General features: G+C 68.3%; 52 protein-coding genes, 4 tRNA genes and 1 pseudogene (1 of these 57 cut by a window edge). 33 read left to right on the top strand and 24 right to left on the bottom strand.

Annotation, left to right across the window (positions count from 1 at the left end; all coding sequences use genetic code 11):
- Positions 1 to 1,487 carry the final stretch of a BTAD domain-containing putative transcriptional regulator gene (locus ACFXK0_RS13800; RefSeq protein ID WP_379410485.1) on the top strand. The gene continues 1,915 nt to the left of window position 1, outside the view, so the window shows 1,487 of its 3,402 coding nt (coding positions 1,916–3,402); the start codon falls outside the window, past its left edge; it ends in the stop codon at positions 1,485 to 1,487.
- Between the two features lie 47 nt (positions 1,488 to 1,534).
- Here the strand turns inward: ACFXK0_RS13800 and ACFXK0_RS13795 are convergent, their stop codons facing one another.
- The 5 genes from ACFXK0_RS13795 to ACFXK0_RS13775 all read right to left on the bottom strand — a co-directional run bounded on the left by ACFXK0_RS13795 (position 1,535) and on the right by ACFXK0_RS13775 (position 6,050).
- The gene (locus ACFXK0_RS13795) at positions 1,535 to 2,359 is read right to left on the bottom strand and encodes an ABC transporter permease (RefSeq protein ID WP_379410483.1); all 825 of its coding nucleotides are present in this window, start codon (positions 2,357 to 2,359) and stop codon (positions 1,535 to 1,537) included.
- Positions 2,356 to 3,342 (bottom strand): ATP-binding cassette domain-containing protein, encoded by a 987-nt coding sequence (locus ACFXK0_RS13790; RefSeq protein ID WP_379410482.1) that lies wholly within the window; start codon positions 3,340 to 3,342, stop codon positions 2,356 to 2,358. Before ACFXK0_RS13790 ends, ACFXK0_RS13795 begins: the two co-directional genes overlap by 4 nt.
- A 75-nt stretch (positions 3,343 to 3,417) precedes the next feature.
- Positions 3,418 to 4,551 (bottom strand): o-succinylbenzoate--CoA ligase, encoded by a 1,134-nt coding sequence (menE, locus tag ACFXK0_RS13785; RefSeq protein WP_379410688.1) that lies wholly within the window; start codon positions 4,549 to 4,551, stop codon positions 3,418 to 3,420.
- 187 nt (positions 4,552 to 4,738) lie between these two features.
- Positions 4,739 to 5,131, bottom strand: coding sequence for a VOC family protein (locus ACFXK0_RS13780; protein ID WP_379410481.1), 393 nt, complete (start codon positions 5,129 to 5,131; stop codon positions 4,739 to 4,741).
- A gap of 25 nt (positions 5,132 to 5,156) precedes the next feature.
- A complete protein-coding gene (locus ACFXK0_RS13775) occupies positions 5,157 to 6,050 on the bottom strand; it encodes a 1,4-dihydroxy-2-naphthoyl-CoA synthase (RefSeq protein ID WP_379410480.1) in 894 nt (297 codons plus the stop codon).
- 141 nt (positions 6,051 to 6,191) lie between these two features.
- Between ACFXK0_RS13775 and ACFXK0_RS13770 the strand changes: the two genes are divergently transcribed.
- The 3 genes from ACFXK0_RS13770 to menD all read left to right on the top strand — a co-directional run bounded on the left by ACFXK0_RS13770 (position 6,192) and on the right by menD (position 9,131).
- A complete protein-coding gene (locus tag ACFXK0_RS13770; RefSeq protein ID WP_379410479.1) occupies positions 6,192 to 6,638 on the top strand; it encodes a DUF6918 family protein in 447 nt (148 codons plus the stop codon).
- Between the two features lie 333 nt (positions 6,639 to 6,971).
- Positions 6,972 to 7,256, top strand: a complete 285-nt coding sequence (locus ACFXK0_RS13765; protein ID WP_379410478.1) for a hypothetical protein — start codon at positions 6,972 to 6,974, stop codon at positions 7,254 to 7,256.
- A gap of 243 nt (positions 7,257 to 7,499) precedes the next feature.
- Positions 7,500 to 9,131, top strand: coding sequence for a 2-succinyl-5-enolpyruvyl-6-hydroxy-3-cyclohexene-1-carboxylic-acid synthase (gene menD / locus ACFXK0_RS13760; RefSeq protein WP_379410477.1), 1,632 nt, complete (start codon positions 7,500 to 7,502; stop codon positions 9,129 to 9,131).
- Here the strand turns inward: menD and ACFXK0_RS13755 are convergent.
- Positions 9,128 to 9,370, bottom strand: coding sequence for a hypothetical protein (locus ACFXK0_RS13755; protein WP_379410476.1), 243 nt, complete (start codon positions 9,368 to 9,370; stop codon positions 9,128 to 9,130). The two genes, menD and ACFXK0_RS13755, sit on opposite strands and share 4 nt — an antisense overlap.
- A gap of 162 nt (positions 9,371 to 9,532) precedes the next feature.
- Here ACFXK0_RS13755 and ACFXK0_RS13750 point away from each other — a divergent pair, with 162 nt between their 5' ends.
- Together ACFXK0_RS13750 and ACFXK0_RS13745 are read left to right on the top strand one after the other, a co-directional pair.
- Complete coding sequence (locus ACFXK0_RS13750; protein WP_379410475.1) at positions 9,533 to 10,126, top strand: TIGR03086 family metal-binding protein; 594 nt, start codon at positions 9,533 to 9,535, stop codon at positions 10,124 to 10,126.
- A 53-nt stretch (positions 10,127 to 10,179) separates the two neighbouring features.
- Complete coding sequence (locus ACFXK0_RS13745) at positions 10,180 to 10,932, top strand: hypothetical protein (protein ID WP_379410474.1); 753 nt, start codon at positions 10,180 to 10,182, stop codon at positions 10,930 to 10,932.
- A 6-nt stretch (positions 10,933 to 10,938) separates the two neighbouring features.
- Here ACFXK0_RS13745 and ACFXK0_RS13740 read toward each other — a convergent pair whose 3' ends face one another.
- Positions 10,939 to 11,550, bottom strand: coding sequence for a TetR/AcrR family transcriptional regulator (locus ACFXK0_RS13740; RefSeq protein ID WP_379410473.1), 612 nt, complete (start codon positions 11,548 to 11,550; stop codon positions 10,939 to 10,941).
- 82 nt (positions 11,551 to 11,632) lie between these two features.
- Here ACFXK0_RS13740 and ACFXK0_RS13735 point away from each other — a divergent pair, with 82 nt between their 5' ends.
- On the top strand, positions 11,633 to 12,676 hold the full coding sequence (locus ACFXK0_RS13735) for an aldo/keto reductase (RefSeq protein WP_379410472.1): 1,044 nt from the start codon (positions 11,633 to 11,635) through the stop codon (positions 12,674 to 12,676).
- Between the two features lies 1 nt (position 12,677).
- Here the strand turns inward: ACFXK0_RS13735 and ACFXK0_RS13730 are convergent, their stop codons facing one another.
- From ACFXK0_RS13730 to ACFXK0_RS13715, 4 genes are all read right to left on the bottom strand, one after another.
- Positions 12,678 to 16,859: a molybdopterin-dependent oxidoreductase gene (locus ACFXK0_RS13730; protein WP_379410471.1), complete on the bottom strand. Its 4,182-nt coding sequence runs from the start codon at positions 16,857 to 16,859 to the stop codon at positions 12,678 to 12,680.
- Between the two features lie 198 nt (positions 16,860 to 17,057).
- Positions 17,058 to 17,771 carry a demethylmenaquinone methyltransferase gene (locus tag ACFXK0_RS13725; RefSeq protein WP_379410470.1) on the bottom strand — a complete coding sequence of 238 codons (714 nt, stop codon included), beginning with the start codon at positions 17,769 to 17,771 and terminating at the stop codon, positions 17,058 to 17,060.
- A gap of 33 nt (positions 17,772 to 17,804) precedes the next feature.
- Positions 17,805 to 18,947, bottom strand: coding sequence for a glycosyltransferase family 4 protein (locus ACFXK0_RS13720; RefSeq protein WP_379410469.1), 1,143 nt, complete (start codon positions 18,945 to 18,947; stop codon positions 17,805 to 17,807).
- Positions 18,948 to 19,020: 73 nt separating this feature from the next.
- Positions 19,021 to 19,461, bottom strand: coding sequence for a DUF3592 domain-containing protein (locus ACFXK0_RS13715; protein WP_379410468.1), 441 nt, complete (start codon positions 19,459 to 19,461; stop codon positions 19,021 to 19,023).
- A 40-nt stretch (positions 19,462 to 19,501) separates the two neighbouring features.
- Between ACFXK0_RS13715 and ACFXK0_RS13710 the strand changes: the two genes are divergently transcribed.
- Positions 19,502 to 20,017, top strand: a complete 516-nt coding sequence (locus ACFXK0_RS13710) for a DUF2505 domain-containing protein (RefSeq protein ID WP_379410467.1) — start codon at positions 19,502 to 19,504, stop codon at positions 20,015 to 20,017.
- 98 nt (positions 20,018 to 20,115) lie between these two features.
- Here ACFXK0_RS13710 and ACFXK0_RS13705 read toward each other — a convergent pair whose 3' ends face one another.
- Positions 20,116 to 21,381, bottom strand: a complete 1,266-nt coding sequence (locus ACFXK0_RS13705) for a geranylgeranyl reductase family protein (protein WP_379410466.1) — start codon at positions 21,379 to 21,381, stop codon at positions 20,116 to 20,118.
- 146 nt (positions 21,382 to 21,527) lie between these two features.
- Here ACFXK0_RS13705 and ACFXK0_RS13700 point away from each other — a divergent pair, with 146 nt between their 5' ends.
- A complete protein-coding gene (locus tag ACFXK0_RS13700) occupies positions 21,528 to 22,550 on the top strand; it encodes a polyprenyl synthetase family protein (protein WP_379410465.1) in 1,023 nt (340 codons plus the stop codon).
- 173 nt (positions 22,551 to 22,723) lie between these two features.
- A complete protein-coding gene (htpX, locus tag ACFXK0_RS13695; RefSeq protein WP_379410464.1) occupies positions 22,724 to 23,578 on the top strand; it encodes a zinc metalloprotease HtpX in 855 nt (284 codons plus the stop codon).
- Between the two features lie 15 nt (positions 23,579 to 23,593).
- Here htpX and ACFXK0_RS13690 read toward each other — a convergent pair whose 3' ends face one another.
- Positions 23,594 to 24,085 carry a YajQ family cyclic di-GMP-binding protein gene (locus ACFXK0_RS13690; RefSeq protein WP_071930525.1) on the bottom strand — a complete coding sequence of 164 codons (492 nt, stop codon included), beginning with the start codon at positions 24,083 to 24,085 and terminating at the stop codon, positions 23,594 to 23,596.
- A gap of 177 nt (positions 24,086 to 24,262) precedes the next feature.
- Between ACFXK0_RS13690 and ACFXK0_RS13685 the strand changes: the two genes are divergently transcribed.
- The 17 genes from ACFXK0_RS13685 (at position 24,263) to ACFXK0_RS13605 (ending at position 41,085) form a co-directional block, all read left to right on the top strand.
- Positions 24,263 to 24,345: transfer RNA gene (locus ACFXK0_RS13685), tRNA-Tyr, on the top strand.
- A gap of 303 nt (positions 24,346 to 24,648) precedes the next feature.
- A tRNA-Thr gene (locus ACFXK0_RS13680) sits at positions 24,649 to 24,721 on the top strand.
- 58 nt (positions 24,722 to 24,779) lie between these two features.
- A tRNA-Met gene (locus tag ACFXK0_RS13675) sits at positions 24,780 to 24,855 on the top strand.
- A 36-nt stretch (positions 24,856 to 24,891) separates the two neighbouring features.
- Entirely contained in the window at positions 24,892 to 25,062 is a 171-nt protein-coding gene (gene rpmG / locus ACFXK0_RS13670; RefSeq protein WP_019049401.1) for a 50S ribosomal protein L33, read from the top strand.
- Positions 25,063 to 25,182: 120 nt separating this feature from the next.
- Positions 25,183 to 26,250: a fused (3R)-hydroxyacyl-ACP dehydratase subunits HadA/HadB gene (locus ACFXK0_RS13665; RefSeq protein WP_379410687.1), complete on the top strand. Its 1,068-nt coding sequence runs from the start codon at positions 25,183 to 25,185 to the stop codon at positions 26,248 to 26,250.
- Positions 26,251 to 26,465: 215 nt separating this feature from the next.
- A tRNA-Trp gene (locus ACFXK0_RS13660) sits at positions 26,466 to 26,538 on the top strand.
- Between the two features lie 31 nt (positions 26,539 to 26,569).
- Positions 26,570 to 26,950, top strand: coding sequence for a preprotein translocase subunit SecE (gene secE / locus ACFXK0_RS13655; RefSeq protein WP_379410463.1), 381 nt, complete (start codon positions 26,570 to 26,572; stop codon positions 26,948 to 26,950).
- Between the two features lie 104 nt (positions 26,951 to 27,054).
- Positions 27,055 to 27,855 (top strand): transcription termination/antitermination protein NusG, encoded by an 801-nt coding sequence (nusG, locus tag ACFXK0_RS13650; RefSeq protein ID WP_379410685.1) that lies wholly within the window; start codon positions 27,055 to 27,057, stop codon positions 27,853 to 27,855.
- Between the two features lie 238 nt (positions 27,856 to 28,093).
- Entirely contained in the window at positions 28,094 to 28,528 is a 435-nt protein-coding gene (gene rplK / locus ACFXK0_RS13645) for a 50S ribosomal protein L11 (protein WP_071930521.1), read from the top strand.
- Positions 28,529 to 28,684: 156 nt separating this feature from the next.
- Positions 28,685 to 29,398: a 50S ribosomal protein L1 gene (gene rplA, locus ACFXK0_RS13640; RefSeq protein WP_379410462.1), complete on the top strand. Its 714-nt coding sequence runs from the start codon at positions 28,685 to 28,687 to the stop codon at positions 29,396 to 29,398.
- A gap of 113 nt (positions 29,399 to 29,511) precedes the next feature.
- Entirely contained in the window at positions 29,512 to 30,054 is a 543-nt protein-coding gene (locus ACFXK0_RS13635; protein WP_379410461.1) for an NADPH-dependent FMN reductase, read from the top strand.
- A 284-nt stretch (positions 30,055 to 30,338) separates the two neighbouring features.
- Complete coding sequence (rplJ, locus tag ACFXK0_RS13630; protein ID WP_379410460.1) at positions 30,339 to 30,869, top strand: 50S ribosomal protein L10; 531 nt, start codon at positions 30,339 to 30,341, stop codon at positions 30,867 to 30,869.
- Positions 30,870 to 30,929: 60 nt separating this feature from the next.
- Positions 30,930 to 31,316, top strand: coding sequence for a 50S ribosomal protein L7/L12 (gene rplL, locus ACFXK0_RS13625; protein ID WP_379410459.1), 387 nt, complete (start codon positions 30,930 to 30,932; stop codon positions 31,314 to 31,316).
- A 232-nt stretch (positions 31,317 to 31,548) separates the two neighbouring features.
- Positions 31,549 to 32,631 (top strand): ABC transporter ATP-binding protein, encoded by a 1,083-nt coding sequence (locus ACFXK0_RS13620; RefSeq protein WP_379410458.1) that lies wholly within the window; start codon positions 31,549 to 31,551, stop codon positions 32,629 to 32,631.
- 540 nt (positions 32,632 to 33,171) lie between these two features.
- On the top strand, positions 33,172 to 36,672 hold the full coding sequence (locus tag ACFXK0_RS13615) for a DNA-directed RNA polymerase subunit beta (RefSeq protein WP_379410457.1): 3,501 nt from the start codon (positions 33,172 to 33,174) through the stop codon (positions 36,670 to 36,672).
- Positions 36,673 to 36,780: 108 nt separating this feature from the next.
- Positions 36,781 to 40,734, top strand: coding sequence for a DNA-directed RNA polymerase subunit beta' (locus ACFXK0_RS13610; RefSeq protein ID WP_379410456.1), 3,954 nt, complete (start codon positions 36,781 to 36,783; stop codon positions 40,732 to 40,734).
- Positions 40,735 to 40,815: 81 nt separating this feature from the next.
- Positions 40,816 to 41,085, top strand: a complete 270-nt coding sequence (locus ACFXK0_RS13605; RefSeq protein WP_379410455.1) for a hypothetical protein — start codon at positions 40,816 to 40,818, stop codon at positions 41,083 to 41,085.
- Between the two features lie 121 nt (positions 41,086 to 41,206).
- Here the strand turns inward: ACFXK0_RS13605 and ACFXK0_RS13600 are convergent, their stop codons facing one another.
- The 3 genes from ACFXK0_RS13600 to ACFXK0_RS13590 form a co-directional block, all read right to left on the bottom strand.
- Positions 41,207 to 42,214 (bottom strand): DMT family transporter, encoded by a 1,008-nt coding sequence (locus ACFXK0_RS13600; protein WP_379410454.1) that lies wholly within the window; start codon positions 42,212 to 42,214, stop codon positions 41,207 to 41,209.
- A 1-nt stretch (position 42,215) separates the two neighbouring features.
- A complete protein-coding gene (locus tag ACFXK0_RS13595; RefSeq protein WP_379410453.1) occupies positions 42,216 to 42,869 on the bottom strand; it encodes a hypothetical protein in 654 nt (217 codons plus the stop codon).
- Positions 42,870 to 42,958: 89 nt separating this feature from the next.
- Positions 42,959 to 43,978 carry an aldo/keto reductase gene (locus ACFXK0_RS13590; RefSeq protein WP_379410452.1) on the bottom strand — a complete coding sequence of 340 codons (1,020 nt, stop codon included), beginning with the start codon at positions 43,976 to 43,978 and terminating at the stop codon, positions 42,959 to 42,961.
- A 100-nt stretch (positions 43,979 to 44,078) separates the two neighbouring features.
- Between ACFXK0_RS13590 and ACFXK0_RS13585 the strand changes: the two genes are divergently transcribed.
- A complete protein-coding gene (locus tag ACFXK0_RS13585; protein ID WP_379410451.1) occupies positions 44,079 to 44,921 on the top strand; it encodes a helix-turn-helix transcriptional regulator in 843 nt (280 codons plus the stop codon).
- A 4-nt stretch (positions 44,922 to 44,925) separates the two neighbouring features.
- On the opposite strand, the gene ACFXK0_RS13580 is transcribed toward ACFXK0_RS13585, so the two are convergent.
- Together ACFXK0_RS13580 and ACFXK0_RS13575 are read right to left on the bottom strand one after the other, a co-directional pair.
- Complete coding sequence (locus ACFXK0_RS13580; RefSeq protein ID WP_379410450.1) at positions 44,926 to 45,654, bottom strand: hypothetical protein; 729 nt, start codon at positions 45,652 to 45,654, stop codon at positions 44,926 to 44,928.
- A gap of 111 nt (positions 45,655 to 45,765) precedes the next feature.
- Positions 45,766 to 47,022, bottom strand: a complete 1,257-nt coding sequence (locus ACFXK0_RS13575) for an FAD-dependent oxidoreductase (protein ID WP_379410449.1) — start codon at positions 47,020 to 47,022, stop codon at positions 45,766 to 45,768.
- Positions 47,023 to 47,122: 100 nt separating this feature from the next.
- Here ACFXK0_RS13575 and ACFXK0_RS13570 point away from each other — a divergent pair.
- Positions 47,123 to 47,233 (top strand): annotated as a pseudogene (locus tag ACFXK0_RS13570) (helix-turn-helix domain-containing protein); the annotation flags it as partial.
- Positions 47,234 to 47,357: 124 nt separating this feature from the next.
- Here ACFXK0_RS13570 and ACFXK0_RS13565 read toward each other — a convergent pair.
- The 4 genes from ACFXK0_RS13565 to ACFXK0_RS13550 all read right to left on the bottom strand — a co-directional run bounded on the left by ACFXK0_RS13565 (position 47,358) and on the right by ACFXK0_RS13550 (position 50,107).
- Complete coding sequence (locus tag ACFXK0_RS13565) at positions 47,358 to 48,347, bottom strand: pirin family protein (RefSeq protein ID WP_379410448.1); 990 nt, start codon at positions 48,345 to 48,347, stop codon at positions 47,358 to 47,360.
- Complete coding sequence (locus tag ACFXK0_RS13560) at positions 48,344 to 49,159, bottom strand: GNAT family N-acetyltransferase (RefSeq protein WP_379410447.1); 816 nt, start codon at positions 49,157 to 49,159, stop codon at positions 48,344 to 48,346. The genes ACFXK0_RS13565 and ACFXK0_RS13560 overlap by 4 nt, the downstream gene beginning before the upstream one ends.
- A 49-nt stretch (positions 49,160 to 49,208) precedes the next feature.
- The gene (locus ACFXK0_RS13555; protein ID WP_379410446.1) at positions 49,209 to 49,649 is read right to left on the bottom strand and encodes a MerR family transcriptional regulator; all 441 of its coding nucleotides are present in this window, start codon (positions 49,647 to 49,649) and stop codon (positions 49,209 to 49,211) included.
- An 89-nt stretch (positions 49,650 to 49,738) separates the two neighbouring features.
- Positions 49,739 to 50,107, bottom strand: a complete 369-nt coding sequence (locus tag ACFXK0_RS13550; RefSeq protein WP_379410444.1) for a VOC family protein — start codon at positions 50,105 to 50,107, stop codon at positions 49,739 to 49,741.
- Between the two features lie 48 nt (positions 50,108 to 50,155).
- Here ACFXK0_RS13550 and ACFXK0_RS13545 point away from each other — a divergent pair, with 48 nt between their 5' ends.
- Positions 50,156 to 50,359, top strand: a complete 204-nt coding sequence (locus ACFXK0_RS13545) for a hypothetical protein (protein WP_019049371.1) — start codon at positions 50,156 to 50,158, stop codon at positions 50,357 to 50,359.
- Positions 50,360 to 50,366: 7 nt separating this feature from the next.
- On the opposite strand, the gene ACFXK0_RS13540 is transcribed toward ACFXK0_RS13545, so the two are convergent.
- Entirely contained in the window at positions 50,367 to 50,858 is a 492-nt protein-coding gene (locus tag ACFXK0_RS13540; protein WP_379410443.1) for a SixA phosphatase family protein, read from the bottom strand.
- 156 nt (positions 50,859 to 51,014) lie between these two features.
- Between ACFXK0_RS13540 and ACFXK0_RS13535 the strand changes: the two genes are divergently transcribed.
- Positions 51,015 to 52,682: an FAD-dependent oxidoreductase gene (locus ACFXK0_RS13535; protein ID WP_379410442.1), complete on the top strand. Its 1,668-nt coding sequence runs from the start codon at positions 51,015 to 51,017 to the stop codon at positions 52,680 to 52,682.
- Positions 52,683 to 52,717: 35 nt separating this feature from the next.
- On the opposite strand, the gene ACFXK0_RS13530 is transcribed toward ACFXK0_RS13535, so the two are convergent.
- Positions 52,718 to 53,491, bottom strand: coding sequence for an acyl-[acyl-carrier-protein] thioesterase (locus tag ACFXK0_RS13530; RefSeq protein ID WP_379410441.1), 774 nt, complete (start codon positions 53,489 to 53,491; stop codon positions 52,718 to 52,720).
- Positions 53,492 to 53,634: 143 nt separating this feature from the next.
- Here ACFXK0_RS13530 and ACFXK0_RS13525 point away from each other — a divergent pair, with 143 nt between their 5' ends.
- Positions 53,635 to 55,407 carry a protein kinase gene (locus tag ACFXK0_RS13525; RefSeq protein WP_379410440.1) on the top strand — a complete coding sequence of 591 codons (1,773 nt, stop codon included), beginning with the start codon at positions 53,635 to 53,637 and terminating at the stop codon, positions 55,405 to 55,407.
- A gap of 54 nt (positions 55,408 to 55,461) precedes the next feature.
- Positions 55,462 to 56,436 (top strand): NADPH:quinone oxidoreductase family protein, encoded by a 975-nt coding sequence (locus ACFXK0_RS13520; RefSeq protein WP_379410439.1) that lies wholly within the window; start codon positions 55,462 to 55,464, stop codon positions 56,434 to 56,436.
- Positions 56,437 to 56,515 lie beyond the last annotated feature (79 nt).

The raw sequence follows: 56,515 nt of genomic DNA, 5'->3' as shown, positions 1-56,515 counted from the left end.
AGTTCGGCGCCGAACAGCTGGCCGCCGTCGACGCCGAGACAGCGGGCGCCGAATCGGCGCTGGTCGGTGCCCGGATGGCGCTGTGGGCCAGGGAATTCGCGGCTGCGGCGATCCGCACCTACCGGGCCGGTGATCAGGTGTCGGCGGTGCTCGCGATCGGCGTGGAACTGGACAATCTGGTGGCCGTGCTGCGGGCCGCGGTCGAGCGTGGCGACGCGCCGACCACCTACGGTGTCTTCCCGGTGATCGCGACCCTGTGGATGATGCGTGGCGCGCACATGGAATTGACGGGCTGGATTCAGCGGGTGGTGAATGTGCCACCGCCGGTACCGGTCTCGGGTGACACCGCGGACCTCGAGATGGTCACCCATGTCCTCGTCGTCCTGCACCTGATGTTCGCCGACAGCGAGAACACCCGCCCGGTGATGCTGGTGCGGCTGCGGGCGCGCCGGCTGCTCGCGCACCCGGACCTCGACCCCGGCCTCGGTGTCCTCGGGCAGTTGATCTGTGTGCGGCGTCGACCTTTCCGGGTCGGTCGCCTGCTGGCCGAGGCGGTGCGTTCGCCACGACCGCAGGCACGGGTCGTCGCGCTGATCGCCCGCGCCAACTTCGCGGAGAACCTGGGCAATATGCGCGGCTCGACCCGGGACGCGTTGCGTGCGCTGGACGAGCTGGGCGAGGGCGAGATCTGGGGGATCGCCACAGTGTGCCAGCATCTGGCGCAGCTGTGTGGCCAGGAGGCCGACTACGTCGAGGCCGTGCGGCACTATCGCCGGGCACTGGAACTGATGGGCCGGTTGCGGATCCACGACGAGATCATGGAGAGCCGCTGCTACCTGGCCGCGGCGCTGATCGGCAGCGGTGACCGCGAGCAGGCCAGAGCGGAGCTCGAATTCGCGGTGCGGGTGGGCGAATCGGGGGTGCGCCAGATCGATGATCCGAGCATCCGCCGTCATCACCGGCTCGCGACCGTCGCCACCGCCGTCGCCGAACTCGAACTGGCCGACGGCGACATCGATGCCGGGCTCGCGCATTTCCGCCGGGCACTGGAACTGCTCGGCTGGCCGGACTTCGGCATCACCCCGGGGCCGGGCGGGCTGATGGTCGCGGCGTGCGCGATCAGCGCGCATGTCCTGCACGGGCGCGCGGCGGACGCGGTGGATCTGGTGGACCAGGTGGTCGAGGCCACCGGCCAGCGGTTGACCCAGTACTTCGACCTGCCGCAGATCGGCGCGGTCGGTGGTGCGCTCGGGTCCTATCTGCTGGCCACCGGGACGAACCGGACGATCGGCCTCGAACTGCTCGCGCTGGCCGGTACTTCGGTCGCCAGGCAGGACAATCCGTCGATGGAACTGGCCCGTCATCTCGCCCTGCACCGCGACACGGTGGGCGCCGAGGCGATGGACGCCGCCGTCCACCGGGCCGCCGGCGTGCGCCGGATGGCGGCGGCCACCCGCATTGTCGAAGTGGTCGCCACCCTGTCCTGAACGCCGCGAACGGCACCCGGAGAGATCCGGGTGCCGTTCAGCGGATTTCAGGCGCGGCGCATGTAGGCCCGCACGGTCAGCGGCGCGAAGATCGCGATCACCACGGCCGAACCGACCAGCGACCACACCAGGTCACCGCCGAAGCTGTTGTTGTTCATCAGCTCCCGGGCCGCGTTGACCATGTAATACACCGGGTTGGCGTGGTTGAGGCCCTGCATCCAGCCCGGCATGGTGCTCACCGGGGCGAAGGCGCCGGACATGAACGTCAGCGGGAACATCACCATCATCGAGATGCCCTGCACCGAGGCGGCGCTCTTGCCGGTGACACCGACCAGCGCCCACACCCAGCTGATCGCGAACGAGCACACCACCACCATCAGGATGGCCGCGATCACGCCGGTCACCCCGCCCGCGGGCCGGTAGCCCAGGCACAGGCCGACCACGATGGTCAGTGTGGAGGCGATGCCGTAGCGCACCATGTCGGCGATCAGCGCCCCGGCCAGCGCCGAAACCCGGGCGATGGGCAGCGATTTGAAGCGGTCGAACACGCCCTTGTCCATGTCCTCGCGCAACTGGGTGCCGGTGACCACGGAGGTGAGGACCACAGTCTGCACGAGAATGCCGGGAATCAGCACCGGCAGATAACTGGACACGCTGCCCGAGATCGCCCCGCCGAAGATGTAGGTGAACAGCGCGGTGAACAGGATCGGCTGCACCGTCACGTCGAAGAGCTGCTCGGGATTGTGCTTGATCTTGAGCAGGCCACGATAGGCCATGGTGAACGAGGTGGCGACGGTCTCGCGCAGGCCGATCCGGTCGCTGACCTCGGCGTTGTCGGTGCTGGGCGCGGGTGCGGTGAGAACTGCGGTCATGCCGCGCTCCGTTCGGTGTCGTCGGAATCCTCGGCCGGGTGGCCGGTGATGGTGAGGAAGACTTCGTCGAGGGTGGGCTTGCTGACCGTGATCTCCTCGACGCCGACCGCCTGGTCGCGCAGGCGGATCAGCAGGTCAGCGGTGAGATTCGGGTCGGGCAGGGCCGCGGTGAGCCTGCCCGCTTCCGGGCTGACCTGCGCGGCGACGCCGAGGAAGTCGCCGATGATGCGGCGCGCGTGCTCGAGCTGGTCGCGATCGACGAGCGTGAGATGCACCGAGGAGCCGCCGATGGAGGCCTTGAGCTCGTCGGCGGTGCCGTCGGCGATCACCCGGCCGTGGTCGATGACCGCGATCCGGTCGGCCAGCTGATCGGCCTCGTCGAGGTACTGGGTGGTGAGCAGGACCGTCGCGCCCTCGCTGACCAGGCGCCGGATGGTGTCCCACATCTGGGCGCGGGTGCGCGGGTCGAGGCCGGTGGTCGGTTCGTCGAGGAACAGCAGCGGCGGGGTGGCGATCAGGCTGGCGGCCAGGTCGAGGCGCCGGCGCATGCCGCCGGAGAAGTTCTTCAGCGGCTTGTTCGCCGCCTCGGCCAGGTCGAACTCGTCGAGCAGTTCGCCGGCCCGGCGGCGGGCGTCGATCCGGCTCAGACCGAGCAGCCGGGAGAAGATGATCAGGTTCTCGGTGGCGGTGAGCTCTTCGTCGACCGAGGCGTACTGGCCGGTGACGCCGACCAGCGAACGCACCGCGTTGGGCCGGGCGACGACGTCGTGGCCGAAGATCCGGGCACTGCCGCCGTCGGGCCGCAGCAGCGTGGCCAGCATCTTGATCGTGGTGGTCTTGCCCGCGCCGTTGGGTCCGAGTACGCCGTAGACGGCGCCGCGCGGCACCGCCAGGCTCACCCCGTCGACGGCGCGCTGCTTGCCGAACACCTTGACCAAGCCGTCGGCCTCGACGGCGAGCGCGGAAGTGGGTGTGTAAGTCATGGGACCTACCGTGCCGCGCCCGCCTTGCGTCGCTCTTGCACCGGCATGTCACCGCCCGTGCAAGAGCTGACGCGCTCAGTGCGTGGTGCCCGCTTGCAGGTGCGCGCGCAGGGCGACGCGGTCGGGCTTGCCCGGTCCGCGCAACGGGATCTCCTCCAGCACCGCCAGCTCGCGCGGGGCGGCGATGGAATCCAGCTCGGCGACCACGTGCGCGCGCAGCTCGTCGAGCGTCGGCGTGGCGCCGGGGGCAGGCACGATCGCCACCGCGACCCGCTGACCCAACCGCTCGTCGGGCAGCCCGAGCACGATGCACTCGCGGATCCCCGGATGGTTGGCCAGTACCGCCTCGACGACCTGCGGGATCACCAGCAGCCCGCCGGTCATGATGGCCTCGTCGAGCCGCCCCGAGATCGACAGCACGCCGTTGTCGAAGGTGCCCGCGTCCTCGGTGCGGAACCAGCCGGGCTCGGCGAAGGCGGGGTGATCGGGCAGGTTGCGGTAGCCGCGCGCGACCATCGCCCCGCCGAGCACCACCCGCCCGTCCTCGATCCGCACCTGCGCGCCGTCGAGCGGCACGCCCTCGTAGACGCAACCGCCGCAGGTCTCGCTCATCCCGTAGGTGCGCACGACATTGATGCCCAGGTCGCGGGCCCGGTCGTAGACGGGCAGCGGCGTGGCCGCCCCGCCGACCAGCACCGCGTCGAGTCCGGCCAGCGCCTTGGCCGCGACCGGCGAATCCAGCGACTTGATCAGCTGCGTCGGCACCAGCGCGGTGTAGCGGCGCGGCCCGCGCATCGCGGCGACCGCCCCGGCCAGCGCCTCGGGCAGAAAACCGCCGGACACGTCGAGCACGGTCGGTTCGGTCCCGGCGAGGATGCTGCGCAGCAGCACCTGGATACCGGCGATGTGATGGGTGGGCAGGGCCAGCAGCCAGCTACCCGGTCCGCCCAGGCGGTCGTGGGTGGCGGTGCCGCTGGCCCGCAACGCCTCGGCGCCGAGCAGCGCGCCCTTGGGGACGCCGGTGGTGCCCGAGGTCGTCACGACCAGGGCGACATCGTCATCGATCGGATCGCCCGGCTTGAGCGCGTCGGAGAGCCTGCGCGCCTCACGCCGGTCGGTGGTCGGAATCGGCAGCCAGGCCGGGCCTGCACCGTCGAGGGCTTGGCGCAGGTGGGGAAGCACTTCGCCGACACCGGAACCGGTCGGCATCTGCAGCGTCCGCAGCGTTCTGCTCACGCCTTCACCTCCGGATACAGCTTGCTGCGCGCCCTCACGGCTTCGATCGTGTCATGCGACCGCGCAGACCCGGCCAACGGGTCTGTTTGCGCTCGCTCGCAGCTATCGTGCGCGGCCGAACCGGGATCGGCAACTCGGCTCGGCCGCGACAAACCGGTGTTCACTCCGGCGACCAGCGCTGATCCCGCCGGATCGGATGTTCGGCCGGAACCTCGACGAGCACGATCGCGACACCGTCCGGATCGCGGACCCACATCTCCCACAGCCCCCAGGGTTCGAGCACCGGCGCACGCTCGATCACGATCCCCTTCAGTGCCAACTCCGCCGCCGCGTCGGCGATCTCGCGGACCTGCAACCAGATCGCGCCATCGAAGGTGCCCGCCGCTCCGCTGCCGCCGTGCGCGGCGACCTCGACCAGCGACTGCCCGGCGTAGAACACCGTGCCGCCCGGGTATTCCCTGGCGATGGCCAGGCCGAGGCCGTCGCGGTAGAACGCCAGCGTGCGCGCGTAATCGCTGGGGCGCACGATGATCCGGCTGTTGAGAATCTCCATCGATCCGCCTGTCTGGGGGGATGTGTCAGAAGTACCAGGGGTAGGGCGTCCAGTCCGGTTCGCGCTTCTCCAGGAACGAGTCACGGCCTTCGACGGCCTCGTCGGTCATGTACGCCATCCGGGTGGCTTCGCCCGCGAAGAGCTGTTGTCCGACCAGGCCGTCGTCGAGCAGATTGAACGCGTATTTCAGCATGCGCTGGGCCTGCGGCGATTTGCCGTTGATGTCGGCGGTCCACTCCAGCGCGACGTTCTCCAGCTCGTCGTGGTCCACGACCTTGTTCACCGCGCCCATCTGATGCATCTCCTCGGCGGTGTACGGCCTGCCGAGGAAGAAGATCTCCCTGGCGAACTTCTGGCCGACCATCTTCGCCAGATACGCGCTGCCGTACCCGCCGTCGAAGGAGCCGACATCGGCGTCGGTCTGCTTGAACCGCGCGTGTTCGCGCGAGGCCAGCGTCAGATCGCAGACCACGTGCAAACTGTGCCCGCCGCCCGCGGCCCAGCCGTTCACCAGCGCGATCACCACCTTGGGCATGAACCGGATCAGCCGCTGCACCTCGAGGATGTGCAGCCGGCCAGCGCGCGCGGTATCGACGGTGTCGGCGGTCTCGCCCTCGGCGTACTGGTAGCCGTTGCGGCCGCGGATGCGCTGGTCGCCACCGGAGCAGAAGGCCCAGCCACCGTCCTTGGGGCTCGGGCCGTTGCCGGTGAGTAGCACCGCGCCCACATCCGAGGTCATCCGCGCGTGATCGAGGGCGCGGTAGAGCTCGTCGACGGTATGTGGCCGGAACGCGTTGCGCACCTCGGGCCGGTCGAACGCCACCCGCACCGTGCCCTGCTCGATATGCCGGTGATAGGTGATGTCGGTCAGGTCCTCGAACCCGAGGACGGGCCGCCACAGCTTCGGATCGAAAGTCACGACACCGATTATTGCCCTACTGTCCGACAGACCGGTACGTGGTCGTGACACCGCAGGTGAGACGGTCGCGCAGTGTTGCGGGGGCCCGCCGGTTATAGTTGCGGCTGCTCGTTCAACGAACCGATCCGGAGGAACCTGAAAGTGGTTGCAGCACTGTCTGAATCCCTGCTCGACGACACCAAGCGTCCGGCTTTCCTTGCTGACGCCGTCGAGGTTCTCGACGCCGAGGTCTCGGACAAAGGTGGTGCGTCCGGCCTGGCCGTGAAGGGTGGGTACGCGGCGGTCAAGAAGATCAGCCCGTCCATCGTTCCGGATGCCCTCGCATCGCTGGCGCCCAAGCTGCTCGATCAGCTCCAGCCCTACTGGGCCGAATTCACCACCTCGGGCACCGGCACCTTCGCCGATCTGCTGGCCGCGAAGTCGGACGAGGTCGCCGAGGCGCTGCTGGCCGTCACCGACGCCCGGGCCGACGCCTCCTCGCGTCCGGCCCTGCAGAAGGTGTACTCCTCGATGCGTGGCTCCGCCAAGAAGCACGTCGTCGAGGCGCTGCCGCGGGTTGCCGACCTGGTGCAGAAGCACGCGGGCTGAGCCGTAGGCGGGGCAGCCCCCGCCGTCCCAGTTCCGGTGAAGGCCGGTGCGCGCCCAGGGATCTTTCCCGGGCCGCACCGGCCTTTCGCATGGGTGGGTGACCACCCTCACGTAACGGGGTGTGGCGAGTCCGGGGCCACAATGTTTTCCGGTCAGCGGTAAATTCCGGCCGGGAGAATGTGAGGCGGGCAACTCCTCCGGTGAACGGCGGGAAAATCGAAGGTAGCCGGAAATCCGGGGGCATTCGAGCCGGTGGAAACTTCCGGATCGAATCGATTACGTTCCTTTTCGAGCGGTTCGAAACACGAATTGCTGAAAGGAAGTTCGGTTCTCATGATCTCTCGCAAGACTCTCGCCGCCACCGGTGCCGCCGCTGCCGCCGCCGTCATGTTCTTCGGTCCCGTCGCCGTCGCGGGCGCCGATTCGGGCTCCGGTACCGGTTCCTTCAGCGGCTCGGCCGACCTGGCCAGCGGTTCCGCCGATCTGACCACCGGTTCGGCCGCGGGCTTCGGTGTGCTCGAGTCCGGCAGCGCCGCGGTCGACAGCGGCACCTCCGCGGTGCTCAACATCGTCGAATCCATCATCGGCATCCAGGACCTCACCGCGCCGGCTTCCTGATCGCGCGGCAGCTGTCCGGAGAATTCCGGTGACGGGAGACCTCCGTCACCGGATTTCTTTATCGATTGTCCGGACATTGTCGCGTGCGCGATTTAACGCCGACATATCAATTGCCGCACAACCTTTTCGGGGAATGGTCCGGGCTCCGTCGCGGTGGACTTGTATGGGCCGCGCCGCCGTCCGTGACGCACCCAACGCGGGCCGGGGGCAGACGCGCGCACCCCGGTCTGACAGTCTGGGATTGTGAATCCGTCTACTGCGCAGGCACGAGTGGTCGTCGACGAGCTCGTGCGCGGCGGCGTCCGCGAGGTGGTGCTGTGCCCCGGCTCGCGCAACGCCCCACTGGCCTTCGCCCTGCAGGCGGCGGACGTGGCCGGGCAGTTGCGGCTGCACATGCGCATCGATGAGCGCACCGCCGGTTTCCTCGCGGTCGGGCTCGCGGTGTCCTCGGGGCGGCCGGTGCCGGTCGTGATGACCTCGGGCACCGCCGTGGCCAACCTCGGGCCCGCGGTGCTGGAAGCCAACTACGCGCGCGTGCCGCTGATCGTCATCAGCGCCAACCGGCCCTACGAGATGCTGGGCACCGGCGCCAACCAGACCGTCGAGCAGATGGGGCTGTTCGGCAGCCAGGTCAGGGCCACGATCAGTCTCGGGCTGGCCGAGGCCGAGGCAGGCGAGTCGAACTACCCGCGACAGAACAGCGTGTGGCGCTCCTCGGTTTGCCGGGTGCTCGCCGCCGCGCGCGGCACCCGCTCGGGCAATGCCGGGCCGGTGCAATTCGACATCCCGCTGCGCGAACCGCTGGTGCCCGAGCTGTCCGAGGACGCGCTACCGCCCGGCCGCGCCGGCGAACGGCCGTGGACCTCGACGCAGTACGCCACCCTCGACGTCCCCCTCGACATCGACCTCACGCCCGACACCGTCGTCATCTCCGGCCACGGCGCCGGCCTGCGCCCCGAGCTGGCCGAGCTGCCCACCGTCGCCGAGCCGACCGCGCCGATGCACGGACCTGCCCTGCATCCGCTGGCGCTGTCGCTGCTGAAACCGGCCCAGGCCATCATCACCGGCCGCCCCACCCTGCACCGGCAGGTGTCACGGGTGCTGGCCGATCCGGAGGTGACCGTCTTCGCCCTGACCACGGGTCCGCGCTGGCCCGATGTGTCGGGCAATGTCGTCGGCACCGGCACCCGCGCGGTCACCACCGGCGCACCGGGCCCGGACTGGCTGGCGCGCTGCGCCGAACTCAACCGGCAGGCCGAATCGGTGGTGCGCGACGAACTGGCGACGCACCCGAAAGCAACCGGCCTGCATGTGGCGGCCGTCGTCATGGACGCGCTGCGCGAGGGCGATCAGCTGCTGCTCGGTGCGTCGAACCCGGTGCGTGATGCCGCCCTGGTCTCGCATCCGCGACCGGGGATCCGGGTGCTGTCCAACCGCGGTGTCGCCGGTATCGACGGCACGGTCTCCGGCGCGGTCGGCGCCGCGCTGGCGCACGCCGGGCGCACCGTCGCCCTGATGGGCGATCTGACCTTCCTGCACGACGCGTCCGGGCTGCTCATCGGCCGGGGCGAACCGCGTCCGGACAATCTCACCATCGTGGTGGCCAACGACGACGGCGGCGGCATCTTCGAACTGCTCGAACAGGGCGATCCGCAGTACGCGGGCGTCTTCGAGCGGGTCTTCGGTACCCCGCACGGCATGGACCTGGCCGCGCTCTGCGCCGCCTACCGCATCCCGCACCGGCAGGTGGATCCCGCCGAACTGGCCGTCGAACTGGCCGGCGAGGCGCACGGCCTGCGCGTACTCGAGGTCGCGACCGAGCGTTCCAGCCTGCGCGAACTGCACGCGACGGTGCGCGCGAAGATCGCCGGCTAGCGCTCCTCGGTGTCGGCGCCGTCGTCGAAGGGGACGGCGATGGTCTGCTCGATCACATCCGCCGGATTCGCGGTGTCGGCGTCGACGGCGACGTGCGCGGCGATCTCCGCGGTGTAGTCGGCCGCGTCGGCGAAGGCCGGATCATCCGGGTCGTCATCGCGGAAGGCCGACTGTTCCTGTTCCACGCGATCGGCCTCGGGGACCTCGTCCAGCGGGTCGGCGGTGTCGTAATCGATCATCGGGTACTCCTCGGTGTTCCCTCGGACGTGATGACGTTGATCGGGTCCTGCGGTTCCAGCCTGCGCCGATCGGGCCCACTCGGCAACCCGCGCCTACGATGAATTCCGGGTGTTCGCCTCGTCTGTACCAGTGTCGCCACCGCCCTCGACCGAGGAGTCCGCATGGATCCGCAGTTCGATCTCACCGCCGCCGCCCGATCCCTCGCCGCCGTCGTCGACGGCATCGCCGACAACCAGCTCGATGCCGCGACGCCGTGCGGCGACACCACCGTGCGCGGGCTGCTCGCGCACGTCGTCGGCCTCACCGAGGCCTTCCGGCAGGCCGCGACCAAGGAAGCCGTCGGGCACAGCGCCACGCCCAGCCTCGACGCCCCGCTGCCCGCGGACTGGCGGACCCGCATTCCCGCCCAGCTCGACGCGCTGACCAGCGCCTGGAGTGACCCGGCGGCCTGGGACGGAGACACCGAGGCAGGTGGTGTCGTGATGCCCGCGATGATCATGGCCACCGTCGCGCTCGACGAGCTGGTCATCCACGGCTGGGATCTCGCGGTTGCGACCGGGCAGTCACTGGCAGTCGACAACAGTGATCTGGCGGTCCTGGCGGAGTTCCTGCGGGAGACCGATCCCGAGGGCACGCCCGGTCTGTTCGGCCCGGTGGTCGCGGTCGGCGCGGACGCGCCCGCGCTGGAACGGCTGCTCGGGCTCACCGGCCGCGACCCCGGCTGGCACGCTGCCGGAATCGCCGCCGACCGCTGAATTTGGTACGGTCCGAGGCACATTCGACGGTGTGACCGGGGGGTTTTCTTGTGGTGCAAGTTGTTCTGCTGCTGATGGCGCTGTCCGGGATCTTCTCCTGGATGGCTTTCGACAACGGCAGTGTGCTCGTCGGGTCGATCTTCGCGCTGCTGATCATCGCTCCCTTCCTGGCGATCGTCGTGGCCATGGTGCGCAAGCGGTCCGGGCGCACCGGGCCGATGTTCGGCAAGTACTCGAAGGCGGTCGGCGCGATCTCGGTGATCGTCGTGCTCGGCGCGGTCGGGTACGCGGTGTACTGGTCGTTCTGGACTCCGAAGGAACACAAGGGGCCGGTGGCCGATATCAGCGCGATGGAAGACGCCTGCCATGACATGGGTGGCAAGTTCTATCCCACGGCGGCCGAATTCGGCGGGCCGGCACCGCATCCGGTTATCGCCTTCGTGGAGGACTCGGTCGGCTACTCCGATGCCGAGATCGGCGGTTACGACGGTCCGCGGGAATGGGGCGGCCGCGACCTGGAACCCGCCGATGTACAGCTCATCGCCTGCCTCGAGGAACCCGACGACGGCGATTTCCTGACCGACTGCCAGTTCACCTCCAGCAGCCTGCCGCTCTACCAGGGGCGCTACGAGGTCACCCTGCGCGAAGCCGCGACCGGGCGTGCTGTCGTCACCACGGAGATCCTGGGCAAAGCGTCGCCGGACTGCCCGTCCTCAGTACTCACCAAGGGCGACAACCCGAAGATCCACACCGAGCCCGATCTGGCCGAATATCAGCGTGTGCTCGGCGAATACGTCGAGAACTGAGCTCGCTCAGCCGACGAAGGCACCCGCGGCGGCGGCGATCGCGGCAACGCGGGCCGCGCGGTCGGCGGTCGCCTCGTCGATCGGGTCGCCGCTGGCGAGTAATCGGTAGTACAGCGGGGCCGATACCGCCGAGACCACCGCCCGCGCGTCGGTGCCCGGTGGTGCTTCGCCACGGGCGACCGCGGCGTCGACGCATGGCGCCCATTCGGTGAGCCGGGTGTCGTAAAAGGTGTGCAGGGCGGTTGCGGTGGCATCGTCGCAGGTGGCGGCCGCGATGACGGCGCGGAACAGATTGCCCTGGCGCGGATCGGCGAGCGTGCGCGCGACCAGCCGGGCATTGACGGTCAGGTCCTCGAGCAGGTCGCCGGTGTCGGCCCGGGGAAGCGACTGCTCGGCCATCTCGACCAGCAGATCGGCGACCAGACCCGCCGGGGTGCGCCAGCGGCGGTAGACCGTGGTCTTGCCGACTCCCGCCGTGGCCGCGACCTCCGCCAGATCCAGGTGCGCGAAGCCACGTTCGGCGAGCAGATCACCGGCGACCTGCAGCACCGACTCGCGGACCCGGGCGGTGCGTCCACCAGGGCGAACCGAGCCGGGCCAGGCAATGTCGTGGTTCATAACGGGACTCCTGTTCCATTTGTCGGCGATCGGGTGTACCGTCGATCGTGTTAACGGAACTATAGACCCTTTAGGAGCTCTCATGGAATACCGTCGGCTCGGCGCATCCGGCCTTCTCGTTCCGGCGCTCGGCTTCGGCGCAGGCACCTTCGGCGGCCGCGGCGCACTGTTCAGCGCCTGGGGCGATACCGACGCTGCCCAGGCCAGGCGGCTGGTCGACATCAGTGTGGAGGCCGGCGTCACCCTGTTCGACACCGCCGACGTCTACTCCGAGGGCGCCTCGGAGGAAGTCCTCGGCGCGGCGATCAAGGGCCGTCGCGACCAGGTGCTGCTGTCGACGAAATCGGCTCTGCCCACCGGTCCCGGCCCGTACGAGGCGGGCGCGAGCCGGGCCAGGCTGATCCGCGCGGTCGACGCCTCACTGCGCCGCCTCGGCACCGACTACCTCGACCTGTTCCAGCTGCACGCCTACGACGCGGGCACCCCGCTCGCCGAAACCCTCACGGCGTTGGACGATCTCGTTCGCGCCGGCAAGATCCGCTATCTCGGCGTCTCCAATTTCGCCGGCTGGGAGTTGATGAAGACACTGGCCACCGCCGAGGCGCTCGGGCTGGAAAAGCCGGTGGCACACCAGGTCTACTACTCCCTCGTCGGTCGCGACTACGAATGGGAACTCATGCCGCTCGGCGTCGACCAGGGCGTCGGCGCGGTGGTCTGGAGCCCGCTCGGCTGGGGCAGGCTCACCGGCAAAATCCGTCGCGGTCAGCCGCTTCCAGCGGGCAGCAGGCTGCACGAGACAGCCCAGGCAGGCCCGCCGGTGGACGACGAACACCTCTACACCGTGGTCGACGTCCTCGACGGCATCGCCGCCGACACCGGCCGCAGCGTCCCCCAGATCGCCCTGAACTGGCTGCTCACCCGCCCCACGGTCGCCACCGTCTTGATCGGCGCCCGCAACGAGGAGCAGTTACGCCAGAACCTCGACGCCGTCGGCTGGGAGCTCGACCCGCAACACCGGGCCGCCCTCGACGCGGCGAGCGCCACCACACCGCCGTACCCCTACTACCCCTACCACCGGCTCCCCGACTTCGCCCGGCTGAATCCGCCCGCGGTCCAGGCGGCCTGAATCAGTAGACGTCGCGGACGTAGCGCTTCTCCGCGACCAGCTGCTTCTTGAAGGCCAGGGCGCCTGCCTCGTCCAGCTTGCCGTGGATCTGGGCGATCCGCAGGAGGGTGTCGTCGACGTCCTTGGCCATGCGGGCGGCGTCACCGCAGACGTAGAAGTGGGCGCCGTCGCGCAGCCAGGACCACAGCTCCGCGCCGTGCTCGATCATCCGGTGCTGCACATAGATCCGCTCGCGCTGGTCGCGGGAGAAAGCGAGGTCGAGGCGGGTGAGGAAGCCCGAGCGGAACATGTCTTCGAGTTCGGTGCGGTAGTAGAAGTTCTGGGCGGCGTGCTGGTCGCCGAAGAACAGCCAGTTGCGACCGGTCGCGCCGAGGGCTCTGCGCTGGTGCAGGAATCCACGGAACGGGGCGATGCCGGTGCCAGGGCCCACCATGATCATCGGCGCGTTCGGGTCCAGCGGCGGGCGGAAGTGCGGTGCGCGCTGCAGGAAGATCGGTACCTCGGCGCCGGCTCGGTCGGCCAGGAAGGTGGAGCACACCCCGCCACGGCGTGCCGCGTCACCGACCGGGTCGCCGTAGCGCACCACGCCGACAGTCAGCTGTACCTCATCCGGGGTGGTCAGTGGGCTGGAGGAGATCGAATACTGGCGGGGCTGGAGCTTTTTCAGGGTGCTGAGCCAGTCGACCAGGTCGGTGCGGACGGGGAAGTCGCGCAGCACGTCGACGGCCTGGCGGTCCCACAGGTAGTTGGCGAGTTCGTTGCGGTTGTCGCGGCGCAGCAGCTTGGCCAGTTGCGGGTGCGGATTGCGGTCGGCGATGAAACCGAGCAGATCCTGGCTCACCTTGGTGATGTCGAAGTGGGTGCGCAGTGCCTCGGCCAGGGTGAGTTCGCGGTCGTCGAGCTCCAGCACGCGGCGGCCGTCCAAGCCGGTGGCGGCCAGCCATTCCTCGGCCAGCCCGGAACCGTTGGCGGGGAGTACACCCAGTGAGTCGCCCACCTCGTAGCCGGCGTCGAGATCGTGCAGGTCGAAACCGAAGCGGCGCACCTCCTTCGGTGAGCCGGGGGCGCTGAGGATCTCATTGCGCATCAGTGTCGCGCGGACCGGAGACTGACGGGTGAACGGGGCGGGAGCGGCGCGTTGGGTGCGCGCCGGGGCGAGGGGGCGCTCGAGCACGATCGCGCCGCCGCGTCCGCTGGTCCTCGAATCCTGGTGCGGGGCAGGACCGCTCGTGCCGATGTTCGGGGCATCCGCGCCGCCGGTGGGATCGGTACCGGGGGTGGGCGCGCCGGGCGGGGTGAGCGCGGCGATCACCTCGTCGAGCCACTGATCGGCGGCGTCGGCGAAATCGGGTTCGCTGTCCACCCGGGCCAGCAGTCGCTTCGCGCCGCGCGAGGCGAACAGATTGTCCAGCTTGCGGCCGTGGCCGCAGAAATCGTCGTAGGAGGAGTCACCCAGTGCGAACACCGCGTAGCGGACATCGGTGAGCCGGACGATGCTGTCCTCGAGCCGGGTCCAGAAGTCGGCGCCGTTGTCGGGCGGGCCGCCGTCACCGAAAGTGCTGGTCACCACCAGGATGGCGCCGGTGAGTGCGGTCAGCTCACAGGAGTCCATGTCGAGCAGCGCGGGCAGGAACCCGGCCTCGGTCAGCCGCGCCGCGACCGTGGCGGCCAGTTCCTCGGCGTTACCGGTCTGCGAGGCCCACAGCACGGTGACGGGCTCGGCCGCCGGGCCGGCGGCAATGGTCTCCACGGTGTCGCCGGTGGTGCGCGAGTACATCCCGGCCAGCAGTCCGTCCACCCAGAGACGCGACTGTGTCGACAGCGGCGCGCTCGCGGGCAGCACGGGCTGTCCGGTCACCGGAAGTGATTGCAGGGCGGCGAGATAGCCGCCGAGGTAGATGCGTTCGGTCTCGCTGAGGATCGGCGCGGTGCCCGCATCGAGGCCGAGCACGCCGGCCAGCGGATGCGCGAGCGGCTGGGCGGGGGCCTGCTCGGGTTCGGCCGCCGGGCCGACCCGGCGCAGCGCCACCGCGCACGCCTTGAACTCCGGCTGCAACGAAGCCGGATCGACCGCGTCGTTGGTGACGGCATTGATAGTCAGATATTCACCCTGTTCATCGTTCCAATGGAAAGGAGCAAAACAATCACCGGGACGAACGCGATCACTGATCCGCACCGGCAGTACCGCCCGGCCGCGGCGCGAGGCGACTTCGAGCTGGTCGCCGGCGCGCAGGTCGAGGCGCTGCGCGTCGGCCGGGTGCACTTCGACGAACGGCGCGCCGGTCAGCTTGGTCAGCTTGTCGACCTTCCCGGTCTTGGTCATCGTGTGCCACTGATGTTGCAGGCGGCCGGTATTGAGCAGGAAGGGGTAGTCGTCGTCGGGCAGTTCGGCCGCGGGCAGGTGCGGGCGCGCGAAGAAGACCGCGCGCCGGCTCAGCGTCGCGAACGCCAGCGCCGGGGCACTGCCGTCGGCATCGACGTGCAGCGGCTGGTGGATGCCGTCGTTGCGGTAGCGGATCGGATTGCGCGGCGACTCGCTGTCGTTGCACGGCCACTGCATCGCTCCCTCGCGCAGCCGCTCGTAGCTCATGCCGCTCAGGTCGTAGCCGGTGGCGGGGTTGGTGAACTGCCGCAGCTCGGCGAACACCTCGGCACTGGAGGTGAAGGCGAACCCGGGAAAGCCCATGGCCGTGGCGACCTGGGCGATCAGCAGCCAGTCCGGGCGCGCGTCGCCGATCGGATCGACCGACTGCTGCAGCAGGGTCACATTGCGCTCCGAATTCACCATCACCGCATCGCTTTCCGCCCACAAGGTGGCGGGCAGCAGCAGATCGGCGTAGGCGTTGGTCGCCGTCTCGGTATAGGCGTCCTGCACCACCACCAGTTCGGCGGCCTCCAGTCCGGCGATGACGGTCTTGCGATTGGCCACGGTGGCCACCGGATTGGTGCCGATGATCCAGGCGGCCTTGATCGCACCGTCGGCCAGTCCGCGGAACATGTCGATCGTGCCGGGCCCCGCTTCGGTCCGCAGGGTGCCGGCGGGCAGCTCCCACGCGGTCTCGACGAAGGTGCGGTCGGTGGGGGAGAGGAGGCTGCGCTGGCCGGGCAGACCGGGACCCATGTAGCCCATTTCACGTCCGCCCATGGCATTCGGCTGCCCGGTGAGCGAGAACGGCCCACTGCCGGGCCGGCAGATCGCCCCGGTCGCCAGATGCAGGTTGATCAGCGCGTTGGTGTTCCAGGTGCCGTGGGTGGACTGGTTGAGCCCCATCGTCCACAGCGACATCCATTCGCCTGCCTCGGCGATCATCGTGGCCGCGGTGCGGATATCGGCCTCGGCGAGTCCGGTGAGTTCCGCGACGCGGGTGGGCGGATAGCCGGCGAGGAACTCGGGCATCGCGTCCCAGCCCTCGGTGTGCGCGGCGATGAATTCGGTGTCGATCGCGCCGTCGGCCACCAGCAGGTGCAGCAGCCCGTTGAGCAGCGCCAGGTCGGTGCCCGGCGCGATCTGCAGGTAGAGGTCCGCGCGGACCGCGGTATCGGTGCGGCGCGGGTCGACCACGATCAGCTTGGCGCCCGCCTTGAGCCGGTCGGCCATGCGCAGGTAGAGGATCGGATGGCAGTCGGCCATATTGGCGCCGCTGACGAAGAACAGGTCGGCGTGCTCGAAATCCTCGTAGGACCCGGGCGGCCCGTCGGCGCCGAGCGACTGCTTGTAGCCGGTGCCCGCGCTGGCCATGCACAGCCGAGAGTTGGCCTCGATGTGCTTGGTCCGCAGGTAGCCCTTGGCCAGTTTGGTGGCCAGGTACTGCGCTTCCAGCGACATCTGACCGGAGACATAGAGGGCGATCGCGTCGGGTCCGTGCTCGTCGAGGACGGCGCGCAGGCGGGTGGCGGTCTCGTGCACGGCCTCGTCGACGGGCAGCGGCACGGGGACCTGCCCGCGCTCGGGACGGTGGTAGGCGGTGTCCATCCGGCCAGGAGCGGCCATCATCTCGGCGTGGGTGGCGCCCTTGGTGCACAGCCGGCCCGCGTTGGCCGGATGCAGCTTGTCGCCGCTGACTTTCGCGATCAACCGTGCACCCGACTGATCAGTCTTGGTTTGGACGGTGATGCCGCAGCCGACACCACAATACGAACACTGTGTGCGCACAGTGTCCGCACCGCGGATGTCAGCTGTCATGGTTCGATCATCCGCATCTGTCGTTGCGCTCGATTTACCGAACGTTATGTCCAGATGACAATCGACCTCACCCGTCAGAATTTTCGCTGTGAGGATTGTGCGGGAATATCGCCGCTGATCAGGGGATGTTCTGCCGGGTCGGCAGCGCCGCGACGGGAGCCGGAGGTGACCGGTTTCACCCCGGCCCCGCGACGGGGATCACGCCATTTTGTAGCCACGATGCAGTGCGACCACACCGCCGGTGAGGTCACGCCACTGCACCGAGTCCCAGCCGGCGTCGGAGATCCGGCGGGCCAGCCTGCGCTGGTTGGGCCAGGCCCGGATCGACTCGGCCAGGTACACGTACGCGTCCGGATTGGAGCTGACCGCCCGTGCCACCCGCGGCAGCGCCTTCATCAGGTACTCCATGTAGACGGTGCGGAACGGCCCGAACACCGGCGTGGAGAACTCGCACACCACCACCCGGCCGCCGGGCTTGGTCACCCGCAGCATCTCGCGCAGCGCCACATCGATATCGGCCACATTGCGCAGGCCGAAGGAGATGGTCACCGCGTCGAAGGAATTGTCGGCGAAGGGCAGCGCCATCGCGTCCCCGGCGACCATCGGGACCTGCCGGAACCGGCCTGCGCCGAGCATGCCCTGGGAGAAGTCCGCGGCCACACACCAGGCACCCGACTTGCCGAGCTCCACCGTCGACACCCCGGTGCCCGCGGCCAGATCGAGGACCCGCTCGCCGGGACGCAGTCCGAGCGCACGCCGCGTCGCCCACCGCCAGTATCGGTCCTGGCCCGCGGAGATGACCGTGTTGGTGAGGTCGTAGCGCTTCGCCACACCGTCGAACATCGACGCGACCTCGTGAGGTTGCTTGTCCAGCGAAGCCCGAACCGGTTCCCGCTGCTCTGTTGTCGCCACGAATCGAGCTTATCCGTCGCCCGCCGGGTGCTACTAGGCCGAGCGCGGCAAGCGTTCCCGCGATCCGGTCACATCCGCGTAGTGCCCGAGCAACTCGGTGCAGATCGCGGGCCAGGTGCGGTGCAGCACGGATTTGCGCGCCGCCGCCGCGAACCGCGCGCGCTGATCGGCCGCCCGCAGCGCCGACACCGCGCTGGGCAGCAGCTCGGTGAACCGGTCGACCGGCAGCAGATAGCCGTTGCGGCAGTGCGCGATCAGATCACGCGGTCCGCCAGCGTCCGGCCCGATCACCGGCACCCCCGACGACAACGCCTCCTGCACGCCCTGGCAGAACGTTTCGTGCTCGCCCGGATGCACCATCACGTCCAGGCTCGCGTAGTGCGTGGCCAGTTCGCTGCCGCCCAGCTCACCGGTGAACACCGCGGTCGGCAGCAGCTTGCCCAGCCGTGCCCGCTCCGGTCCACCGCCCACCACGACCAGCTGGATCGACGGGTCATCGGCGAGTACCGCCAGCCGTTCGACGTGCTTCTCCGGCGCGAGCCTGCCGACGAACCCGACCACCAGCCGATCGCTGTCACCCAGCCAGCTCGCCCGCAGCTCGGCGCTGCGCGCGGCCGGGGCGAACCGGTCGATGTCCACGCCGCGTCCCCACCGGTGCACCCGCGGGATGCCGTGGTCGGCCAGGTCCTGCGCGGCCGCCGAAGATGGCGCCAGCGTGCGGGTGGACCCCTCGTGGATGCGTCGCGTCCAGGCCCAGGCCGCGCGCGCGGCCAGCCCGAGCCCGTAACTCTTGGCGAACCCGGCCACATCGGTCTGATAGACCGCGATCGACGGCAGGTCCAGCCGGGTCGCCGCCGCCAGTCCGCCCGCGCCGAGCAGGAACGGCGAGGCCAGGTGCACCACGTCCGGGTCGAAGGCGGCGATGGCCGCGGTGATCCCCGGTTGCGGCAGCCCGACCGGCAGCGAACTCACTTTGGGCACCATCATCGCCGGTACCCGGTGCACCGGGTACCGGCCGTGGAAACGCGGGGCGGGTGGCACCCCACGCAGGGTGTCCGGCGCGACGATCATCGCGTCGTGCCCGTGCTCGTCCAGATGATCCAGCACCCGCAGCACGGAGTTGACGACGCCGTTCATGTTCGGCAGAAAAGACTCCGCCACGATGGCTACGCGCACAATTCCAGCGTGACCGCCGGACCGCGCGAGCCGCCCACGCCGACGTGAAGCCGCGGCGAACAGCGGGGGAAAGTTACCCCTCGGCGCGCTTGCGCCGCACCAGCCACAGCACGGGCAGCGCCAGCGCCCACACCACCACGATCACCGAGGCCGCCGGGATGATCGCCACCCGCGCGTCGCGCCCCGCGACGCGCACCAGGTCGGGATCCCGCGTGCTGTATTCGACATTGATCCGCTGGCCGGCCGTCAGATTGGTCGGATAGAGGATGCCGACCTTCGGATTGTGGGTCACGCTGTCGGGCGTCACGTACATCACCGCCGACCGCAGCCGCCCCGCCGAGAGCACCTCCCCGGAGGTGACGCCGCGGTGCTGCTCGATCTCGTAGTCGTTGCGCCAGGCGGCCAGCACCAGCAGCACCATGAGCACGCTGATCACCGTCGCGGCGCCGAGCACCCCGGCCCGCACCCGTCGCAGGCGTACGTTCCGCCTATCCGACTGGCTGGTTTCCGACACCCGGCCAGCGTAACCGTCTGCTGCACTAGCGTGTGCGGGCATGTCCCGAAAATTCAGCTTCACCGTGCCCTACGCAGTCCCGGTCGAAGATCTTCACCGGGCACTCGTCGACGACGCGGTCTGGCAGCAGCGTTTCGCTGCCGCCGAGACCGCGACCCTGGAACTATCCCATCCCGACGGACCGGGTTCCATCCGCATCCAGATGACCGAAACGCCAGGTCAGGACAAGGTTCCCGGCCTGGTCCGCAAGGTACTCAAAAGCGATCTGGTGCTCGTGCGCACCGACCATTGGCAGCCGCTGCAGGGCGAGGTCGCCAAGGGCAGTTTCACCGGTCACACCGGCGGCATCAACACCGAGATGTCGGGCACCTACGAACTGCGCCCGACCGCCGAGGGCGCCGAGATCGAGGTCGTCGGCACGGTGACCGTCAAGGTCCCGCTGGTCGGTGGCGCCATCGAGCCGCTGGCCGAGCAACTGCATCAGCGGGTGCTCAACAGCGAGCGCAAGTTCATCGAAGCCTGGTGCTGTGCCGCCTCTCCGGGTACTCAGGCCTGATTGAGGTGCGGGGCGACTGAGCAGGCGGCAAGCTCTTGGGGGTGGCGGGGTCAGCCCGTCCCCCATGAGTTACCCATGTTCTTGCGTGCTGCTGTTGCTCAGGTGAAGGGGGGGAGATTGTCGGTGCGGAGCGAAGTTCGGCCTGCCGTCCGCCAGAGGCGGGCGGTGAGGTCGAGGTCCTCGTCGGTGACCAGGTTGCCCATCACCCGAACGGCGGTGCGCTGCAGATATTTCGAGCGCATCACCGGCGGACCGCCCAGCGGCACCATCTTCGGGTGGGTCGCCAGCCCGGCGATGCGGCGCGCCACCGAGAAGGTGCGCCCGTAGCGCTCGCGCAGCAGCTGCGGCCATACCCCGCGCAGATCGGGTTCGTCGAGCAGGCCCGAGAGCATGTGCCCGCCCTCGAGGCCGTAATCGATGCCCTCGCCGTTGAGCGGATTCACGCAGCCCGCCGCGTCACCGACCAGTGCCCAGTTCGGTCCGGCCACCCCGGACACCGCCCCGCCCATCGGCAGCAGTGCCGAGGCCACCGCCCGCAATTCGCCCTCGAGCTGCCATTCCTCGCGACGCAGCCGGGTGTAGTGCTCGATCAGCGGCTTGAGCGCGATATGGGACGGCCGGGCCTCGGTCGCCAGCGAGCCGACACCGATATTCACCTCGCCGTTGCCCAGCGGGAAGATCCAGCCGTAGCCGGGGACCAGTTCGTCGGCGGCATTGCGCAGTTCCAGATGCGAGGAGATCCACTGGTCGTCGCTGCGGCCGGACTTGATGTAGGCGCGGGCCGCGGTGCCGTAGGCGAACCGGCGATGCCAGGTGCGGCCCAGTTGCTTGCCGATGGGGGAGCGCACGCCGTCGGCCACCACCAGGGTGCGGCAGCGCACGGTGTGCGTGGTCGCGCCGAGGCGCACCGTCACCCCGGTGACCCGTTCGCCCTCGCGCAGCACCTCGGTGACCTTGGCGCCGTCGACCATCCGCGCGCCCGACTTGATCGCGGTCTCGCGCAGCTTGTCGTCGAGTTCGGTTCGGGGAACGGCACTCCCGTATGTCGGGAACGAACCGCCCGGCCAGGGCAGCAGGGCCTCGCGACCGAATCCGGCCATCCGCAGACCGTGGTTCACCGTGTGCGCGCGCACCCATTCGCCCAGACCCAGATGTTCGAGCTCGGCGGTCGCACGCGGCGTCAGCCCGTCGCCACAGGTCTTGTCGCGCGGGAAAACCGCCGAATCGAGCAGCAGCACATCCCGTCCGGCCCGGGCGGCCCACGCGGCCGAGGCCGAGCCCGCCGGCCCGGCGCCGATCACCAGTACCTCGACGGTGGCGGGCAGGGGAGCACGGTCGGCGGGGGTGAGATCCGGTGAACCCATGGCTCAATACTGGCACCCGCGGCCGCTGTGCGAGAGTGTCGGGTACACCGGGAAGAGTCAGTGTGTGACGGTGTTCATCGGCGTGGACCCCGGAACACGCTAGGTTGCTACCCGTCGGGGTCGCCACGCATCACTGGGAGAAGATAATGAGCACATCGGCTGTGAGCGACGAGAGCACCGTGGTGGCCGGGGTCGATCTCGTCGATCCCGACCTCGCGGCCACGGTACGCGACGGCCTGGCCGCGGTCGAGAAGCTGCTCGTCGACGAACTCTCCGACGGCGAGGATTTCCTCCAGGAAGCCGCCTTGCATCTGGCGCGCGCGGGCGGCAAGCGGTTCCGGCCGTTGTTCACCGTGCTCACCGGCCAGCTCGGCCCCAATCCGACCGATCCGGCGCTGGTCACCGCGGGCACCGTCGTGGAACTGGTCCACCTGGCGACGCTGTACCACGACGACGTCATGGACGAGGCCCCGCAGCGGCGCGGCGCGGTGAGTGTGAACGCGCGCTGGGGCAACAGCATCGCGATCCTGGCCGGCGACTACCTGTTCGCCCACGCCTCCCGGCTGACCTCCACGCTGGGCCCCGACGCGGTCCGCATCATCGCCGAGACCTTCGCCGAACTGGTCACCGGCCAGATGCGGGAAACCATGGGCGCCAAGAAGTCCCAGGACCCGGTCGAGCACTACCTGCGCGTGGTCTGGGAGAAGACCGGCTCGCTCATCGCCGCCGCGGGCCGCTTCGGTGGCACCTTCTCCGGCGCGGACACCGAGCACGTCGAGCGGCTGGCCCGCCTCGGTGACGCCGTCGGCACCGCCTTCCAGATCTCCGACGACATCATCGACATCTCGTCCTCGGCCGAGCAGTCCGGCAAGACCCCGGGCACCGATCTGCGCGAAGGCGTGCACACACTGCCGGTGCTCTACGCCCTGCGCGAGTCCGGCGCCGACGGCGACCGCCTGCGCACCCTGCTGGCGCGCCCCCTGGAAACCGACGCCGAGGTCGAAGAGGCGCTGGAACTGCTGCGCCGCTCGCCCGGCATGGCCCAGGCCAAGGAGAAGCTGCAGAAATACGCCGACCTCGCCGACACCGAACTCGCCGCCCTCCCCGCGGGCCCGGCCAACGACGCCCTCACCCGCCTGGTCCGCTACACCATCGAACGAGTCGGCTGACCAGGAACCAACTCCACTCCGCGAACGTTGAGCTGTCGCGGAGCAACGACAGATTGCGCGCGAACATGGGTAACTCGCCGGGTACGCCCGAAAATGATCACGCACTCGACCGCAGGCCCGGCAACTGAACAACCAAGTGCCCGACGACCGGCAAGAGGCGCGGGGAGGCGGAAATGATCAAGACGTTCGGCTTGATGGTCGGGATGTCGGCGTTGATCGTCGCCATCGGGGCGATGTTCCGCAGTCCGACGATCCTGATCGTCTCGATCGTGCTGGCCGTCGGCATGAACGCCTATGCCTACTTCAACAGCGACAAGCTGGCGTTGAAGGCGATGCACGCGCAACCGGTGAGCGAACTGGAAGCCCCGGTCATGTACCGGATCGTGCGCGAGCTCGCGACCACGGCCCGCCAGCCGATGCCGCGGCTCTACATCAGCCCGACCAACGCGCCCAACGCGTTCGCGACCGGCCGCAACCCGCGTCACGCGGCGGTCTGCTGTACCAGCGGCATCCTGCAGCTGCTCGACGAGCGGGAGCTGCGCGCGGTGCTCGGCCACGAGCTGTCGCACGTCTACAACCGCGACATACTGATCTCGTCGGTGGCGGGCGCGATGGCTTCGGTCATCACCGGCCTGGCCAATATGGCGCTGTTCGCCGGGTCCTTCGGCGGCCGGGGCGGGCAGGGCCCGAACATCATCGGGGTGCTGCTGGTATCGCTGCTCGGCCCGATCGCCGCCGGCCTGATCAAGATGGCCGTGTCGCGGTCGCGGGAGTACCAGGCCGACCAGTCCGGCGCCGAACTCACCGGCGACCCGCTGGCGCTGGCCTCGGCCCTGCGCAAGATCGAGCGCGGCGTCCAGGTGGCCCCCCTGCCGCCGGACCCCAAACTCACCAGCGAATCGCACCTGATGATCGCCAACCCGTTCCGCGCCGGCGACCGCATCGCCCGCTGGTACTCCACCCACCCCCCGATGGAAGAACGCATCAAGCGCCTGGAAGAAATGGCAGGCGGCACCCATCGCTACTGATGCCGCCCACCGTCACTACCGGTAGTTCACGAACTGTAGGGCGATGCCGAAGTCTTCGCCCTTGAGCAGCGAGATGACCGCCTGCAGGTCGTCGCGCTTCTTGCTGCTGACCCGCAGCTCCTCGCCCTGGATCTGCGCCTTCACGCCCTTGGGGCCCTCGTCGCGGATCTTCTTGCTGATCTTCTTGGCCTTCTCGGTGTCGATGCCCTGCACCAGCGTGCCGGTGATCTTGAACACCTTGCCCGAGGGCTGTGCCTCGCCCGCGTCGAACGCCTTGAGCGAGATGTCGCGGCGGATGAGCTTCTCCTTGAAGACCTCGAGCGCGGCCTTCACCCGCTCCTCGGCATTGGCGGTCAGCACGATGGCCTCCTCGCCGGACCACGCGATCGACGCGTCGGTGCCCTTGAAGTCGTAGCGGGAGTTCAGCTCCTTCTCCGCCTGGTGCAGCGCATTGTCGACCTCCTGCCGATCGACCTTGCTCACCACGTCGAATGACGAATCAGCCACACTGCGCTCCTGTCCCTGAAGGTCCGGCAAACTCCGGGGCCGGAGGTCTACCGGCCACCGAGACAGTTGTACCCGCACGGGTGGTCTGCCCGCGCTCGCAGGGGTCCTGTGCAGGCGGTTTGCATTGCTGGGGTGGGTTCGTTGTAAGCTGCTCAGCGCACCGGAAACGGCGCACAAGGCAGATTGCCCGAGCGGCCAATGGGAGCAGACTGTAAATCTGTCGGTGAAAGCCTACGTAGGTTCGAATCCTACATCTGCCACATCGGACCCCGTCGATCCATGAGATCGGCGGGGTTCTGCTGTTCCGCCTCCCCGCGACTTTGGGCCAGACTCAGGTGCGTGACCCGTTTTCGACGCGGCAAGCTTGATCGAGGTGCTGAGTCGGCCCGTACCCGGTGAGTTACCCATGTGCTTGCGCAATCGGTGGTCTGGTTGGCGCAAAAAGGTGCTCTAACCTGGCGATTTGGCGGTGAACGGGGAGAGTGTGTAATCTCTTTCAGGACGCCGGAGCACGGGGTCAGCCTGATCGGTTCGCCGACCAAGACTCTGTGCCACGTAGTCATGCCCCCTTAGCTCAGTCGGCAGAGCGTTTCCATGGTAAGGAAAAGGTCAACGGTTCGATTCCGTTAGGGGGCTCGCCGGATTGCCGGTGGTGACCGACTTTCCCGCCGGCCCACCGTAAAAGGTCCGCCGTGGCGGTGTAGCTCAGTCGGTAGAGCAAACGACTCATAATCGTTGTGTCGCCGGTTCAAGTCCGGCCATCGCTACCAATAACGACTCAGCCCAGACCGGAAAGAAGGCATATCGTGGCCGCGAAGTCCACCGATGTCCGGCCAAAGATCACCTTGGCCTGCGAAGAGTGCAAGCACCGCAACTACATCACCAAGAAGAACCGGCGTAACGACCCGGATCGTCTCGAGCTGAAGAAGTTCTGCCCGAACTGCGGAACCCACCGGGCGCACCGCGAATCGCGCTGATTCAGCACCCAAGATCACTGAAGCCGAAGGCCGGACGAAAGTCCGGCCTTCGGCTTTTTCTGTTCCACCCCCGTGGTCGAATGGCGATGTTTACGGGTGAGTAAGGTCGATTCTGTGACACTGCACACCGGAACTGACGAAGCGGCTGCTGCCGCAGCCGCCGCACCGTTCGATCCCGCCGCGCACGCGACGTCGATGGTCGGCCACCACTACCGTGTCGACGACTTCTACGAAGTCGGCCGCGAGAAGGTGCGCGAATACGCCCGCGCCGTGCAGGACTACCACCCGGTGCACTGGGAGGAAGACGTCGCGCGCGAGTACGGCCACGATGGTCTGCTCGCTCCGCTCACCTTCATCTCCCTGGTCGGCATCCTCGCCCAGCGCAAGTTGTTCGAGCAGATCGTCACCGGTTACGACCTGAGCCAGATCATGCAGACCGACCAGATCCTGGAATTCCACCGCCCGATCCGGGTCGGCGACCAGTTGACCTGTGATGTGTATCTGCATTCGTTCCGGCAGGCTTTCGGCGGCGACATCATCGTCACCAAGAACATCGTCACCGCCCAGGACGACGAACTGGTGCTCACCACCTACACCACCCTGATCGGCCGCAGCGGCGGCGACATCGATCCGCGGATGTCGGACGCGGTCCGCAACGTGCTCATGCACGGCCTCGGCGACGACGAGCCCGCTCACTACGCGCCTGCCGACGTCCCGATCGCCCCCGATCCGGTGACCAGGATGCCCGCGCCGACCGTCAGCACGCACACGCCGGCGTTCGAGAGCGTGTCCGCCGGTGACGAGCTGCCCGCCCGGACCGTGCGCCTGACCCGCGGCGACCTGGTGAACTACGCCGGCGTCTCCGGTGACGCCAATCCGATCCACTGGAGCGACGAGATCGTCGAGCTGGTCGGCCTGGACAACGTGGTCGCGCACGGCATGCTCACGATGGGTCTGGGCGGCGGCTTCCTCACCTCGTGGCTGGGCGATCCCGGCGCGGTGAAGGAGTACAGCGTCCGCTTCACCAGCCCGGTGTACGTCGGCGCGGACTCCCCGGCCGAGGTGGAATTCACCGGTAAGGTGAAATCGGTGGATCCGGAAACCCGCACCGCGGTCGTCGCCATCACGGCGAAGTCGGCGGGCAAGAAGATCTTCGGGCGCGCCACGGCAACCGTGCAGCTGTCCTGACCTGGACGACTGCCCCGGATTGGCGAATACCGCTAGCGGTAACGTACACTCGGAGCTCTGGGGTCACCGGCTGCTGCGCGCTGATCTTCCCGGGGAGCTGGCTCCCCTCGAAGGCGGCGCGCATGTTGTGTGACACCAGAGCTCGATAAATGAATATCGACATGTGGTTGGACACCACGGCTGAGTACTTGACAAATAACAGCCGGTCCAACCGAAGGGGCGTAGCTCAATTGGCAGAGCAGCGGTCTCCAAAACCGCAGGTTGCAGGTTCAAGTCCTGTCGCCCCTGCCCTGAATGCCAGCGACGAGGAAGGATCGACGTGACGGACGAGCGGGATACTCGCGCCGAAGACGGCGACGACACCGCCGCTGCCACTCGGCCGAGCGGCAAGCGGACAGCTCGCCGTGCGCGCACGTCGGATGCTCCGGCAGACACCGGTTCGGTGGCCACGCTCGATCGGCCCTCGGCCGCGCGCAAGGCAGACAAGTCCGCTGGCAAGGCCAAGTCGGGCAATCCGTTCAAGCGGCTGATCAAGTTCCTGCGAGAGGTCATCGCGGAACTGCGCAAGGTGATCTGGCCCAACCGGAAGCAGATGGCTACCTATACGGCCGTCGTTCTGGTGTTCGTGGTCTTCATGGTCGCGTTCATCGCCGGGATCGACGCGGCGTTCATCAAGGGCATCGACTGGCTGTTCGGCTGATCGCCGACACCGGTAGCCGATCCCGGGTGGAACGGCGGAGTGCGTTCTCCGCACCCCGACCCGGCCAGAGGATGTACGTGACGACACAGGAAGCGAGTGCCTCAGTGAGCACCCCGGAGAACGAAACCAACGACGAGTTCCCGGTTGACGACGCTGTCGCGGCGGAGACCGCCACCGACGACGTCGAGGCCGCCACCGAGGTCGCCGACGTGGCCGAGGAGGCCGTCGTCGAGGAAGTCGCCACCGAGGAAGACCCCGAAGCCGACCCGGTCGAGTCGATGAAGGCCAAGCTGCGCCGCGTTCCCGGCGACTGGTACGTCGTGCACTCCTACGCCGGCTACGAGAACAAGGTCAAGACCAACCTCGAGACCCGCGTGCAGAACCTCGGCCTCGAGGACTACATCTTCCAGGTCGAGGTCCCGACCGAAGAGGTCACCGAGATCAAGAACGGCCAGCGCAAGCACGTCAACCGCAAGGTGCTGCCCGGCTACATCCTGGTCCGGATGGAACTGAACAACGAGTCGTGGGGTGCGGTCCGCAACACCCCCGGTGTCACCGGTTTCGTCGGCATGACCGGCGGTGGCCCCGGCGCCAAGCCGACCCCGCTGACCATCAACGAGGTCGTGAAGTTCCTGGTCCCGGCCGGTGCGCAGCAGAAGAAGGCGGCCGCGGCGGCGACCTCGTCGACCGGTGCCGAGTCCACCGGCGAGGTGTCGGCCAAGCCGATCATCGAGGTCGACTTCGAGGTCGGCGAGTCGGTGACCGTGATGGACGGCCCGTTCGCGACGCTGCCAGCCAGCATCAGCGAGGTCAACGCCGAGCAGCAGAAGCTCAAGGTGCTCGTCTCGATCTTCGGTCGTGAGACCCCGGTCGAGCTGAACTTCACCCAGGTTTCCAAGATCTAGCTCGAACCCGCTTCGCAACGGCACCGCCTCGGCGGTGCCGTTGTCGTTGATCGACCCTCCCGGCTGCGGCGTGCGCGCCGCGGTTCGGTAGAGTGTGACAGTTCGTGTGCAGACCCGCTCCAGGCGTTTTCCGCCCGGTGTGACGGTCGTGCGCGAATGCCGGGCTTGGACCCGGCGTGGGAGCGATCCCGCAACAGGCTTACGGCAACCGTAAGGAACCGAAACCCAAGGAAGAAAGATGCCCCCCAAGAAGAAGAAGCTCGCCGGGATCATCAAGCTGCAGATCCAGGCCGGTGCCGCGAACCCGGCTCCTCCGGTCGGCCCCGCGCTCGGTCAGCACGGCGTCAACATCATGGAGTTCTGCAAGGCGTACAACGCCGCGACCGAGTCGCAGCGTGGCAACGTCATCCCGGTCGAGATCTCGGTGTACGAGGACCGGACGTTCGACTTCAAGCTGAAGACCCCGCCCGCCGCCAAGCTGCTGCTCAAGGCCGCCGGTGTGCAGAAGGGCTCGGCCGAGCCGCACAAGACCAAGGTCGCCAAGGTCACCATGGACCAGGTCCGGGAGATCGCCAAGACCAAGGCCGAGGATCTCAACGCCACTGATATCGATCAGGCCGCGAAGATCATCGCCGGTACCGCCCGTTCGATGGGTATCACCGTCGAAGGCTGAGCGTCAGCGCCGGAGGCGGTAGCGCAGCGTGACCACGCAGGCGCAGCGAAGCCTTCGAATCAGGCGCTGTGGGCTGAGCGAACTCTCGCTCCATGTGGGAGGGCCGGCCAGGCCCGGAAACCACATCTGACACCAGAACATTAAGGACAGAAAATCATGGCAAAGCGAAGCAAGGCGTATCTCGCCGCTGCTGAGAAGGTCGATCGCGACAAGCTGTACTCCCCGCTGAGCGCCGCGCGCCTGGCGAAGGAGACCGCCACCACCAAGACCGACGCGACCGTCGAGGTCGCCGTTCGTCTCGGCGTCGATCCCCGTAAGGCCGACCAGATGGTCCGCGGCACCGTCAACCTGCCGCACGGCACCGGTAAGACCGCCCGCGTCATCGTGTTCGCCGCCGGCGAGAAGGCCGCCGAGGCCGAGGCCGCCGGTGCCGACGCCGTGGGCGCCGAGGACCTGATCGAGCGGATCCAGGGCGGCTGGCTGGACTTCGACGCCGCGATCGCCACCCCGGACCAGATGGCCAAGGTCGGCCGCATCGCGCGTGTCCTGGGCCCGCGTGGTCTGATGCCGAACCCGAAGACGGGCACCGTCACCAACGATGTGACGAAGGCCGTCAACGACATCAAGGGCGGCAAGATCAACTTCCGCGTCGACAAGCAGGCCAACCTGCACTTCGTCATCGGCAAGGCCTCGTTCGACGACGCCAAGCTGGTGGAGAACTACGGCGCCGCGCTCGACGAGATCCTGCGGGTGAAGCCGTCGACCGCCAAGGGCCGCTACGTCAAGAAGATCACGGTTTCGACCAACACCGGACCGGGCATCCCGGTGGACCCGAACCGCACCCGCAACCTCCTCGAAGAGGATGCGTGAGCTTCTCCTGACAGGTAGCACCTGATCGACCACGAGGGTGGGAACGCACTGCGTTCCCACCCTTCGCGGTTTCCGGGGGATTTTTCGCCCGGCCCCGCCGGTTGTGGACGGGTGTGAACAGGATTCTGCTGATCTCCGGAAGCACCAGGGACGGATCGACCAACACCGCGGCGCTACGCACCGTGGCCGCGTTCGCGCCCGCCGACGTCCGCGCGGACCTCTACGACGGCCTGCGTGAGCTCCCCGCGTTCGTTCCCGGCGAGGACCCCGACGACTATCCCGCGGTGGCCGCGTTGCGCGCCGAGCTGGCGGCCGCCGACGCGGTCCTGTTCTGCACGCCCGAATACGCGGGCACCCTGCCGGGCAGCATGAAGAACCTGCTGGACTGGACTGTCGGGACGGGGGATCTCTACGGCAAGCCCATCGCCTGGCTGACCGTGGCGGTACCCGGTCGTGGCGAGGGCGCGGTGGCCACCCTGTCGACGGTGCTCGGCTATGTCGGCGCCGAGGTGGTCGAACGGGCGTGTGCGCGATTGCCGGTGCTCGGTGCCGAGGTGGACGCCGACGGTCTGGTGGGCGATCCGGAGTTCCGGGCGCGAGCGAGCGCGGTGCTCGCGGCGCTGAGCGACCATCTCGCCGCCCGACTCGAGGCGTGAGGGACCCGTTTTGGCAGAGGGGGGTGGGTGCCGGTACAGTGGACTCCGGTCGTCGACCTGTTCGATGACTACCCATTCGTTCTACCGAAGACCGTTGGTCGTCGATGTCGCTCGCGCGGTGTCGATCGAAGGTCCGGCGACATTGCCGGCGGCCCACGCAGGGAGAGCTGAGGCCGATCTTCTTTCGCGCCCCGGTACGCCTTGCGTCCGGGGCGTTCGTTTTGTCGCCGGCCCCTGATTCGGTAGTGCGCGTTCACGAACCGACATCAGAGAGGAGGCGAAGTATGGCGAAGCCTGAAAAGGTCACCGCTGTCGCGGAGATCGCGGAGCAGTTCAAGAACTCCACGGCCACTGTTGTCACGGAATACCGTGGTCTTTCGGTCGGCAAGCTCACCGAGCTGCGTCGCGCGCTCGGCGCCGAGGCCACGTACTCCGTCGCCAAGAACACCCTGGTCAAGCTCGCGGCCGCGGAAGCGGGCGTCGAGGGCCTGGACGACTTGTTCGTCGGACCGACCGCCATCACCTTCATCCAGGGTGAGCCGGTCAATGCCGCGAAGGCGCTCAAGACCTTCGCCAAGGAGAACAAGGCGCTCGTCATCAAGGGCGGCTACATGGACGGCGCTGCGCTGTCCGTGTCCGAGGTCGAGAAGATCGCCGATCTCGAGACCCGCGAGGTCCTGCTGGCCAAGCTGGCCGGTGCGATGAAGGGCAACATGTCCAAGGCTGCCGGGCTGTTCTCGGCTCCGGCCGGTCAGGTGGCCCGTCTGGCCGCCGCGCTGGCGGACAAGAAGCAGGCCGAAGGCGCTGCCGAGTAATACCCCCGTGTGGGTGTTACCGCCCGCGCACCAAGACATTCACCATCGAAAGGAAACATCATGGCCAAGCTGTCCACCGAAGAGCTGCTCGACATCTTCTCGGAGATGACCCTCCTGGAGCTGTCCTCCTTCGTGAAGGCGTTCGAGGAGAAGTTCGAGGTCACCGCTGCCGCGCCGGTCGCCGTTGCCGCCGCTGCCGCCCCGGGTGCCGCCGCTGACGCCGCCGAGGAGCAGGACGAGTTCGACGTCGTTCTCGAGAGCGCCGGCGACAAGAAGATCCAGGTCATCAAGGTGGTCCGTGAGATCGTCTCGGGCCTGGGCCTGAAGGAAGCCAAGGACCTGGTCGAGGGCGCCCCGAAGCCGATCCTGGAGAAGGTCGCCAAGGATGCCGCCGAGGCCGCCAAGGCGAAGCTGGAAGAGGCCGGCGCCAAGGTTGCCGTCAAGTAATTCCGGCATCAGTGCTGCGTGAGCGGGCGGTCCGGAAACGGGCCGCCCGTTCGCTTTTTCTCCGGACATGCGAAAGTGATACGTACCGGACAAACCGGTTGGGGTTACTCTTCAGTCATGTAGGGGTGTGCCCCGTCTCACTGATGGGTTACAGTGACCGGACCCACAGTGTCGTGACGCACCGCCGTGATGTGAGCGCGCGGTCAGCGGGGTGGGGTGCTCGCAGGGAACAATGGAGGTTGGCGTGGGCGTCGAGGTCAGGACCGAGGGTGTTACCAAATCCTTCGGTTCACAGCGAATTTGGCAGGACGTGTCGATCACGCTCCCTTCGGGTGAGGTGAGCGCGCTGCTCGGCCCCTCGGGTACGGGTAAGTCGGTGTTCCTGAAGTCGCTCATCGGTCTGCTGCGGCCCGAGCGCGGGTCCATCTTCATCGATGGCACCGATATCACCACCTGCTCCAACAAGGAGCTCTATGAGATCCGCAAGCTGTTCGGCGTGCTCTTCCAGGACGGTGCGCTGTTCGGCTCGATGAACATCTACGACAACACGGCTTTCCCGCTTCGTGAGCACACGAAGAAGTCGGAGACCGAGATCCGGCACATCGTCATGGAGAAGCTCGAGCTGACGGGTCTGCTCGGTGCCGAGAACAAGCTCCCCGGCGAGATCTCCGGCGGTATGCGCAAGCGTGCCGGCCTGGCCCGCGCGCTGGTGCTCGACCCGCAGATCATCCTCGTCGACGAGCCCGACTCCGGTCTGGATCCGGTGCGTACCTCGTACATCGCGCAGCTTCTGTTGAACATTAATGCGCAGATCGACGCCACGATTCTGATCGTGACGCACAACATCAACCTTGCCCGTACCGTGCCCGACAACATCGGCATGATGTTCCGTCGCCAGCTGGTCATGTTCGGCCCCCGTGAGGTGCTGCTCACCAGCGATGAGCCGGTGGTCAAGCAGTTCCTCAACGGTCGCATGGTCGGGCCGATCGGTATGTCCGAGGAGAAGGACGAGGCGCAGATGGCGCGCGAGCAGGCGCTCGCCGACGCCGGTCACCACCACGGTGGCGCCGAGGAGATCGAGGGCATCATCCCGCAGATGAAGGCCGAGCCGGGCATGCCGGTGCGCCAGGCGGTCTTCCGTCGCCAGGCCCGCGTGCGCGAGATCATGCACACCCTGCCGCACGCGGCCCAGGTGGCGATCCGCGAGTCGCTCGACCAGTCCGAGGACACCCAGGTGATGGCGGCCTACGGCGGCAGCGATCAGCCCACCGAGGTCTTCGGCAAGGCGATTCCGCAGGGCCACGACAACGTCTGAGCCCTGTTCGACGCTGTACCGAGCCCCGGCCGCCCTGGCCGGGGCTCGCTGCGTTCCCGGGCCGGAAACGCGGCGCTGAGCGGCGGATCTGCGAGTTGCCGCACTCGGCGTGTCGCGGGTAAAATGACCGCCGCTGTGGCCGGGGGATGCGCAGCGCGCCAGGCGATCTCACTTCCCGGACAGACCGTGTCGCGGCACTTGACGAGGCGAGCGCGAACCGTCACCCTATTCACAACGGCGTCAGCTGTTGTGGGGCCCCAGCGCCCGGAATGTCCAACGCGGCCAGCGTTGACGGACATCGGCGCGTTTGCCGTGCGAGTGGTCACTCGGATGGTATGTTGACACCCCCTTGTGTAGGGGTGTAAGTTTGGACGTTGCGCTGGCTGCCTCCTGTCCACACCTTGATTCGCACACGTGAGTTCCACCCTTCCGGTGTTACTTCCGCTGCTGCTTGTTCTGGTTTCGTTCGGGCTGTCACCAGCGAGAATCACAACGTAGCAGGCAAGCGACGGTCGCGGACCACCACGCGACGCGCGTGAGGTGCTGGAAGGACGCATCTTGGCAGTCTCCACCCAGACCAAGGCTGGAATCCCCGGAGCCCCCTCGAGGGTTTCGTTCGCGAAGATCCGAGAGCCCTTGGAGGTGCCCGGACTTCTCGACCTACAAACGGACTCGTTCGCCTGGTTGGTCGGTACTCCCGACTGGCGTGAGAAGGCGGCCGCACGCGGCGACGTCGGTCTCGCAGGCGGACTCGAGGAGGTGCTCGAGGAGCTCTCGCCGATCGAGGACTTCTCCGGCTCCATGTCCCTGTCGTTCTCCGACCCGCGCTTCGAAGAGGTCAAGGCCTCCATCGAAGAGTGCAAAGAGAAGGACATGACCTACGCGGCGCCGTTGTTCGTCACCGCGGAGTTCATCAACAACAACACCGGCGAGATCAAGAGCCAGACGGTGTTCATGGGCGATTTCCCCATGATGACCGACAAGGGCACCTTCATCATCAACGGCACCGAGCGTGTCGTCGTCTCGCAGCTGGTCCGCTCCCCGGGCGTCTACTTCGATCACAGCATCGACAAGACCACCGAGAAGGACCTGCACAGCGTCCGCGTGATCCCCTCGCGCGGCGCGTGGCTGGAGTTCGACGTCGACAAGCGCGACACCGTCGGTGTGCGTATCGACCGCAAGCGCCGTCAGCCGGTCACCGTGCTGCTCAAGGCCCTGGGGATGACTACCGAGGAGATCGTCGAGCGTTTCGGCTTCTCCGAGATCATGATGTCGACCCTGGAGAAGGACAGCACCCCCGGCCAGGACGAGGCGCTGCTCGACATCTACCGCAAGCTGCGTCCGGGCGAGCCGCCGACCAAGGAGTCCGCGCAGACTCTGCTGGAGAACCTGTTCTTCAAGGAGAAGCGTTACGACCTGGCGCGCGTCGGCCGCTACAAGATCAACAAGAAGCTCGGCATCCACGTGCACGAGCCGGTGACCTCCTCGGTGCTGACCAAGGAAGACATCGTCGACACCATCGAGTACCTGGTGCGCCTGCACGCCGGTGACAAGATGATGACCGCCCCCGGCGGCGAAGAGGTGCCCGTCGAGGTCGACGACATCGACCACTTCGGCAACCGTCGCCTGCGCACCGTCGGCGAGCTGATCCAGAACCAGATCCGCGTCGGCCTGTCCCGCATGGAGCGCGTGGTCCGCGAGCGGATGACGACTCAGGACGTCGAGGCGATCACGCCGCAGACCCTGATCAACATCCGTCCCGTCGTGGCCGCGATCAAGGAGTTCTTCGGAACCTCCCAGCTGTCGCAGTTCATGGACCAGAACAACCCGCTCTCGGGTCTGACCCACAAGCGCCGCCTGTCGGCGCTGGGCCCGGGTGGTCTGTCCCGTGAGCGCGCCGGCCTGGAAGTCCGTGACGTCCACCCGTCGCACTACGGCCGTATGTGCCCGATCGAGACCCCGGAAGGCCCGAACATCGGCCTGATCGGTTCGCTGTCGGTGTACGCGCGGGTCAACCCGTTCGGCTTCATCGAGACCCCGTACCGCAAGGTCGTCGACGGGGCCGTCACCGATGAGGTCAAGTACCTCACCGCCGACGAGGAAGACCGCTACGTCCGCGCCCAGGCCAACTCCCCGGTCGACGCGCAGGGTCGCTTCATCGAGGAGAAGGTCCTCGTCCGTCGCGCCGGCGAAGAGGTCGAGTTCGTGACCCCGGCGCAGGTCGACTACATGGACATCTCGCCGCGCCAGATGGTGTCGGTCGCGACGGCCATGATCCCGTTCCTCGAGCACGACGACGCCAACCGTGCCCTCATGGGCGCGAACATGCAGCGTCAGGCCGTGCCGCTGATCCGTTCCGAGTCCCCGATCGTGGGCACCGGCATGGAGCTGCGCGCCGCGGTCGACGCCGGCGATGTCGTGGTGAACGAGAAGCCGGGTGTGGTCGAGGAGGTCTCGGCCGACTACGTCACCGTGATGGCCGACGACGGCAGCCGCAAGTCCTACCGGATGCGCAAGTTCAACCGCTCCAACCAGGGCACCTGCTCCAACCAGCGTCCGATCGTGGACGAGGGTCAGCGGGTGGAGAAGGGGCAGGTCCTCGCGGACGGCCCCTGCACCGAGAACGGTGAGATGGCGCTCGGCAAGAACCTTCTTGTCGCCGTCATGCCGTGGGAAGGCCACAACTACGAGGACGCGATCATCCTGTCGCAGCGCCTCGTGGAAGAGGACGTTCTCACCTCGATCCACATCGAAGAGCACGAGATCGACGCCCGCGACACCAAGCTGGGCGCCGAGGAGATCACCCGGGACATCCCGAACGTCTCCGACGAGGTGCTGGCCGACCTGGACGAGCGCGGCATCATCCGCATCGGCGCCGAGGTTCGCGACGGCGACATCCTGGTCGGCAAGGTCACCCCGAAGGGCGAGACCGAGCTGACCCCCGAGGAGCGCCTGCTGCGCGCGATCTTCGGTGAGAAGGCGCGCGAGGTGCGCGACACCTCGCTGAAGGTGCCCCACGGTGAGTCCGGCAAGGTCATCGGCATCCGCGTGTTCTCGCGCGAGGACGACGACGATCTGCCTCCGGGTGTCAACGAGCTGGTCCGCGTCTACGTGGCCCAGAAGCGCAAGATCCAGGACGGCGACAAGCTCGCCGGTCGCCACGGCAACAAGGGCGTCATCGGCAAGATCCTCCCCATCGAGGACATGCCGTTCATGCCCGACGGCACCCCGGTCGACATCATCCTGAACACCCACGGTGTGCCGCGTCGTATGAACATCGGCCAGATCCTGGAGACCCATCTGGGCTGGATCGGTAAGGCCGGCTGGAATGTCGACGTCGCCACCGACGGCACCCGGCCGGACTGGGCGGCCTCGCTGCCCGAGGAAATGCTCGGCGCCCCGGCCGACTCGAACATCGCGACGCCGGTGTTCGACGGTGCCAAGGACGACGAGCTGACCGGTCTGCTCGGCTCGACCCTGCCCAACCGTGACGGTGAGCGCATGGTCGACGAGAACGGCAAGGCGACCCTGTTCGACGGTCGTTCCGGCGAGCCGTTCCCGTACCCGGTCGCGGTCGGTTACATGTACATCCTGAAGCTGCACCACCTGGTCGACGACAAGATCCACGCCCGTTCGACCGGCCCGTACTCGATGATCACCCAGCAGCCGCTCGGTGGTAAGGCGCAGTTCGGTGGTCAGCGTTTCGGTGAGATGGAGTGCTGGGCCATGCAGGCCTACGGCGCGGCGTACACGCTGCAGGAACTCCTGACCATCAAGTCCGACGACGTGGTGGGCCGGGTGAAGGTCTACGAGGCGATCGTCAAGGGCGAGAACATTCCGGAGCCGGGCATTCCGGAGTCGTTCAAGGTGCTCCTCAAGGAACTCCAGTCGCTGTGCCTCAACGTGGAAGTGCTGTCTTCGGACGGCGCCGCGATCGAGATGCGTGACGGCGACGACGAGGATCTGGAGCGCGCCGCGGCGAACCTGGGCATCAACCTGTCCAGGAACGAAGCGGCCACCGTCGACGATTTGGCGAACTAGGTGGTACGCGCGGTGCGGCCGTTCCAGCGAACGGCCGCCCCGCGCCCCGCGATCGACAACTAGTGAACTTTTGCTCGAATTCGACCCGAACAGGGGAAAGGAAGTTACGTGCTAGACGTCAACTTCTTCGATGAACTCCGGATCGGCCTGGCCACCGCTGAAGACATCCGAAACTGGTCTTTCGGTGAGGTCAAGAAGCCGGAGACCATCAACTACCGCACGCTCAAGCCGGAGAAGGACGGGCTCTTCTGCGAGAAGATCTTCGGCCCCACCCGGGACTGGGAGTGCTACTGCGGCAAGTACAAGCGTGTCCGCTTCAAGGGCATCATCTGTGAGCGCTGTGGCGTCGAGGTGACTCGCGCCAAGGTGCGTCGTGAGCGGATGGGCCACATCGAGCTGGCCGCGCCGGTCACCCACATCTGGTACTTCAAGGGCGTGCCCTCGCGCCTTGGCTACCTGCTGGATCTGGCGCCGAAGGATCTCGAGAAGATCATCTACTTCGCCGCCTACGTCATCGTCGGTGTCGACGAGGAGCTGCGCCACAACGAGCTCAGCACCCTCGAAGCCGAGATGGAGGTCGAGAAGAAGGCTGTCGCCGATCAGCGCGACGCCGATCTCGAGGCCCGCGCGCAGAAGCTCGAGGCCGACCTGGCCGAGCTCGAGGCCGAAGGCGCCAAGTCCGACGTGCGCCGCAAGGTCAAGGACGGCGGCGAGCGCGAGATGCGTCAGCTGCGCGACCGCGCCCAGCGTGAGCTGGATCGTCTCGACGAGATCTGGACCACCTTCACCAAGCTGGCCGTCAAGCAGCTCATCGTCGACGAGGTGCTCTACCGCGAGCTCGTCGACCGCTACGGCGAGTACTTCACCGGCGCCATGGGTGCGGAGTCCATCCAGAAGCTGATGGAGAACTTCGACATCGAGGCCGAGGCCGAGAACCTGCGCGAGACCATTCGCTCGGGCAAGGGCCAGAAGAAGCTGCGCGCGCTCAAGCGGCTCAAGGTCGTCGCGGCCTTCCAGGCCAACGGCAACTCGCCCATGGGCATGGTGCTCGACGCCGTTCCGGTGATCCCGCCGGAGCTGCGCCCGATGGTTCAGCTCGACGGTGGCCGTTTCGCCACCTCCGACCTGAACGACCTGTACCGCCGCGTGATCAACCGCAACAACCGCCTCAAGCGACTGATCGATCTGGGCGCGCCCGAGATCATCGTCAACAACGAGAAGCGGATGCTGCAGGAGTCCGTCGACGCGCTGTTCGACAACGGCCGTCGTGGCCGTCCGGTCACCGGTCCGGGTAACCGCCCGCTGAAGTCGCTGAGCGATCTGCTCAAGGGCAAGCAGGGTCGTTTCCGGCAGAACCTGCTCGGCAAGCGTGTCGACTACTCGGGCCGTTCGGTCATCGTGGTCGGTCCGCAGCTGAAGCTGCACCAGTGTGGTCTGCCCAAGCTGATGGCGCTCGAGCTGTTCAAGCCGTTCGTGATGAAGCGTCTGGTCGATCTCAACCACGCGCAGAACATCAAGTCCGCCAAGCGGATGGTCGAGCGTCAGCGCGCCCAGGTGTGGGATGTCCTCGAAGAGGTCATCGCCGAGCACCCGGTGATGCTGAACCGCGCGCCCACCCTGCACCGCCTGGGTATCCAGGCCTTCGAGCCGCAGCTGGTCGAAGGCAAGGCCATCCAGCTGCACCCGCTGGTGTGTGAGGCGTTCAACGCCGACTTCGACGGTGACCAGATGGCCGTGCACCTGCCGCTGTCGGCGGAGGCGCAGGCCGAGGCGCGCATCCTGATGCTGTCGTCGAACAACATCCTGTCCCCGGCCTCGGGTCGCCCGCTGGCGATGCCGCGTCTGGACATGGTGACCGGCCTGTTCTACCTGACTCGTCTCGACGAGAAGGGTGTCGGCACCTACCGGGCGGCCACCAAGGACGAGGCCGAGCAGGGCGTGTACTCCTCGCCCGCCGAGGCGCAGATGGCCGTGGACCGCGGTGAACTCACCGTGCGTTCGCTGATCAAGGTGCGGCTCACCGAGCAGCGCCCGCCGCGCGAAATCGAGACGGAGCTGTTCCCGGAGGGCTGGCACCGCGGAGAGGCGTGGCTGGCCGAGACCACTCTGGGTCGCGTGCTGTTCAACGATCTGCTCCCGGCGGACTACGCGTTCATCAACGAGCCGATGCCGAAGAAGCGGCAGGCCACGATCATCAACGATCTGGCCGAGCGCTACCCGATGATCGTGGTCGCGCAGACCGTCGACAAGCTCAAGGACGCCGGCTTCTACTGGGCCACGCGTTCGGGTGTCACCGTCTCCATGTCGGACGTGCTCGTTCCGCCGGAGAAGGCCGACATCATGGAGCGGTACGAGGCCATGGCGGATCAGATCGAGAAGAAGTACCAGCGTGGTGCGCTCGATCACCAGGAGCGCAACAACGCCCTGGTCAAGATCTGGCAGGAAGCGACCGAAGAGGTCGGTACGGCGCTGCGTTCGCACTACCCGGCCGACAACCCGATCATCACGATCGTCGACTCGGGTGCGACCGGTAACTTCACCCAGACCCGTACCCTCGCCGGTATGAAGGGCCTGGTGACGAACCCGAAGGGTGAGTTCATCCCGCGCCCGATCAAGTCCTCCTTCCGTGAGGGCCTGACCGTGCTCGAGTACTTCATCAACACCCACGGTGCTCGTAAGGGTCTGGCCGATACCGCGCTGCGTACCGCCGACTCGGGTTACCTGACCCGTCGTCTGGTCGACGTCTCGCAGGATGTCATCGTGCGCGAGCACGACTGTGGCACCGAGCGCGGCATCGTCGTGCCGATCGCGGAGAAGCTGGCCGACGGCACGATCATCCGCGACGCCCACGTCGAGACCTCGACCTTCGCCCGGACGCTCGCGTCCGACGCGGTCGACGCCAAGGGCAATGTCGTGGTGGCCAAGGGCGCCGACCTCGGCGACCCGGCGCTGGAGGCGCTGCTCGACGCCGGCATCACCGAGGTGAAGGTCCGCTCCGTGCTGACCTGCACCACCGGCACCGGCGTCTGCGCCACCTGCTACGGCCGTTCGATGGCCACCGGCAAGCTGGTCGACATCGGCGAGGCCGTCGGCATCGTCGCCGCCCAGTCCATCGGTGAGCCGGGTACCCAGCTGACCATGCGTACCTTCCACCAGGGTGGTGTCGCCGGCGACGACATCACCGGTGGTCTGCCGCGTGTCCAGGAGCTCTTCGAGGCCCGTGTCCCCAAGGGCAAGGCGCCGATCGCTGAGGTCTCGGGCCGGGTGCGCCTCGAGGACGACGACCGCTTCTACAAGATCACGATCATCCCTGATGACGGGTCGGACGAGGTCGTCTACGACAAGCTCTCGAAGCGTCAGCGTCTGCGTGTGTTCAAGCACGACGACGGCACCGAGCGCCTGCTGGCCGACGGTGACCACGTGGAGGTGGGTCAGCAGCTGCTCGAGGGCGCTGCCGATCCGCACGAGGTGCTGCGCGTGATGGGTCCCCGTCAGGTGCAGGTCCACCTGGTCCACGAGGTCCAGGAGGTCTACCGCTCGCAGGGTGTGTCGATCCACGACAAGCACATCGAGGTCATCGTGCGCCAGATGCTGCGTCGCGTGACGATCATCGATTCGGGTGCGACCGAGTTCCTGCCCGGTTCGCTCACCGAGCGTGCCGAGTTCGAGGCCTCGAACCGTCGCGTGGTGGCCGAGGGTGGCGAGCCCGCCTCCGGCCGTCCGGTGCTGATGGGTATCACCAAGGCGTCGCTGGCCACCGATTCGTGGCTGTCGGCGGCCTCCTTCCAGGAGACCACCCGAGTGCTGACGGACGCGGCCATCAACTGCCGCTCCGACAAGCTGATCGGCCTGAAGGAGAACGTGATCATCGGTAAGCTCATCCCGGCCGGTACCGGTATCAACCGTTACCGCAACATCCAGGTGCAGCCGACCGAAGAAGCCCGTGCCGCCGCGTACGCGGTGCCGTCCTACGACGACACCTACTACTCGCCGGACAGCTTCGGCTCCTCCACCGGCGCCGCAGTGCCGCTGGACGACTACGGCTTCAGCGACTACCGCTAGGCAGTACCCTGAACGCCCCGCTCCTTCGTGGAGCGGGGCGTTCGTCGTTCGGGGCCGAGTCGTTTCGGTATCGCGGGACTCATGACCGCGGCCTATGACCACTACCCCGAGCTACACCGGTTGGTCGAGCAGTTACGACCCGAGACCGCCCCGGCGGCCCGCGAGGCATTGCTGCGCCTGGTCAAGTCCGGTACCCCTGACCGACTGGCGGCCCTCTTCCCGCTCGGTGCGGCCGATGCCTCACTGATCGCCGTCGCGGAGCGCCTGCAAGTCCAGGACATCGCCACGGCCGACCATCACTTCCGTGCGGTCCGCACAGCGGGGCTCGACTACATCAACGTAGTTCCTTAGGCTCCCGCGACGACAGTTGGACGGTGCTGGTTTCGGACCCGGCCACAAGGTATCTGATGTCATCCCCTCACTATGGCGTCAGATAATCGACAACTGAGGATATGGAGGTGGCCTCCCTCAGCTACCGCTGGTGATTCGGTGAGTCGGGGTGTGCTGCAGTGATGTCGTCGGCGGCGGTTTGGGCTTCGGGGTCGCCGAGGGCGATGGTTTCGGGTTCGCCGAGGCGGACGGTGATCACGCCGAGCAGGATCAGGGTGCCACCGAGTAGTTGGATCGGGCGGGGGGCTTCGCCGAGTAGGGCCCAGGCGAACAGGAGGGCGGCGAGGACTTCGGTGAGTGCGATGAAGGAGGCCAGGCGGGAGCCGAGGCGGCGAGTGGCGGCGATGCCGGTGACGTAGGCGATGGCGGCGGTGACGATGCCGATGACCAGTACCGGGACCCACCAGGGTGTGTGGAAGCCGGCGAAGACGACCGGCTCGGTGGTTGCGTGCAACGGCACGATGCCCGCCGCGCCGGCCAGCAGCAGGGTGACTCCGCCGATGAGCAGCCCGCCTGCGGCGAGGACAGTGCCGGGCAGTTCGCCGCCGTGTGCGGAGAGCACGAAGTACGCCGCGCCGCCGAACATCGCTGTCAGGGCCCAGGCGATGCCGACGGGGTCGGTGGACAGACCTGACAGCACATCGAGTACCAGCAGCAGGCCGAGGATGCCGAGAGCGGCGCCGATGATGGTCGCGACCCCGGGCCGCTGCCGATGCCGCGCCCACATCCAGCCGACGACGGCGACCGGCGCGGTGTATTCGATCAGCAGCGCAGCCCCGACCGTCATGTGCGCGACCGCGTTGAAATAGGCGAGCTGGGTGCCCGCGACGGCGACCAGGCCGTACGCGATGATGAGTTTCGCGTTGGCGCGCACCATATTCCAGTTGCCGCGCAGCTGGGGGAGTGCCAGTGGCAGGAGCACGATCCCCGCCAGCAGGACCCGCACGGCCACGACCGAGGCCGAGCTCCAGCCCGCGTTCATCAGCCCGCGCGCGAGCGGGCCGGACAGGCTGAAGGAGGTGGCGGATGCCAGCGCGAACAACAGGCCGGACCGCATCCGGGTCGCGTTGTCACGGGTCGAAGTCACCACGTCAGAGCGAACGCACCTTCGGGCATTTCTTGCCCGCGAGATGGCATTTGTCCTCGAATCCGGCGGGCAGCCAGGCGCCGGTCCGCAGCAGCGGATGTTGCGGGAAGTGCCGCAGTGCCGCGGTGACGAAGATCAGTGGCGCCCACGCGCTGCGGACCTGCAACTGCTGCAACTTGCGGCTGTGATCCGGGAACCGGCAGGCGACCAGGTCGGCCGCGGTGAGGTCGACGCTCTCCAGCGCCGACCAGTGCAGCGAGAACGACCGCTCCGGATTGGCCAGGTGGATCCGGTGATTCGACACCATCGCGGTCCCCGGCCGCTCCGCCACCCACCGCGGTCCGGCCGCCTCGGCCCGCAGCCGACGCGAGGTGGTGCCCAGTGGCGCAATCGACCCCAGTGGGGTCCGGCCCCGGGCGCCGCGACTGTCGCCGAGGCCACGCCAGCTGAACCATTGGACGCCGCCGTCGGCCAGGCAGGTTTCGCCGGGGTCGAGCCGGACCCGGGTCGCGGCGGACGGGATCTGGGTGACCCGCCCGCTCGCGAGCAGTTCGACGACCCCGCACGTGTACAGCAGGTAGTCGTCGAACCAGGTCCAGCCGGCCTGCTCGGCCAGTGCCCGGTCGATATCGGCCAGCGGGTCGAACACGTCTCTCACCACCCACTCACAACGTGCGTCTCCGGCGCTGGTGCGGGAGTCCACTTGTGTGTCAACGGTAGCCGAGGACGGCGACGGATTCGTGCGGGTCAGCGCTCGCTGTCGAGCATGGCCATCTGCGCGGGGGCATAGCGCGCGCCCGCGACGGCCGCGGCGGGGGCGGCCGCCTCGATCGCGGCCAGTTCCGCCGGGCTCAGGCTGATCACCACGGCGTCGAGCGCCTCGGCCAGCCGGGCACGGTGGCGGGTGCCGATCACCGGCACGATATCGGTGCCACGGTGCAGTGCCCAGGCGATCGCCAGCTGGGCGACCGAAACCCCCTTGGTCGCAGCGAGATCCGCGAGCGCCTCGACCAGACGCAGGTTGCGGGTGAGGTTCTCGCCCTGGAAACGCGGGCTGTGGGTGCGGAAGTCGGTGACATCGGTCGGGGCGGCACCGGCGCGGAAGGTGTCGCTGAGCAGGCCGCGCGAGAGCACACCGTAGGCGGTGACACCGACACCGAGTTCCCTGGCGACTGGCAGGATCTCGCTCTCGATGCCCCGTGAGAGCAGCGAGTACTCGATCTGCAGATCGGTGATCGGGTGCACCGCGGCGGCGCGGCGCAGGGTGTCGGCGCCGATCTCGGACAGGCCGATGTGGCGCACGTATCCGGCCTGGACCAGCTCGGCGATGGCGCCGACGGTGTCCTCGATCGGGACCCCGGGGTCCAGGCGCGCGGGCCGGTAGACGTCGACGTGGTCGACACCGAGGCGGGTCAGGCTGTAGGTGAGGAAGTTGCGCACGGCGGCGGGGCGGCCGTCGAACCCGCTCCACCCGCCGTCGGGGCCGCGCAGCGCGCCGAACTTCACGCTCAGCACGACGTCCTCGCGTGGCCGTTCGGCGATGGCCTTGCCGATCAGCAGTTCGTTGTGGCCCGCGGCGTAGAAGTCGCCGGTGTCGATCAGATTGATACCCGCGTCGATGGCGGCGTGCAGGGTGGCGGTGGATTCCTGGTCGTCGGCGGCGCCGTAGGCGCCGGACATGCCCATCGCGCCGAGCCCGAGGCGGCTGACCGCGGGGCCGGTGCTACCGAGCGTGGTTCGGGCGGTGGTGATCTGTGTGTTCGTCATGACCACAGCCTGCGCCGGGCGCGCGTGGTGCGGCAGAGAGCGCGGATCGGGGGACCGGCGATCCCTGGCTGGGGCGCGCCGGTACGCGCACCATGGAGGGATGAACCGCCCCGAGCTCGCCGACTTCCTGCGCAGGCACCGCGAACAGCTCACGCCCGCCGAGGTGGGCCTGCCACCCGGCGTGCGCAGGCGGACGCCGGGGCTGCGCCGCGATGAGGTCGCCCTGCTCACCGGCATGTCGACCGACTATTACACCCGGCTCGAGCAAGCCCGTGGACCGCGACCGTCGACCCAGGTGCTGACCGCCCTCGCCCGCGTGCTGCGGCTCAGCGACGACGAACGCGACCACCTGTTCCACCTGTGCGGGCATCCGTCCCCGGATCGGGAGCTGCGCGACAAGCACGTCGGCCCCGGACTGCTGCACATGCTGGACAAACTCGACGACACCCCCGCCGCCGTGATCACCGAACTCGGAGAGGTGCTCGTGCAGAACCGCATGCACACCCTGCTCGCGGGCGACCACGGCGCCCAGCGCGGTCTCGACCGCTATTACGCGTGGCGCTGGTTCACCGATCCCGCCGCCAGAGCCCTGTTCCCGGAAGAGGATTGGGACCGGCTCGCCCGCAGCCACGTCGCCGATCTGCGGGCCGTCGCCGCGCGCCGGGCCGACGATCCCGAGGTCGCCGCCTATATCGCCGAATTGCGCGGCAGCAGCGCGGAATTCGAGGAACTGTGGAACGAGCATGAGGTGGCGGTGCGGGTCACCGACGTCAAGCGGTTCCGGCATCCCGAGGTCGGGCTGATCGACACCGTCTGCGAAGTGCTGGTCACCCGGAACGCGGCGCAGCGACTGCTGGTCTACCTGCCGCGCCCCGGCACCGATGCCGCGGAGAAGATGGCGCTGCTGCGGGTGATCGGCTCGCAGCGCCTCAGTCCGGCCTGACGGCTCAGGGTGCCCCGGTGAGGTAGGCGATCGCGGTGTCGACCGCGGGCTGGCCACCCGCCATCGCGTATCCCGCCATCGCCCCGATCGCCGCGCCGGCCACGGTCGCCACCGGCACGGTGATGAAGTCCAGCACGAACAGCCCGAGCGGGAAGCCGAGCACGAAACCGATCGCCGCCCCGATCGCCGCGCCTTCGATGATCTGCGGTTGCAGCCGTTGGGTCTCGGCGAAGAAGCGTTCCTGGGCGCTGATATCGCGTACGGGAGTGTCGGACTCGCCGATCGGGGTGAGTGTGAGGCGGGTGCCGGTGGGGTCGATCGCGGGGGTCAGCGACACGGTGTGCTGGCCGAGCCGCACGGCCATCGGCAGCGCCGCGATCACCGCGCCGGCGGCATCGGTGACGGTGACGACCTGCGCGTCGTGCACGAGGTCGAACCGGCCCGCGTCGAGCGTGGTCACCACCGCGCGCCGATCCTGCGACACCGCGACCGCGTAGTCCACGGCTTTGTCGGTACCGCGCAGCGCGGGCAGCAGCTGGATGCCGGGCTGGGTACCCGCCGGGGCGGATCCGGTCGTCGGCGCGGGTGCAACGGTGACGCCGGGCTGGGTGTCCGCGGGGGCGGGCAGCGGGGTGATGCCGGGCTGGGTGGGGTCGGCGGCGCCGATCCCGGTCGCCGACAGGGTGACCCCCGCCGCCAGCAGCGCTGCTCCGAGCACAGTGCCGATCCTCATCCCGCCAAGCCTCCCGCACATCCAGCCGGGACAGGTCGTCCCGCTCGTCGCGGCAAACCTAACCGCTGCGCGCCGTTTCGGAAAGTCACGGCGGCGGGTCCGGTCTCCGCCTCAGCGCGCCGTGGTGTGCTGAGGCGTTTCGCCGCTCGGACGACGGGCGAAGTCCGGTGCATGCTCGGGGCGGATGCCGATGCCGCCGACGTAGGCGGCGAGCCCGGCCAGCATCGGTACAGAGTCGACGATCCGCAGCGGCAGTGGGGCGGCGCGCAGCGTTCCGCGCAGCGCGGGGGCGATCAGCATCTCGTGCTCGGCCCGTTGGGAGCGCTGGGTGAAGCTGGCGGGCAACAGGCGTCGGCGTTGGACCTGGCGCAGGTGGGTGATGTCGACGGCACGGTCGAGCAGTGGTGCGGCCAGGATCCGGGCAGCGGCCACGGCGTCCTGGATCGCGAGATTCACTCCGACTCCGCCGACCGGTGACATCGCGTGCGCGGCGTCGCCGATGCACAGCAGACCCGGCACGTACCACTGCTCCAGTATGCCGACGGTGACATCGAGCAGCTTGACATCGTCCCAGGAACGAATCGCCGCGGTCGCCGTCTCGGGCCAGCCGAAGAGTTCGCCGACGCGCTCGCGCAGCCAGCTCACCTCGTGCGTGGCACGCAGTGTCGCGTCGCTGCCCTTCTCGATGAGGTAGCCGGTCTGGTAGTAGTCACCTCGATCGATCGCGACCGCGGAGTTTCCGCTGGTGAAGCGAACCTGTGACGCGTCACCCACGGGGTCGTCGGCGGATTTCGGGATGCGGAAGAACCACATGTCCATCGGGACGTCCTCGCGCTGCTGACACAGGCCCGCGGCCTCGCGCGCCACGGAATCGCGGCCGTCGCAGGCGATCACCAGATCGGCGCGCAGGGCCTGTTCGGCGCCGTCGGCGTCGCGGTAGCGCACGCCGGTGACGGTATCGCCGTCGTGGATCAGGCCGGTGGCGGTCGCGGGCATCAGCAGGGTGAAGGTGGGTTCGGTGGCGGCGGCGCGGGCCAGCAGGTCGAGGAAGTCCCACTGCGGCACCATCGCGATGTGCCGGTACCGGCCGGGAATCCGGGTGAGGTCGGCGGCGAGGACCAGCCGGTCCCCGGCATACATGTGCATCTTGGTCAGCGCGGCTTGGGGGAGCTGGGCGAAATCGTCGCCGAGGCCGAGTTCGTCGAGCAGCCGCACCGTCGACGGGTGGACGGTGTCGCCGCGGAAGTCGCGCAGGAAGTCGGCGTGCTTCTCCAGCACGGTGACCCGCACGCCCGCCCTGGCGAGCAGCAGCCCGGTCATCATGCCGGCCGGTCCGCCGCCCACGACGCAACAGGTGGCCTGGTCCATGTGATCCCCCTCGAGTCGATGTCTACGACAAAGCGTAGTAGTTAACCGGCCCGGCCGTCCACGGTTTTCGCCGAATGCGTGACGCCACCCGTATGACTTCCTGGATGCCTCGTTCGGGGCGCTCGCGGACCCCACCCGGCGGGGCATCCGCGAGCAGCTCGGGCGTGGGCCCGCCAGTATCAGCGAGCTGGCCGAGCGCTTCGAGATGACCCCCGTCTCGGAGAATTCCTCGAACGAACGGACCTCGGTGACGGGCGCAGCTACCGCGCCCTGGACGCCCTGCTCGCCGAAGGCCGCTGACCGCAGGCTGATCCGGTGCCACGGCAGGCGCCGGATCAGCGGTGGGTGCAGCCGGTCGCGCGTTTGCGCGGCTTCAACCGCAGCGGCGGCAGCGGCGGCGCGGGAATCCGCTGGTCGGGGCCGTGGCCGAGCACCGTGGGAAAACGGCTGATGTCGCGGGCTTCCCAGGCCTCGCGCGCCACGAGGATCTCCTCGTGGCTGCGGGCGACGAAGTTCCACCACATCACCAGCTCCTCGGCGAACGGCTCGCCGCCGAGCAGCGCGAAATGCGCGCCCTCGGTACTGGTCAGCCGCAGCTCGGCGCGGTCGGTGCCCAGATACAGCAGCGGACCGGCGGACAATTCCACCCCGTCGACCTCGACCGTCCCCGCGATCACCAGCACCGCGTGCTCGAAGGCCCGCTCCACCGGCAGCCGCACCTCGGCGCCCGGGTCGAGCACGATATCGGCGCCGACGATCGGTGAGTAGGCCCGCGCGGGCGAGGTGACCCCGCCGAGCGAACCGATCAGCACCGTGGCCCGCAGACCCGGCTCTTCGTACACCGGCAGCTCGCGATGCTGCTCGAAATGCGGCGCGTCCTCGCGCGCGCTGCCGGGCAACGCGATCCACAACTGCAGGCCGTTGCCCGCGGCCGCGCCCGGCACCCCGAACTCCGAATGCGCGATCCCGCGCCCGGAGGTCATCAGATTCAGCTGACCCGGCTCGATCTCCACATCCGAGCCCACCGAATCACGGTGCCGGATCCGGCCGTCCAGCGGCCAGGTGACCGTCTGCAGGCCGATGTGCGGATGCGGCAGGATATCGGGCGACGCGCCGGTCCGGGTGACGGTCGGCGAACCGAACCGGTCCAGGAAACACCACGCGCCCACGGTCGGCAGATCCCGTTGTGGCAGTGTGCGTTCCACATACACCCCGCGCACGCCGCCGAGCGGGACCTCCCTGGCCGGATACAGCTCGGAGATCGGTCCCGGTCCGGGCGACGGCTCGCACAGCGCCTCGGTGGGATCGGCCTCCAGGTCGCTCATTTCGTGATGCCCTTGCCGACTACGTGCGCGTCGTACTCGGGGTGCTTGTCCAGCCAGCCGCGGATGAACGGGCAGTGCGCGGTGATGGTGCGCCCGCGCGCGATCACGTCCTCGATCGCCAGCCGGGCGAGCACGCTGCCCAGCCCCTTGCCCGCGTAGGCGCCGTCGATCTCGGTGTGGGTGAAATCGGTGTCGTCGCCACGCTCGATGTACTCGGCGAAGCCGGCCAGTTCGCCGTCGTAGAACACGTCGTAGCGGTGCTGCTCGTCGTTGCGCACGACGCGGCGCTCGGCCTCGGCCGGAACGGGCTGCGCGGCGGGGGTGGTCTCGGGCATCTTCTTGCGCTCCTTCCGCACCGGAACCGGGTGCGCGCTCAGGATCGACACGCGATTGAACGCGCCGATCGCGACGGCGATCCAGACGATCACCGAGATCTGTTCCTCGGACCAATGCTCGCGCGCGATCTCGTATTCCCGATCGGCGCGGTCCTCCTCCGGCAGGGTGGTGACCGCCTCGACCAGCCCGAGCGCGGCCCGGTCGGCGGCGGAATAGGTGCCACCGCGCCGCCAGGCCGGCAGCACCGCGATCTCCTGCGCGGACAACCCGGCGCCCAGCCCAGCGTGCTCGTGCACATCGAGGCAGTACGGGCAGCCGTTGATCTGGGAGACCCGCAGGTTGATCAACTCGATCAACCGTCGCTCGATCCCGGCGGCACCGGCGGCGGCCCGGATCTCGGCGGCGGTCGCGCTGAGCGCCTTGAAGATGGCCGGGTGCTGCTTGTCGATCCATACGCGGTCGTGGCGTTCGGTCACCCTCGCGATGCTAGCGCCGCGCGCCACGGCCCGCCGCGACCACAGGCCGCTACTCCTGGCTCGTCGACGTGGTCAGCGTGGCCGGCCTGCCTTCGTAGACGGCGATCTTGTAGTCGAGGACGGCCACGGTCTGCTGGAGTTCCGCGATCTTGTCGAGCACGTCGGATCTGGTCTGCCGGAACATCGCCAGCCGCTCCGGATAGGTGTGCTCGCCTGCACGCACCAGTTCGGCGTAGCGGATCATGTCGGCCACCGGCATGCCGGTCAGCCGCAACCGGGTGATCAGCGTGAGCCACTCCAGGTCGCGATCGCTGAAACGGCGATTGCCGGTGTGGTCGCGGCCGATGTAGCCCATCAGGCCGATCTTCTCGTACCAGCGCAGGGTGTCGCGGCTGAGCCCCGAGCGTTCGGCCACCTCACCGATCGAATATCGGGGGCGTTCGAACTGCTCGGCGGCACCGCCGTCGCGCGCGGTCGCGTCCGGATCCATCGTTGCTCGTCCCTTCTCGTGGAACCGTGTCGACGCTATCCACCTGGAGTGCGCTCCAAGCAAGGGCCATTGTCCCGGGACGAGCGAATTCAGTTGTACTTCGGCAGCTCCTGCACGGCCCATCGGTTGCCGTCGGGATCGGCGAAGAAGGTGAACTTGCCCCAGCCCATGTCCTGGACCGGGGTGGCCGCCACACCGGCGGCCACGAGCTGTTCGTAGGCCTGCTGCGCGCTGGCGACCACCATCTGCATGCCCTCGACACTGCCGGGCGCGGCCTCGGTGAGCCCGCGGCCGAGGCAGATCGAGCAACCCGAACCCGGCGGGGTGAGCTGGACGAAGCGGATGTCGGGACTCGGTGTGTGGTCGTGATCGGCGTTGAAGCCGATGCTGGTGTAGAAATCCTTGGCCCGATCGACGTCGGTGACCGGGATGGCAACGAGTTCGATTTTCCAATCCATGGCGTTCAGCATGGCACCGGGGACCGACACGAACGTAGTCTGGATCACATGGCTGGTAAGGACATCGACCGGATCCGGGCCCGTTCGGCCTGGGAGACGGTCAAGGAGAGCCCCGTGATCACCGCGATCGCGGTCGCTCCGGTGGTGCTGGTACTCGGCGTGGTGTGGTGGCTGACGAACGGCTTCGTCGCCTTCGTGCTGCTGGCGCTGCTCGGCGTCGGGATCGTCGTCGGGGGCAAGCTGCTGAAGTAGGCGGCGATCAGCGGGGGACGTGGAAGAACGTGAGTTCGCCCGACCCCGGGTCGACCTGTGCCCACGGCCGGTCGAATTCGAGCACCGCCAGCGCCGAGGTCGGGAACTTGCGGCTCAGTTCGGTGGCCTGTTCGGAGTCCCGGTTGTGCGCCAATTCCCAGGCGGTCCAGGGGATTCCGGGTACATGGCCGACGACGAGCAGGGTCGAGATCGCGTCGTCGGTGAGCTGGATCAATTCGATCAGCGTGTGCGGGTTCGCCTCGTAGATCTCGCCGGTGTATTCCACCGGGGCGGCGACGCCGGTGGCCGCGAGGGTCTGCCTGGTGCGGGTGGCCGTCGAGCAGCGCACCGCGTCGATCGCCGGCTGGGTCGCGCGCAACCAGTCACCGGCCAGCGCGGCCTCGCGTTGCCCGCGCGGCGCCAGCGGGCGTTCGTGATCGCCCACGCCGTCGGGATAGGCCGATTTGCCGTGCCGCATCAGGATCAGGGTCGCCGCCATGTGACCACCGTAATCCGGCCCGCGGGTGAGGTCACTGTCACACTCGAGGCACACTGAAAGGTGCGTCACCGTCGATTTGCCCACGGCATACCCCGCCGCGGGTGCTCGACAGTGCCGTCTCGAGCCACCGACCACACATTTCGAGGATCTGCACCCATGGCCTACGTCATCACGCAGCGTTGTTGCAACGACGCCAGCTGCGTTACCGAGTGCCCGGTCGACTGCATTCGCCCGACTCCGGATCAGCCGGAGTTCGCCACGGCGGAAATGCTGCACATCGACCCTGACACCTGCATCGACTGCGGAGCCTGTGTCGACGCCTGCCCGGTGGACGCCATCTTCTCCGAGGACGACCTGCTCGCCTCGCTGTCGAGGTATCGCGAGATCAACGCCGCCTACTTCCAGCGCCACCCGCTGGAGTCGAACTTCGATCCGCTCAGCACGCCGGCGCGCCCGCCCAAGGACCTCGGCACGCTGCGCGTCGCGATCGTCGGCGCCGGTCCGGCCGCCTGCTACGCCGCCGACGAGCTGCTGCGCCGCAGCGACGTCGAGGTCGAGATGTTCGACCGGCTGCCGACCCCGTGGGGCCTGATCCGGGCCGGCGTCGCGCCCGACCACTCGGGTACCAAGGGCGTGGCGAACATGTTCGACTCCGCGTTCCGCCGCGACACCCTGCAGTACTACCTCAATGTGGAGGTCGGTGAGCACATCGATCACCAGGAGCTGCTCGCCCATCACCACGCGGTGATCTACGCCGTCGGCGCCTCCAGCGACCGCCGCCTCGGTGTGCCCGGCGAGGACCTGCCCGGCAGCCACTCGGCCACCGAGTTCGTCGCCTGGTACAACGGGCACCCCGATTTCGCCGAGCGCGAGTTCGACCTGTCCGGCGAGCGCGCGGTGATCGTCGGCAACGGCAACGTCGCCCTCGACGTGGCCCGCGTGCTCACCGCCCACCCGGACGAGCTGGCCAAGACCGATATCGCCGATCACGCGCTGGACGCGCTGCGCCGCAGCAATATCCGCGAGGTGGTGATCCTCGGCAGGCGCGGCCCGCTGCAGGGCGCCTACAGCTCGCCGGAGTTCCTGGCGCTCACGCACATGCAGGGCGTCGATGTGATCATCGATCCGGCCGAGCTGGAGCTGGACCCGCACAGCCGGGCCCAGCTCGACGACCCGAACATCGAGCCCTCGCTGCGCCTGAAATACCAGCTGGCCCAGGAGTACTCGCAGGCCACGCCCGATCCGGCCAACAAGCGGATCGTCTTCCGCTACCTGGCCACACCGACCGCGGTACACGGCGAGGAGCACGCGCGCGCGCTCGAGTTCGCGCACAACGAATTGACCGAGGAGAACGGGCAATTGGTGGCCACCGCCACCGACCGCACCGAGACCCTCGACACCGGCCTGGTGCTGCGCGCGATCGGCTACCGCGGTGTGCCGGTGGCCGGGCTGCCCTTCGACGAGCGCCGCGGCACGGTGCCCAGCGAACACGGCCGGGTCATCGAGGCGACCGAACCCGTTCCGGGTGTATACGTCTCGGGCTGGATCAAGCGCGGCCCGCGCGGCGTGATCGGTTCCAACCGGCTCGATGCCGAGGAGACGGTGGAAGCGCTGATCAGCGATTTCATCGCGGGCAAGCTGACCGCGCCGACCGGCGACCGGGCCGCCCTGCAGGCACTGCTCGCACAGCGTCAGCCCGATCTGGTCGACCGCAAGGGCTGGAAGACCATCGACCAGGCCGAGAAGTCGGCGGGTAAGTCGGCGGGCAGGCCGCGGGTCAAGTTCACCACCCGCGCCGACCTGCTCAAGGCCGCCAAGGGGTAGTCGACGGCCCCGGTCCCGCGCGGGGCCGGGGCTTTCTACTCAGGTAGTGGCATGATCCGGACGACGGTCGTGGTGATGCCGCCGACCACGAACCACAGCCGCAGCGTCAGCTTGCCGGTCACGTCGCCGGGCTCGTAGCGGGCGCGCACGGTGATGTGTTCGCGTGCCAGCACCGGCGCGACGTATTCGATCACCGCGCGATGCGGCCCGGCGACCAGCTTCGGATAGTCGACGAGGTACTGCTCGACCGCCTGCCAGTAGCAGGCGTTGTTGACGTGGTTGTACTGGTCGATATCGGTCGCGCGGATCGGGAACGGCAGATCGGTGTCGGACTCGCGCGGTGCCGGATCGGTGAGATAGGGCCGCCAGCGCAACCGGTGCTCGTCGGTGGACCTGGCCAGGTAGGCCAGGCCGTCGTCGCTGATCCGGGCGGGCAGGTTGCTCGATTCGCTGAGGTTGATCCAGAAGCCTTCGGTCTCGATCAGGCCGCCGCCCTCGCTGGTGATCCGGGTGCGCATGTTCGTCCACCGGGTGGACATGCTCGCGCACCAGCGGGTCAGGCGCACCTGGTCGGGCCAGACGATCGGGCGGACCACATCGATGACGGTGCGCCGCACGATCCAGGTGGGGTCGGTGCGGTGCAGGGTGGTCTGATGCAGCTCGTCCCAGGCGATGTCGGACAGGTAGCGCGCCACGGCATCCAAGCGCAGCCGGTGATAGGGGTCCACGTCGCCAGCCCGGACGGGCCACGCCGTGGCGAAACCCATGCCCTCCTGGGGAAGCGGGGCCAGTGGCTGATCGAGTGACACGTGTGCTCCTTGCACGGCTCACCAGGGTGCGCCGCGACTTCTTGCGTAGTTCTGCAGACGACTTTACGGGTCGCAGATCACACCCTCACGCCGAGGCAGTTGTCACACATGACATACCTACCCGCTCCCGGTAGCCTGCAGTGATGGCCGGCGGGGCGATGTCGGGCTCGATGTTCGGGCGCTATGAGATTCGCAGGCTCCTCGGAGTCGGCGGTATGGGGGAGGTCTACGAGGCCTTCGACACCAGCAAGAATCGCGTCGTCGCGCTCAAAATACTCAACCGGGAACTGGCCGGTGACCCTACCTACGTGCAGCGTTTCCGCCGCGAATCCCAGGCCATGGCGACGGTGCAGGAACCGCATGTCATCCCGGTGCACGACTGGGGTGAGGTCGACGGTGTCCTCTATATCGACATGCGCCTGGTCAAAGGCGTCGATCTCAAGGACCGGCTGGCCGAGCACGGCAGGCTGACCCCGGCCGAATCGGTGCAGGTCGTCGAGCAGATCGCCGCCGCCCTGGACGCCGCGCACGAGCTCGGCCTGGTCCATCGCGACGTGAAACCGGGCAATATCCTGCTCACCGGTTCCCTGTTCGCCTACCTGGTCGATTTCGGGATCGCGCACGCCGCCACCGACCCGCAGCTGACCAGCGCGGGCAGTGCGGTCGGCTCGATGGCCTACATGGCGCCGGAACGCTTCGAGAACGTCCCGATGAGCCCGGCGGTGGACACCTACGCGCTGGCCTGCGTGCTCTACGAATGCCTGGTCGGGCGGGTCCCGTTCCCGGTGAACAGTCTCGCGGGCGCGATCGGCTCGCATCAGATGGCCCCGCCGCCGCGGCCCAGCGCCGTCGACACCTTTCTGGCGCACTTCGACGCCGTGGTCGAACGCGGCATGGCCAAGCGGCCGCAGCAGCGTTACGCCAGCCCCGGCCACCTGGCCAGGGCAGCTCGCGCGGCGCTGGTGCAGGCCGAGCGGTCGGCGCCGAGCACGGTGCCCGGTCCACAGGTGTCGGCCGCGACGGCGTCCGCTCCGGTGACCGGCCCGCGCGCCTACGACGTCGTCAACCCGCCGCCCACGGTGTCGGGTCCGCAGGTGGCGGTCGGCCCGCGCGCCTCTGACCTCGCCGACCCGCCGCCCACGGTGTCGGGTCCGCAGGTGGCGGTCGACCCGCGCGCCTACGACGACGTCGTCGATCCGCCGCCCACGGTGTCGGGTCCGCAGGTGGTGGTCCCCGCGGCCGCCGCCCGCCAGTGGACACCGCCGCCGGGCCACCGGGTGCCCGCGCAGCAGCCCACCAGGCCCGGCGGGCACACCCATCCCTCCGCACCGTTGCCGCTACCGCCGCAACGTGATTCGTCGACCCCGATCCTGGCCGGGGCGCTGGGCGCGCTGGTCGTGATCGCCGCGGTCGGCGCGGCCGTGTGGGTGATGCTGAGCATCGATGACGAACCAGTCATTCCGGTCGCCGATCCGCCGGTGGTCAGTTCGATGGAACTGCCGCCGGTGGAGGTGACCGACGTGACCGAACCGACCGGCGCGGTCGAGCAGCCGACACCCGTGGTCACCACGGTGCCGCCGCTGCAGTCCAGCGTCACCGGCGCCGACGGGCAGGGCTTCCTCGCCGGCGCAGCGCGCTGCAACGACAACGACGCGGCGATGACCATCGCGCGCACCACCGGCTCACGGATCGTCATCTGCCACACCGGCGACAACCGGTACTACTACAAGGGCGCCAGGGCCAGCGACGGCCTCGGCATCGAGCTCGACGACCCGGTGCCGACCGGTGGCGGCGGTTTCATCGCGACCAACCCGACCGACAACACCCGCTACGTGGTGACCGCGTCCGGGCTGACGATCACCCAAAACGGCGAACAGCTGGTGAGCGAGCCGATGCTGGAATTCGCCCATCGCTGAACCCAGGCCCCGGCTATGTTCGGCTGGAGTATGTCAACAGAGAGGTTTTCCGATATGCGTGCAGCACAGGTCGCCCGGCTGGATGGACCGTCGGCGATCGAGATCGTCGACCTGCCCGAACCCGTGGCCTACCCCGGCGGCGTCCTGATCGACGTGCACGCGGCGGGCATCGCCTTCCCCGATGTGCTGATGACCCGCGGCCTCTACCAGATGAAGCCGGGCCTGCCTTTCGTCGTCGGCGGCGAGGTCGCCGGTGTCGTGCGCGAGGCGCCCGCGGAGTCCGGGCTGGTGGCCGGTGACCGAGTCGCCGCGCTGACCATGCTCGGCAATGCCGTCGCCGAGGTCGCCGTCGCGCCTGGCAACGCGGTGTTCAAACTGCCCGACAATGTCTCCCTCGAGGCGGGCGCGGGCATCCTGTTCAACGACCTCACCGTGCATTTCTGCCTGACCACCCGCGGCCGGATCGCCCAGGGCGAGACCGTGCTGGTGCACGGCGCGGCCGGCGGTATCGGCACCTCGACGCTGCGCATGGCCAAGGCGCTCGGCGCGGGCCGGGTGATCGCCGTGGTCAGCACCGAGGCGAAGGCGCAGGTGGCCAAGGCCAACGGCGCCACCGATGTGGTGCTGACCGAGGGCTGGCTGGCCGCGGTGAAGGAACTCACCGACGGCCGCGGCGTCGACATCGTCCTCGACCCGGTCGGCGGTGACCGTTTCACCGACAGCGTCCGCTCGCTGGCCGGCGGCGGCAGGCTGCTGGTCGTCGGCTTCACCGCGGGCGAGATCCCGACGGTGAAGGTGAACCGGCTGCTGCTCAAGAATGTGGAGGTCGTCGGCGCGGCCTGGGGTGAATGGGTGATGACCCACCCCACCTACCTGGCCGAGCAGTGGGCCGAGGTGGGTCCGCTGCTGGCCTCGGGCGCCATCGTCGCCCCCGAACCGGTGCTCTACCCGCTGGAGCGGACCGCCGATGCTGTTGCGGCGCTGGATGAACGGACCGCGACCGGCAAGGTTGTCGTGCAGGTGCGGTAGAACCGGCGTCATCGTGCAATCGGCGTGACCCCCGAGCTTAAAAAGACATCGGTGCACCCCATTTCAACTTAAACCCCGT

This window comes from Nocardia sp. NPDC059177 (assembly GCF_042755165.1).
GTDB lineage: Bacteria > Actinomycetota > Actinomycetes > Mycobacteriales > Mycobacteriaceae > Nocardia.
Note: the sequence above shows the minus strand (reverse complement) of the source record. Positions and strands in the feature narration are given on the sequence as shown.

Bases quoted from the DNA above. Each gene is read 5' to 3' on its own strand.
- ACFXK0_RS13700 (WP_379410465.1), top strand. From the start codon at position 21,528: ATGAGCACATCGGCTGTGAGCGACGAGAGCACCGTGGTGGCCGGGGTC.
- ACFXK0_RS13520 (WP_379410439.1), top strand. From the start codon at position 55,462: ATGCGTGCAGCACAGGTCGCCCGGCTGGATGGACCGTCGGCGATCGAG.
- rplL (WP_379410459.1), top strand. From the start codon at position 30,930: ATGGCCAAGCTGTCCACCGAAGAGCTGCTCGACATCTTCTCGGAGATG.
- ACFXK0_RS13750 (WP_379410475.1), top strand. From the start codon at position 9,533: ATGGATCCGCAGTTCGATCTCACCGCCGCCGCCCGATCCCTCGCCGCC.
- ACFXK0_RS13790 (WP_379410482.1), bottom strand. From the start codon at position 3,342: ATGACTTACACACCCACTTCCGCGCTCGCCGTCGAGGCCGACGGCTTG.
- rplA (WP_379410462.1), top strand. From the start codon at position 28,685: ATGGCAAAGCGAAGCAAGGCGTATCTCGCCGCTGCTGAGAAGGTCGAT.
- rplJ (WP_379410460.1), top strand. From the start codon at position 30,339: ATGGCGAAGCCTGAAAAGGTCACCGCTGTCGCGGAGATCGCGGAGCAG.
- ACFXK0_RS13710 (WP_379410467.1), top strand. From the start codon at position 19,502: ATGTCCCGAAAATTCAGCTTCACCGTGCCCTACGCAGTCCCGGTCGAA.
- htpX (WP_379410464.1), top strand. From the start codon at position 22,724: ATGATCAAGACGTTCGGCTTGATGGTCGGGATGTCGGCGTTGATCGTC.
- ACFXK0_RS13565 (WP_379410448.1), bottom strand. From the start codon at position 48,347: ATGAGCGACCTGGAGGCCGATCCCACCGAGGCGCTGTGCGAGCCGTCG.
- ACFXK0_RS13755 (WP_379410476.1), bottom strand. From the start codon at position 9,370: ATGATCGATTACGACACCGCCGACCCGCTGGACGAGGTCCCCGAGGCC.
- ACFXK0_RS13535 (WP_379410442.1), top strand. From the start codon at position 51,015: ATGGCCTACGTCATCACGCAGCGTTGTTGCAACGACGCCAGCTGCGTT.
- ACFXK0_RS13550 (WP_379410444.1), bottom strand. From the start codon at position 50,107: ATGGATTGGAAAATCGAACTCGTTGCCATCCCGGTCACCGACGTCGAT.
- ACFXK0_RS13765 (WP_379410478.1), top strand. From the start codon at position 6,972: ATGATCTCTCGCAAGACTCTCGCCGCCACCGGTGCCGCCGCTGCCGCC.
- menE (WP_379410688.1), bottom strand. From the start codon at position 4,551: ATGCCGACCGGTTCCGGTGTCGGCGAAGTGCTTCCCCACCTGCGCCAA.
- ACFXK0_RS13795 (WP_379410483.1), bottom strand. From the start codon at position 2,359: ATGACCGCAGTTCTCACCGCACCCGCGCCCAGCACCGACAACGCCGAG.
- ACFXK0_RS13580 (WP_379410450.1), bottom strand. From the start codon at position 45,654: ATGAGGATCGGCACTGTGCTCGGAGCAGCGCTGCTGGCGGCGGGGGTC.
- ACFXK0_RS13780 (WP_379410481.1), bottom strand. From the start codon at position 5,131: ATGGAGATTCTCAACAGCCGGATCATCGTGCGCCCCAGCGATTACGCG.
- ACFXK0_RS13730 (WP_379410471.1), bottom strand. From the start codon at position 16,859: ATGACAGCTGACATCCGCGGTGCGGACACTGTGCGCACACAGTGTTCG.
- ACFXK0_RS13605 (WP_379410455.1), top strand. From the start codon at position 40,816: ATGACCGCGGCCTATGACCACTACCCCGAGCTACACCGGTTGGTCGAG.
- rplK (WP_071930521.1), top strand. From the start codon at position 28,094: ATGCCCCCCAAGAAGAAGAAGCTCGCCGGGATCATCAAGCTGCAGATC.
- ACFXK0_RS13740 (WP_379410473.1), bottom strand. From the start codon at position 11,550: ATGAACCACGACATTGCCTGGCCCGGCTCGGTTCGCCCTGGTGGACGC.
- ACFXK0_RS13735 (WP_379410472.1), top strand. From the start codon at position 11,633: ATGGAATACCGTCGGCTCGGCGCATCCGGCCTTCTCGTTCCGGCGCTC.
- ACFXK0_RS13545 (WP_019049371.1), top strand. From the start codon at position 50,156: ATGGCTGGTAAGGACATCGACCGGATCCGGGCCCGTTCGGCCTGGGAG.
- ACFXK0_RS13525 (WP_379410440.1), top strand. From the start codon at position 53,635: ATGGCCGGCGGGGCGATGTCGGGCTCGATGTTCGGGCGCTATGAGATT.
- ACFXK0_RS13705 (WP_379410466.1), bottom strand. From the start codon at position 21,381: ATGGGTTCACCGGATCTCACCCCCGCCGACCGTGCTCCCCTGCCCGCC.
- ACFXK0_RS13585 (WP_379410451.1), top strand. From the start codon at position 44,079: ATGAACCGCCCCGAGCTCGCCGACTTCCTGCGCAGGCACCGCGAACAG.
- ACFXK0_RS13575 (WP_379410449.1), bottom strand. From the start codon at position 47,022: ATGGACCAGGCCACCTGTTGCGTCGTGGGCGGCGGACCGGCCGGCATG.
- ACFXK0_RS13555 (WP_379410446.1), bottom strand. From the start codon at position 49,649: ATGGATCCGGACGCGACCGCGCGCGACGGCGGTGCCGCCGAGCAGTTC.
- ACFXK0_RS13590 (WP_379410452.1), bottom strand. From the start codon at position 43,978: ATGACGAACACACAGATCACCACCGCCCGAACCACGCTCGGTAGCACC.
- ACFXK0_RS13620 (WP_379410458.1), top strand. From the start codon at position 31,549: ATGGAGGTTGGCGTGGGCGTCGAGGTCAGGACCGAGGGTGTTACCAAA.
- ACFXK0_RS13540 (WP_379410443.1), bottom strand. From the start codon at position 50,858: ATGGCGGCGACCCTGATCCTGATGCGGCACGGCAAATCGGCCTATCCC.